Annotated in this window: 51 protein-coding genes (1 of these 51 running past the window's edge); 25 read left to right on the top strand and 26 right to left on the bottom strand. The window is 72.1% G+C overall.

The features are described from left to right. From ACIBO1_RS08050 to ACIBO1_RS08035, 4 genes are all read right to left on the bottom strand, one after another. Positions 1-28, bottom strand: the beginning of a protein-coding gene (locus tag ACIBO1_RS08050; RefSeq protein ID WP_396742569.1) for a threonine aldolase family protein. It extends 1001 nt beyond the left edge of the window; 28 of the gene's 1029 nt are visible here — the first part of the coding sequence; it begins with the start codon at positions 26-28; the stop codon falls past the left edge of the window. A 50-nt stretch (positions 29-78) separates the two neighbouring features. Further along, positions 79-1485 (bottom strand): class II 3-deoxy-7-phosphoheptulonate synthase, encoded by a 1407-nt coding sequence (locus ACIBO1_RS08045; RefSeq protein ID WP_396742567.1) that lies wholly within the window; start codon positions 1483-1485, stop codon positions 79-81. Between the two features lie 86 nt (positions 1486-1571). Further along, positions 1572-2078 (bottom strand): hypothetical protein, encoded by a 507-nt coding sequence (locus ACIBO1_RS08040; protein WP_396742565.1) that lies wholly within the window; start codon positions 2076-2078, stop codon positions 1572-1574. Positions 2079-2305: 227 nt separating this feature from the next. Beyond that, on the bottom strand, positions 2306-3925 hold the full coding sequence (locus ACIBO1_RS08035; protein ID WP_396742563.1) for a glycosyl hydrolase family 18 protein: 1620 nt from the start codon (positions 3923-3925) through the stop codon (positions 2306-2308). An 899-nt stretch (positions 3926-4824) separates the two neighbouring features. Between ACIBO1_RS08035 and ACIBO1_RS08030 the strand changes: the two genes are divergently transcribed. The 5 genes from ACIBO1_RS08030 (at position 4825) to ACIBO1_RS08010 (ending at position 9804) form a co-directional block, all read left to right on the top strand. Further along, a complete protein-coding gene (locus ACIBO1_RS08030; protein WP_396742561.1) occupies positions 4825-6192 on the top strand; it encodes a betaine/proline/choline family ABC transporter ATP-binding protein in 1368 nt (455 codons plus the stop codon). Between the two features lie 23 nt (positions 6193-6215). Further along, on the top strand, positions 6216-7076 hold the full coding sequence (locus ACIBO1_RS08025; protein ID WP_396743263.1) for an ABC transporter permease: 861 nt from the start codon (positions 6216-6218) through the stop codon (positions 7074-7076). Positions 7077-7174: 98 nt separating this feature from the next. Continuing rightward, positions 7175-8077, top strand: a complete 903-nt coding sequence (locus tag ACIBO1_RS08020; protein WP_396742559.1) for a glycine betaine ABC transporter substrate-binding protein — start codon at positions 7175-7177, stop codon at positions 8075-8077. Positions 8078-8293: 216 nt separating this feature from the next. Next, complete coding sequence (locus ACIBO1_RS08015) at positions 8294-8785, top strand: glutathione peroxidase (protein ID WP_396742557.1); 492 nt, start codon at positions 8294-8296, stop codon at positions 8783-8785. Positions 8786-9132: 347 nt separating this feature from the next. Then, positions 9133-9804 (top strand): NADPH-dependent F420 reductase, encoded by a 672-nt coding sequence (locus tag ACIBO1_RS08010; protein ID WP_396742555.1) that lies wholly within the window; start codon positions 9133-9135, stop codon positions 9802-9804. Between the two features lie 52 nt (positions 9805-9856). On the opposite strand, the gene ACIBO1_RS08005 is transcribed toward ACIBO1_RS08010, so the two are convergent. Beyond that, positions 9857-10429 carry a GNAT family N-acetyltransferase gene (locus tag ACIBO1_RS08005; protein ID WP_396742553.1) on the bottom strand — a complete coding sequence of 191 codons (573 nt, stop codon included), beginning with the start codon at positions 10427-10429 and terminating at the stop codon, positions 9857-9859. Between the two features lie 546 nt (positions 10430-10975). Here ACIBO1_RS08005 and ACIBO1_RS08000 point away from each other — a divergent pair. Then, positions 10976-12472 carry a hypothetical protein gene (locus ACIBO1_RS08000; protein ID WP_396742551.1) on the top strand — a complete coding sequence of 499 codons (1497 nt, stop codon included), beginning with the start codon at positions 10976-10978 and terminating at the stop codon, positions 12470-12472. A gap of 257 nt (positions 12473-12729) precedes the next feature. Here ACIBO1_RS08000 and ACIBO1_RS07995 read toward each other — a convergent pair whose 3' ends face one another. The 5 genes from ACIBO1_RS07995 to ACIBO1_RS07975 form a co-directional block, all read right to left on the bottom strand. Then, entirely contained in the window at positions 12730-13080 is a 351-nt protein-coding gene (locus tag ACIBO1_RS07995) for a DUF2203 domain-containing protein (protein ID WP_131055753.1), read from the bottom strand. Positions 13081-13170: 90 nt separating this feature from the next. Then, a complete protein-coding gene (proC, locus tag ACIBO1_RS07990) occupies positions 13171-13989 on the bottom strand; it encodes a pyrroline-5-carboxylate reductase (RefSeq protein ID WP_396742548.1) in 819 nt (272 codons plus the stop codon). A 69-nt stretch (positions 13990-14058) separates the two neighbouring features. Further along, on the bottom strand, positions 14059-15087 hold the full coding sequence (locus tag ACIBO1_RS07985) for a 6-phosphofructokinase (protein WP_117228420.1): 1029 nt from the start codon (positions 15085-15087) through the stop codon (positions 14059-14061). 158 nt (positions 15088-15245) lie between these two features. Then, on the bottom strand, positions 15246-15791 hold the full coding sequence (locus ACIBO1_RS07980; protein WP_396742546.1) for a pyridoxamine 5'-phosphate oxidase family protein: 546 nt from the start codon (positions 15789-15791) through the stop codon (positions 15246-15248). Between the two features lie 34 nt (positions 15792-15825). After that, the gene (locus ACIBO1_RS07975; RefSeq protein WP_396742544.1) at positions 15826-16323 is read right to left on the bottom strand and encodes a polyadenylate-specific 3'-exoribonuclease AS; all 498 of its coding nucleotides are present in this window, start codon (positions 16321-16323) and stop codon (positions 15826-15828) included. A 263-nt stretch (positions 16324-16586) separates the two neighbouring features. Here ACIBO1_RS07975 and ACIBO1_RS07970 point away from each other — a divergent pair, with 263 nt between their 5' ends. After that, positions 16587-17279 carry a Crp/Fnr family transcriptional regulator gene (locus ACIBO1_RS07970; protein ID WP_013735136.1) on the top strand — a complete coding sequence of 231 codons (693 nt, stop codon included), beginning with the start codon at positions 16587-16589 and terminating at the stop codon, positions 17277-17279. Positions 17280-17360: 81 nt separating this feature from the next. Here ACIBO1_RS07970 and ACIBO1_RS07965 read toward each other — a convergent pair whose 3' ends face one another. Then, on the bottom strand, positions 17361-17558 hold the full coding sequence (locus ACIBO1_RS07965; RefSeq protein ID WP_236146062.1) for a hypothetical protein: 198 nt from the start codon (positions 17556-17558) through the stop codon (positions 17361-17363). 180 nt (positions 17559-17738) lie between these two features. On the opposite strand from ACIBO1_RS07965, the gene ACIBO1_RS07960 reads away from it, so the two are divergent. Then, complete coding sequence (locus tag ACIBO1_RS07960) at positions 17739-21308, top strand: ATP-binding protein (RefSeq protein ID WP_396742542.1); 3570 nt, start codon at positions 17739-17741, stop codon at positions 21306-21308. Between the two features lie 17 nt (positions 21309-21325). Here the strand turns inward: ACIBO1_RS07960 and ACIBO1_RS07955 are convergent, their stop codons facing one another. Then, positions 21326-22030: a lysophospholipid acyltransferase family protein gene (locus ACIBO1_RS07955; RefSeq protein ID WP_396742540.1), complete on the bottom strand. Its 705-nt coding sequence runs from the start codon at positions 22028-22030 to the stop codon at positions 21326-21328. Between the two features lie 333 nt (positions 22031-22363). Between ACIBO1_RS07955 and ACIBO1_RS07950 the strand changes: the two genes are divergently transcribed. Further along, positions 22364-23212 carry a DUF308 domain-containing protein gene (locus ACIBO1_RS07950; RefSeq protein ID WP_396742538.1) on the top strand — a complete coding sequence of 283 codons (849 nt, stop codon included), beginning with the start codon at positions 22364-22366 and terminating at the stop codon, positions 23210-23212. Between the two features lie 195 nt (positions 23213-23407). Beyond that, on the top strand, positions 23408-24823 hold the full coding sequence (locus ACIBO1_RS07945) for a trehalose-6-phosphate synthase (protein ID WP_396742536.1): 1416 nt from the start codon (positions 23408-23410) through the stop codon (positions 24821-24823). Positions 24824-24901: 78 nt separating this feature from the next. Here the strand turns inward: ACIBO1_RS07945 and ACIBO1_RS07940 are convergent, their stop codons facing one another. The 6 genes from ACIBO1_RS07940 to ACIBO1_RS07915 all read right to left on the bottom strand — a co-directional run bounded on the left by ACIBO1_RS07940 (position 24902) and on the right by ACIBO1_RS07915 (position 30321). Beyond that, positions 24902-25705 carry an alpha/beta hydrolase gene (locus tag ACIBO1_RS07940; protein ID WP_396743260.1) on the bottom strand — a complete coding sequence of 268 codons (804 nt, stop codon included), beginning with the start codon at positions 25703-25705 and terminating at the stop codon, positions 24902-24904. A 123-nt stretch (positions 25706-25828) separates the two neighbouring features. Then, on the bottom strand, positions 25829-27238 hold the full coding sequence (locus tag ACIBO1_RS07935) for a flavin-containing monooxygenase (protein WP_396742534.1): 1410 nt from the start codon (positions 27236-27238) through the stop codon (positions 25829-25831). A gap of 91 nt (positions 27239-27329) precedes the next feature. After that, positions 27330-28034: an endonuclease/exonuclease/phosphatase family protein gene (locus tag ACIBO1_RS07930; RefSeq protein WP_396742532.1), complete on the bottom strand. Its 705-nt coding sequence runs from the start codon at positions 28032-28034 to the stop codon at positions 27330-27332. 1 nt (position 28035) lies between these two features. Then, the gene (locus ACIBO1_RS07925) at positions 28036-28983 is read right to left on the bottom strand and encodes an ROK family glucokinase (protein WP_396742530.1); all 948 of its coding nucleotides are present in this window, start codon (positions 28981-28983) and stop codon (positions 28036-28038) included. A gap of 68 nt (positions 28984-29051) precedes the next feature. Next, positions 29052-29825, bottom strand: coding sequence for a hypothetical protein (locus ACIBO1_RS07920; RefSeq protein WP_396742528.1), 774 nt, complete (start codon positions 29823-29825; stop codon positions 29052-29054). A 40-nt stretch (positions 29826-29865) separates the two neighbouring features. Then, positions 29866-30321: an SRPBCC family protein gene (locus ACIBO1_RS07915; protein WP_396742526.1), complete on the bottom strand. Its 456-nt coding sequence runs from the start codon at positions 30319-30321 to the stop codon at positions 29866-29868. Positions 30322-30459: 138 nt separating this feature from the next. Between ACIBO1_RS07915 and ACIBO1_RS07910 the strand changes: the two genes are divergently transcribed. The 5 genes from ACIBO1_RS07910 (at position 30460) to ACIBO1_RS07890 (ending at position 37382) form a co-directional block, all read left to right on the top strand. Next, positions 30460-32259, top strand: coding sequence for an AMP-dependent synthetase/ligase (locus ACIBO1_RS07910; protein ID WP_396742524.1), 1800 nt, complete (start codon positions 30460-30462; stop codon positions 32257-32259). A gap of 14 nt (positions 32260-32273) precedes the next feature. Next, positions 32274-33971: a histidine kinase gene (locus tag ACIBO1_RS07905; RefSeq protein WP_350696273.1), complete on the top strand. Its 1698-nt coding sequence runs from the start codon at positions 32274-32276 to the stop codon at positions 33969-33971. 7 nt (positions 33972-33978) lie between these two features. Beyond that, positions 33979-34647: a response regulator transcription factor gene (locus ACIBO1_RS07900; RefSeq protein WP_088972416.1), complete on the top strand. Its 669-nt coding sequence runs from the start codon at positions 33979-33981 to the stop codon at positions 34645-34647. A 190-nt stretch (positions 34648-34837) separates the two neighbouring features. After that, positions 34838-35647: an SAM-dependent methyltransferase gene (locus ACIBO1_RS07895; RefSeq protein ID WP_396742521.1), complete on the top strand. Its 810-nt coding sequence runs from the start codon at positions 34838-34840 to the stop codon at positions 35645-35647. Between the two features lie 79 nt (positions 35648-35726). Beyond that, entirely contained in the window at positions 35727-37382 is a 1656-nt protein-coding gene (locus ACIBO1_RS07890; protein ID WP_396743257.1) for a putative bifunctional diguanylate cyclase/phosphodiesterase, read from the top strand. 118 nt (positions 37383-37500) lie between these two features. Here ACIBO1_RS07890 and ACIBO1_RS07885 read toward each other — a convergent pair whose 3' ends face one another. The 3 genes from ACIBO1_RS07885 to ACIBO1_RS07875 all read right to left on the bottom strand — a co-directional run bounded on the left by ACIBO1_RS07885 (position 37501) and on the right by ACIBO1_RS07875 (position 41497). Then, positions 37501-38631 (bottom strand): glycosyltransferase family 4 protein, encoded by a 1131-nt coding sequence (locus ACIBO1_RS07885; protein WP_396742519.1) that lies wholly within the window; start codon positions 38629-38631, stop codon positions 37501-37503. Further along, positions 38628-39887: a M48 family metallopeptidase gene (locus ACIBO1_RS07880; protein ID WP_396742517.1), complete on the bottom strand. Its 1260-nt coding sequence runs from the start codon at positions 39885-39887 to the stop codon at positions 38628-38630. The genes ACIBO1_RS07885 and ACIBO1_RS07880 overlap by 4 nt, the downstream gene beginning before the upstream one ends. 185 nt (positions 39888-40072) lie before the next feature. Further along, complete coding sequence (locus ACIBO1_RS07875) at positions 40073-41497, bottom strand: NYN domain-containing protein (RefSeq protein WP_396742515.1); 1425 nt, start codon at positions 41495-41497, stop codon at positions 40073-40075. 136 nt (positions 41498-41633) lie between these two features. Between ACIBO1_RS07875 and ACIBO1_RS07870 the strand changes: the two genes are divergently transcribed. The 6 genes from ACIBO1_RS07870 to ACIBO1_RS07845 all read left to right on the top strand — a co-directional run bounded on the left by ACIBO1_RS07870 (position 41634) and on the right by ACIBO1_RS07845 (position 48229). Then, positions 41634-43388, top strand: coding sequence for a DEDD exonuclease domain-containing protein (locus ACIBO1_RS07870; RefSeq protein ID WP_396742513.1), 1755 nt, complete (start codon positions 41634-41636; stop codon positions 43386-43388). Positions 43389-43518: 130 nt separating this feature from the next. Then, on the top strand, positions 43519-45300 hold the full coding sequence (locus ACIBO1_RS07865; protein WP_396742511.1) for a RelA/SpoT family protein: 1782 nt from the start codon (positions 43519-43521) through the stop codon (positions 45298-45300). Between the two features lie 53 nt (positions 45301-45353). Then, positions 45354-45896: an NUDIX hydrolase gene (locus ACIBO1_RS07860; protein ID WP_396742509.1), complete on the top strand. Its 543-nt coding sequence runs from the start codon at positions 45354-45356 to the stop codon at positions 45894-45896. Further along, complete coding sequence (locus tag ACIBO1_RS07855; RefSeq protein ID WP_396742507.1) at positions 45893-46780, top strand: sugar phosphate nucleotidyltransferase; 888 nt, start codon at positions 45893-45895, stop codon at positions 46778-46780. The genes ACIBO1_RS07860 and ACIBO1_RS07855 overlap by 4 nt, the downstream gene beginning before the upstream one ends. A 518-nt stretch (positions 46781-47298) precedes the next feature. Then, the gene (locus tag ACIBO1_RS07850; protein WP_396742505.1) at positions 47299-47619 is read left to right on the top strand and encodes a hypothetical protein; all 321 of its coding nucleotides are present in this window, start codon (positions 47299-47301) and stop codon (positions 47617-47619) included. Between the two features lie 322 nt (positions 47620-47941). Beyond that, a complete protein-coding gene (locus ACIBO1_RS07845) occupies positions 47942-48229 on the top strand; it encodes an Lrp/AsnC family transcriptional regulator (protein ID WP_117228404.1) in 288 nt (95 codons plus the stop codon). Between the two features lie 120 nt (positions 48230-48349). Here the strand turns inward: ACIBO1_RS07845 and ACIBO1_RS07840 are convergent, their stop codons facing one another. The 5 genes from ACIBO1_RS07840 to ACIBO1_RS07820 all read right to left on the bottom strand — a co-directional run bounded on the left by ACIBO1_RS07840 (position 48350) and on the right by ACIBO1_RS07820 (position 53428). Continuing rightward, a complete protein-coding gene (locus tag ACIBO1_RS07840; protein WP_396742503.1) occupies positions 48350-49036 on the bottom strand; it encodes a DUF4142 domain-containing protein in 687 nt (228 codons plus the stop codon). A gap of 167 nt (positions 49037-49203) precedes the next feature. Beyond that, entirely contained in the window at positions 49204-50829 is a 1626-nt protein-coding gene (locus tag ACIBO1_RS07835) for a cytochrome b N-terminal domain-containing protein (protein ID WP_350696252.1), read from the bottom strand. Then, positions 50826-51911 carry a Rieske 2Fe-2S domain-containing protein gene (locus ACIBO1_RS07830; RefSeq protein WP_350696772.1) on the bottom strand — a complete coding sequence of 362 codons (1086 nt, stop codon included), beginning with the start codon at positions 51909-51911 and terminating at the stop codon, positions 50826-50828. The genes ACIBO1_RS07835 and ACIBO1_RS07830 overlap by 4 nt, the downstream gene beginning before the upstream one ends. Positions 51912-51919: 8 nt before the next feature. Then, positions 51920-52756, bottom strand: coding sequence for a cytochrome c (locus ACIBO1_RS07825; protein ID WP_396742500.1), 837 nt, complete (start codon positions 52754-52756; stop codon positions 51920-51922). A 72-nt stretch (positions 52757-52828) separates the two neighbouring features. After that, positions 52829-53428, bottom strand: coding sequence for a heme-copper oxidase subunit III (locus tag ACIBO1_RS07820; RefSeq protein WP_162854382.1), 600 nt, complete (start codon positions 53426-53428; stop codon positions 52829-52831). 108 nt (positions 53429-53536) lie between these two features. Between ACIBO1_RS07820 and ACIBO1_RS07815 the strand changes: the two genes are divergently transcribed. The 4 genes from ACIBO1_RS07815 to ACIBO1_RS07800 all read left to right on the top strand — a co-directional run bounded on the left by ACIBO1_RS07815 (position 53537) and on the right by ACIBO1_RS07800 (position 56613). Then, entirely contained in the window at positions 53537-54550 is a 1014-nt protein-coding gene (locus ACIBO1_RS07815; RefSeq protein WP_396742498.1) for a cytochrome c oxidase assembly protein, read from the top strand. Between the two features lie 171 nt (positions 54551-54721). After that, the gene (locus ACIBO1_RS07810) at positions 54722-55117 is read left to right on the top strand and encodes a hypothetical protein (protein WP_131055539.1); all 396 of its coding nucleotides are present in this window, start codon (positions 54722-54724) and stop codon (positions 55115-55117) included. Positions 55118-55205: 88 nt separating this feature from the next. Continuing rightward, positions 55206-56249 carry an anthranilate phosphoribosyltransferase gene (gene trpD, locus ACIBO1_RS07805; protein WP_396742496.1) on the top strand — a complete coding sequence of 348 codons (1044 nt, stop codon included), beginning with the start codon at positions 55206-55208 and terminating at the stop codon, positions 56247-56249. 160 nt (positions 56250-56409) lie between these two features. Beyond that, complete coding sequence (locus tag ACIBO1_RS07800; protein WP_396742494.1) at positions 56410-56613, top strand: hypothetical protein; 204 nt, start codon at positions 56410-56412, stop codon at positions 56611-56613. The last annotated feature ends 494 nt before the right edge of the window (positions 56614-57107 follow it).

Below are 57107 nucleotides of genomic sequence, written 5' to 3'. Positions count from 1 at the left end.
CCGACCGCAGATCGATGAAATCAGCCACTGTTGTCCCTTCGGCCGCCGACTGCGGGGCTCGCAAGCTCACTCCTCGCGTCAGCCACGGAGCATCTCCGCTACGAGGAACGCCAACTCCAGCGACTGCTGGGTGTTCAGGCGGGGGTCGCAGGCGGTCTCGTACCGGCCGGGCAGGTCCAGGTCGGCGATGCCCTGCGCGCCGCCCAGGCACTCGGTGACGTCCTCGCCGGTCAGCTCGACGTGCAGGCCGCCCGGGTGGGTGTCCAGCCCCCGGTGCACCTCGAAGTAGCCCAGCACCTCGTCGACGATCCGGTCGAAGTGCCGGGTCTTGTAGCCGTTGGACGACTCGTGGGTGTTGCCGTGCATCGGGTCGCACTGCCACACCACCTTGGCCCCGGCGGCGGTCACCTTCGCCACGATCGGCGGCAGCGCGTCCCGGACCTTGTGGTTGCCCATCCGGCTGATCAGCGTGAGCCGGCCGGGGATGTTGTCCGGGTTGAGCTTCTCGCACAGCTCGATGGCGTCGTCCGGGGTGGTGGTCGGGCCGAGCTTGACGCCGATCGGGTTGGCGATGCGGGAGATGAAGTCGATGTGCGCCCCGTCGAGCTGCCGGGTCCGCTCGCCGATCCACAGGAAGTGCCCGGACAGCCCGTACGGCCGGTTGTCGGAGACCCGGGTCAGCGCGCGGTCGTACTCCAGCGCCAGGGCCTCGTGGGAGCAGTAGAGGGTGACCGTACGCAGCGCCTCGTCGTCGGTCATCCCGCAGGCCCGGATGAAGGCCATCGCCCGGTCGATCTCCCGGGCGATCGCCTCGTACCGCTCGCCGGCCGGGGAGTTGCGCACGAAGCCCTTGTTCCAGTCGTGCACGGCGTGCAGGTCGGCGAGCCCACCGGCGAGGTACGCGCGGAGCATGTTCATCGCGGCGGCCGAGTTCGCGTACGCCCGGATCATGCGCTGCGGGTCGGCGACGCGCGCCTCCGGCGTGGCCTCCAGCGAGTTGATCATGTCGCCGCGATAGGCCGGCAGCCCCCGGGCGTCGGTCGGCAGCGACCGGGGCTTGGTGTACTGCCCGGCCACCCGAGCCACCTTGACCACCGGCAGCGAGGCGCCGTAGGTGAGCACGATCGCCATCTGCAGCAGCGTGCGGGCGTTGGCCAGCAGGTGGCTCTCGGTGTTGTCGGCGAAGGTCTCCGCGCAGTCACCGCCCTGGAGCAGGAACGCCTTGCCCTCGCAGACCAGGGCGAGGCGCTGGCGGAGCTGGTCGACCTCGTACGGCGCGACCACCGACGGGACCCTGTCCAGGACCTTGCAGACCTCCGCCACCTGGGCCTGGTCCGGCCAGGGTGGGGTCTGGGCCCGGGGCAGCTCCCGCCAGCGGTCCAGGCCGAGGGCCTCGTCCTCGGCGGAGTTCACGGTCGGACGGCTGGTCTGCAACACCGGGCTGCCCACCGACGGATGGCTCAACTGATGCCACTCATGGCGCATGAATCCCAGCGTACGGCGACCGGCCGGGTGGGCGACCGGCGAGGGGCCGGGTTCCGGCAGATGGACGCGTCAGGCGAGCGCGCAGGTCACGGAGTCGACGCCGGGGCGCTGCCGTCCGGCGCCACCGGCGCGGGGCTGTTCCCGCCCGGCCGTTCGGCGGAGATGCACCAGTCGAGCCCGTCCCGGGTGACCGTGAACAGCAGCGCGCGGGTGGCCTCGCGGCGACCGGCGGTCACCGTGACCGAGACGCTGACCTCCTGTCCGGCCTCTCCGGGCCGGATGTCGACGATCTCGGAGCGGGGCACCTCGAAGTGGTCGGCGAAGTCACCGTTGGGGCCGGTGGCGGCCCCGTCGAACGCCTCGTGCAGCGCGGCGCAGAGCTGGCTGCGCCCGGCCGCCACGTCCTTGGCCGCCATCGCGTCGAGGTACGCCTGCACCCGCTCGCGCGCCTTGGTCATGGCTTCCTCGGCGGGGGCCCGACCGGGCTGCTCCGCCTCGTCCTCCCCGCCCAGCAGGCCGCACCCGACCAGCGCGGCCGGCATGGTCGCGAGCAGCACAGCGGTGACGACGGTTCGCCGGAATCTCGTTGGCATCGCTGTCGTGACCTCCCGCCCGCTCGATCGGCGAGTCTGTCACACCCGCCCTTGGTGTAAGGAAGGGACCCTTCCTATCGCTTTTTGTATAGGAAGGGTCCCTTCCTTACACGCACCCCCGCACCCCCGCACCCCCGCACCCCCCGCGTGGTGCGCGGTGGGCAGGCGGACGGGGAGGGGCCGGTGCGGCCCCTCCCCGTCGTGTGGGTGATGCGTCGGCCTTCGGCTCAGCCGAGACCGCCCTTGATGGCGCCGATCAGCTCACCGTTGCTGGTGTCTCCGGAGAGCTCCCAGAAGAACGCGCCACCGAGGCCCTGGTTCTTCGCGTACGTCATCTTGCCGCCGATGGTGGACGGGGTGTCGTAGCTCCACCAGTTGCTGCCGCACTTGGCGTACGCGGTGCCGCCGACGGTGCCGGTGGCCGGGCAGGTGTTCTTGAGTACCTTGTAGTCCTCGATGCCCTGCTCGTAGGTGCCGGGGGCGGGCCCGGTCGCGGTGCCGCCGGGCGTCGTCTGGGTCACGCCGGTCCAGCCCCGGCCATAGAAGCCGATGCCGAGCAGCAGCTTGTTGGCGGGGATGCCCTTGCTCTTGAGCTTCTGGATGGCGGCGTCCGACCAGAAGCCCTGCTGCGGGATGCCGGTGTACGAGTTGAGCGGCGAGTGCGGGGCGGTGGGGCCCTGCGGGGCGAAGGCGCCGAAGTAGTCGTACGTCATCGGCATGATCCAGTTGAGGTGGGTCGCGGCGCCGGCGTAATCGGTCGCGTCGATCTTGCCGCCGTTGCTGCCGTCCGCGGTGATCGCGGCGGTCACCAGCGCCGAGGAACCGAACCGGGTACGCAGCGCGCTGACCACGTTCTTGAACGCGTTCGGGCCGCTGGCGTCACAGGTCAGGCCGCAGGCGTTGGGGTACTCCCAGTCGATGTCGATGCCGTCGAAGACGTCCGCCCAACGCGGGTCCTCGACCATGTTGTAGCAGCTCTCCGCGAAGGCGGTCGGGTTCTGCGCGGCCTGGGTGAAGCCGCCGGACCAGGTCCAGCCGCCGACCGAGAAGATCACCCTGATGTGCGGGTACATCTTCTTGAGCTTGCGCAGTTGGTTGAAGTTGCCCCGCAGCGGCTGGTCCCAGGTGTCGGCGACGCCGTCGACGCTCTCCGCCGCGGTGTACGCCTTCTCGTAGTCGGCGTAGCTGTCACCGATGGTGCACCGGCCGCCGGTGGTGTTGGCGAACGCGTACAGGATGTGGGTCAGCTTCGACGCCGAGCCGCTGGTGTGGATGTTCTTGACGTGGTAGTTGCGTCCGTAGACGCCCCACTGGGTGAAGTAACCGACCACCTTCTGGCCGCTCGGCGGCGGCGTGGTCGGGGGCGGGGTGGTGGGCGGCGGAGTCGTGGGCGGAGCGGTGGTCGGCGGGGTGGTGGTGGGCGGCGTCGTGGTGGGCGGCGGGGTACCGCCGCCGCAGGCCACGCCGTTGACCGTGCAGTTCAACGGCGCGCGGTACGCACCGGTGCCGTTGTAGCCCCAGCTGAAGGAGGCGCCCGGGGCCAGCCCACCGGCCCAGCTCTTCTTGACGGCCACGTAGCGGTTGCCGTCGCGGGTGACGTCGGCGTCCCAGGAGCTGCTGATGCTGGTGCCCGAGGGCAGCTCGAACTCGATGCGCCAGGTGCTGACGGTGGCGGTCGAGCCGTTGGTGACGGTGACCCGCGTCTCGTGACCGGTCCCCCAGTCCGACACCCGGCTGAACGAGGTGGTCACGCTTCCGGCGCCGAACGCCGAGGCCATCGGGACCGTGGCGACGGTCACCGCGACCACGGCGCCGACCCAGAGGGCCCGGCGGAGCGATCTCTTCATGTGGCGTCTCCAAACAGTTAGGAAACTTTCCAAAAGGATGAGGAGACGCTACTCACACGACACCACTTCGTCAAGATGTCCATGTATCGATCCCGGCGCGATCGGGACCCGCTCCACCCCCGGGAGCACACCGCCCCCGAGCAGCGGAACCGGCACCCCGCCACCCGGCGACACACCCGCAGGCCCGGCCGGACCACCCTCCCGTGGGGGCGCAATCGGGCACATCACCTCACGCGAGCGCCGCGCCCGGCATCCCCGTGCCTGGCGTCGGATCGACGACGGCATCGAGCCCCACCGCCGGAGTCTCAATCAATGCCGGTCGACATCTGTCGATCGCCGACCCTGCGGCCAACCGCAGGAATTCGGGGCCCGCCGGAACCGTATAGATCCCATGGAGATTCCGTCTCGGTTTCACGAAGGTTCCATGTCGAATCCATGAATATCCACATCGGTCGAATTCACCGTACGCAATGACGCAGCGAACCCGATCGACGGAGAATGTGGTACGGCCGGATCCACAGGGCGCGTGGAGTCATGCGGACAAGCAGAAGTCATCGGGACACTACGGCTACGCTCCGTGAGCGCCATCACGCTCGATATAAACCATTTTGCCCGATAAAATCCACCATCGGAGGTACCCGCCAGTTACCCGATCCTCCATCCCGGAACTGCACTTCTGCCACCCATACTGTCCGCAATGGCCGACACCGCAACGTATTCCAATCGCTCCGCTTCCGGCCCGGGATCGCAACGAGGTTTTCGTCAACGGAAACTCTTCGGGTAGGGTCTTGTCTCGCTCACCCGGGACTGTCCTGCCTCCGGCCGGCCCACGGAACGACAGATTATCGATAGATGCGCGTACGTCGCCCGAGAATGACGTCGTACCATAAGCCCTTGGAATGGAGACCGTGTCCGCACTCAGAGTGAACTCCCTGTACAAGGTCTACGGGAACCGCGCCGACAAGGCGATGGCAATCCTCAGGAACAGCGCAGGCCGGGACGAGGAGCTGGCGGGGCTACCGGTCACGGCTGCGGTCGTCGACGCGAACTTCGAGGTCAGACGCGGCGAGATCTTCGTGGTCATGGGCCTGTCCGGCTCGGGGAAGTCCACCCTGATCCGGATGCTCAACGGGCTGCTGCCCGCCACGCACGGCACGGTGGAGGTCGACGGGGTCGACATCACCACGCTCAAGCCCGCCGCGCTGCGCAAGCTGCGCCGCGAGAAGATCAGCATGGTCTTCCAACACTTCGCGCTCCAGCCGCACCGGTCGGTGCTGGACAACGCCGGCTACGCGCTGGAGGTCGCGGGCATGCCCCGCGCCGAGCGCCGGGAGAAGGCGCTGCAGGCGCTCCGGATGGTCGACCTGGACAAGTGGGCGGACAAGCTGCCGCAGGAACTGTCCGGCGGCATGCGCCAGCGGGTCGGCCTGGCCCGCGCGCTCGCCGCCGGCACCGACATCATGCTGATGGACGAGGCCTTCTCCGCGCTCGATCCGCTCATCCGCCGCGAGGTGCAGGACCAGCTCCTCGAACTACAGGCCGAGCTCGGCAAGACGATCGTGTTCATCACGCACGACCTCAACGAGGCGATGCGCCTCGGCGACCGGATCGCGGTCATGCGAGCCGGCCGGATCGTCCAGATCGGCACCGCCGAGGAGATCCTCACCGACCCGTCCAACGACTACGTCGCCCAGTTCGTCGCCGATGTCGACCGGACCAGGATCCTCACCGCGGCGGCGGTCATGGAGCGGCCGCTCGGCGTCGTGGACGTGAACTCCGGCCCGCGGGTGGCCGCCCGCGTGCTGCGCGAGACCCAGACGTCAGCCGTCTACATCACCGGCCGCGACAAGCGGTACCTGGGCACCGTGACCGCCGACGACGCCACCCGGGCGGTCCGGGACGGAATGACCAACCTCCAGGAGATCGTGTCGACCGAGTACGCCCGAATGGTCGACGACACGACGCCGGTGGCCGACATCTTCGCGCCCTGCGCCGAGAGCCCGGCGCCCGTCGCCGTGGTCGACGCGACCGGGCGGCTCGCCGGCGTGATCCCACGGGTCACGCTGCTGAGCGCCCTGGGCAGCATCAGCGCTGACCTCGGCGAACAGACCGCCACGCCGGAGCCCGCCGGAACGACGCCGACCGCCGACGCGGTCCAGGCGGGCGGAACGGCCGACACGACGCCGCCCGGAAGCGACACCGCACCGCAGGTACCGGTCCAGGTGGTTGCCGAGCCATCGGTCCGCCTCACGGGAGGATCCGCGTGAACCGCGCCGACGGTCTCGACGACATGCTGCCGTATATCCGGATCGGCGACGCGTTCAAAAGCGCCGTCGACTGGTCGAGGGAGCATCTGTCCGCTGTCTTCGACGGCATCGCCGCCACCGTCGACGCGCTGGTCGAGCCGCTGGTTGACCTACTGACGGCACCACCGGCGATCGTCATGGTGCTGATCTTCGCCGGCCTCGGCTGGTGGCTGCGGAGCTGGAAGTTCGGCCTCGGCACCGCACTCGGACTCGGCATGGTCGCCGGGATGCCGATCTGGAACCAGACCATGAGCACCCTGGCGCTGGTCCTGGTGGCCAGCGGACTCGCCCTGCTGCTCGCCGTACCGACGGGCATCTTCATCGCGGAGAACCGCCGCGCCTCGGCGATCGTCCGACCGGTCCTCGACCTGATGCAGACGATGCCCGCATTCGTCTACCTGATCCCGGCCATCTTCTACTTCGGTGTCGGCGCCGTGCCCGGCGTGCTGGCCACCGTGGTGTTCAGCATGCCGCCCGGCGTACGCCTGACCGAGTTGGGCCTGCGCCAGGTCGACCGCGAGGTCATCGAGGCCGGCGAGGCGTTCGGCGCCTCGCCGTGGAAAATCCTGCTGCGCACCAAACTGCCACTGGCCCTGCCCACCATCATGACCGGCGTCAACCAGGTCATCATGCTGGCGCTGTCGATGGTCGTCATCGCCGGCATGGTCGGTGCCGGTGGCCTCGGTGAGGTCATCATGACGGCACTCGCCCGGGTTCAGGTCGGCGCGGGCTTCGAGGGCGGCATCGCCGTGGTGATCCTGGCGGTGGTGCTCGACCGCCTCACCGATTCGATCGGCGCGCGTACCGCGTCCGCGAAGGCGCAACGCGCCATGCAACGAGCCTGATCCCCCGTCCTGACCCACGCAGGGAAGTCCCGTTGCCGGTGCCCTGCCTCGCTACCGCGAGTTCCGCCGGTGCACAGCAACGAGGGAAGGAATCCCACATGTGGAGCAGTAAACTGGTGCGCCGGGTCGCGCTGGCGGCCACCGCCGCCCTGGCGTTGACCGGCGCCGCCGCCTGCGGCAACTCCGACGATTCTGCCGGCGGTGACAACAAGAAGATCACCATCGGCTACATGTCCTGGGACGAGGCCATCGCCGCCTCGTACCTCTGGAAGAACCTGCTGGAGGAGAAGGGCTACGAGGTCGAGCTCAAGAACGTCGAGGCGGGCATCGTCTACCAGGGCCTGTCGACGGGCGACATCGACCTCTTCCTCGACAGCTGGCTGCCGCAGACGCACGCCGACTACATGAAGGAGTACGGCGACAAGCTCGAGAAGCTCGGCGTCTGGTACGACGACGCCCGCCTGAGCATCGCCGTGCCCGAGTACGTCAGCGACGTCAACTCGCTGGAGGACCTGGCCGACAAGGCCGACACCTTCAACGGCGAGATCATCGGCATCGAGCCGGGCGCCGGCCTGACCGCCGCCACCCAGGACAAGGTCATCCCGGAGTACGGTCTGACCGGCAAGCTGAGCCTGAAGACCTCGTCGACCCCGGCCATGCTGGCCGCGCTGGACGGCGCGATCAAGGACCAGAAGCCGATCGTGGTGACCCTGTGGCACCCGCACTGGGCCTACGCGAACTACCAGCTGAAGGACCTGGCGGACCCGAAGGGCACGCTGGGCGGCACCGAGGAGATCAACACCCTGGCCCGTGAGGGCTTCAGCGCGGACTTCCCCGAGGCCGCCGAGATGCTGAAGAAGTTCAAGATGGACACCCAGCAGCTCGGCTCGCTGGAAGACCTGATGTTCAACGTGCACCAGGACGACGAGGAGAAGGCCGTCGAGGAGTGGCTGAAGGCCAACCCGGACTACGCCGGCACGCTCGAACCCGCCGCCTCCTGACGAATCGACACTGAGTGATCCGCCGCCGGTGGTGGGGCCCATGTGGTCCCGCCACCGGCGGCGGCCGTGCGTCGGTTGCTGTAGCACACCGCCGATGCCTGCTCCGGCTTCCGCGAGCCGCGCCGCACCAGCCGTCGGCCGACCACCGGTTACCGAGGGGTAGATCACCGCGCGGCGCTCCGGGCAGCCGGACCATGCGGCGGTAGCCTCGCCGTCATGACCGTCTTCGACATCCCGATCGGCGCGCTCACCGGCGGCACCGCCGACCTCTCCCAGTACCGTGGCCAGTCGCTGCTGGTGGTCAACGTGGCATCCCGCTGCGGCCTCACCCCGCAGTACACCGGCCTTCAGGAACTCCAGGACGAGTACGCCGACCGGGGCCTGGTGGTGCTCGGTGTGCCGTGCAACCAGTTCGCCGGCCAGGAACCGGGCAGCGCCGCCGAGATCAGCGAGTTCTGCCAGGTCAACTACGGGGTGAGCTTCCCGCTGACGGAGAAGGTCGACGTCAACGGTCCGGACCGCCACCCGCTCTACGCCGCTCTGGTGCAGACCCCCGACGCCGACGGCCACACCGGCGACGTCCGCTGGAACTTCGAGAAGTTCCTGGTCGCCCCGGACGGCACCGTCGCCGCCCGGTTCGCCCCCACCGTCACCCCCGACGACCCGACCCTGCGCGCCACCGTCGAGAAGACCCTCCCCACCCCCTAACCCGCCATCCCCCACCCCCGACGGTGTGCGTCACCGGAGTTGACCAAGGAGTTTGCACGCTCAGACCTGCCCCTTCCGTGACCAAACTTCTTGATCAACGCGGGGGTCGGCGTCTGGGCGGGATGCTTGCGCCTGGACGGGGCAAGCATCCGCGTGCACAGTCACACACTCAGGCCCGGCGATCATGGAGTTGCGGCAGGAGTTTTGCCCCAAAAAATGCCGGTTCGGGTGCGCCACGAGTCCATGATCGGCGAGGTGGACCGGATCCGGCGCGAACCCGGGGTCGGTGGCCTGCGGCGGGGGTAGGTTCGGACGTGACGGGTCGGCGTGGGGCGAAAGGGGTGGACGTGTCGGTCGTGGGGCTCATCGGGAGCGGGCACATCGGGAGCGCCGTGGCACGGCTGGCGGTGGCCGCCGGGTACGAGGTGGTGGTGAGCAACTCGCGCGGGCCGGAGACGCTCGCCGACCTGGTCGACGAGCTGGGCCCGAGCGCCAGCGCGGGCACCGCCGACGCCGCCGCCGAGGCCGGTGACCTGGTGGTGGTCACCATCCCGCTCAAGGCGTACCGGTCGGTGCCGGTCGCGCCGTTGGCCGGCAAGGTCGTCATCGACACCAACAACTACTACCCGCAGCGGGACGGCCGGTTCCCCGAGCTGGACGAGGGCACCGCCACCAGCAGCGAGCTGCTGCAACGTCACCTGCCCGAGGCGCGCGTGGTGAAGGCGTTCAACAACATCCACTTCAGGCACCTGTCCTCGCTGGCCCGACCGGCCGGCGCGGCCGACCGCAGCGCACTGCCGATCGCCGGGGACGACGCCGAGGCCAAGGCCGTCGTCACCGCGTTCCTCGACCGCATCGGCTACGACGCGGTGGACGCCGGCGCCCTCGCCGAGAGCTGGCGATTCCAGCCGGACACCCCGGCCTACGGCACGGTCTATTCCGCCGACCCGGCCAACTGGCAGCAGGAGGCCCCCGGCGACGCCGACAAGCTGCGGGCGGCGCTGGCCGAGGCCGGCTGACCCGTCAGCCCCCGTTCGGCCGCCGGCGCGGGTGGCGACCCCGGCTCCAGGTTCAACCGTCGCCGGCCGCCGCGCCCTCGCGGCGGGCCCGCCACTCCGGCGCCAGCACCGACCAGACCTCCAGGTCGACCCGCCCGCCCGGGCGGGACAACACCTCCCGGAGTACGCCGTCGCGCCGCATCCCGAGCCGACGGGCCACCGCGATACTGCGGACGTTGCCGGCGTTGGTGCGCCACTCGACCCGGTGCAGGCCACGCTCGACCAGCGCCCAGTCGATGATGCGTTCGACCGCGCGAGTCACCAGGCCACGCCCCTCGGCCGCCGGTTCCAGCCAGCAGCCCGCCTCGCAGACCCCGGTCGCCGCGTCGAACGACACCAACAGCACCCCGCCGACCAGCCGGTCACCGAGCCAGATGCCCCAGATCCCGCCGCTGTCCCGGGCCCACCGGTCCGCGTAGCGCTGCAACACCTGCCGCGCACCGTCCAGGTCGCTCGCCACGAAGGACGGCCCCACCCAGGGTGCGATGTGCTCCCGGGCCCGGTCGAGGTTGGCCAGGAACTCCTCGGCGTGCCACGGATCGAGCGGACGCAGTTGCGCGTCCCCGGTCAGGGTGATGGCGAACATCGAGGTGCCTCCACTCGTTGCGTCGCGACGGTCCGTGTGGTCCGGAGGCCAAGCTGCATGCCGACGAGAACCCCGACGACGGTACGCCGTATCGGTCGTCACCTCGAAGACGTCTTCGTGACCTACGATCGGATCCGAGACCGTAGGGTGACCATAGTCGGACCGGTTGCCGGGCATCGTCCGGAGTCGCCCGTCGCACATCACCTACCGGCAGAGACCCGGACAACGCCCGATCCGAGAGAGCTGCCGAATCAGCCGACAGCGAAGGGGCAGCCCTACCGGCTGTCGGCCACCTCCGCGGAAAACCGGTAGGCGAATCGGGCGACCCGGCATCCGGCGAGCGACGCCCACGCCGGCACACACAGCCACCGAACAGCTGCCCGACTTCCATCCTCTCCATGTTGGCGACCAGGGTGACGTGCTGGGGCTCGCGGCCACGGGGTGACCTCCTCGCGTCTGGGGCGTTGGGCAGGGAGTGGGCGGCGTGTGGGGGCTGATCTCTGCCTGCTCCCTTGCCGCTGGGCAGCCCTGGACGGAGCGCACCCGATGACGGTGTCCGTGATCACGGGACTCCTGATCCAGGCCGCAGCCCTCGCCGGAGTCCACTGGGCGATCAGGGGGAAGTGGCTTCGCCGGCCGGCGGCGCTGATGCTGGTGGCGGCGGTCGCGTTCCACGGCGTCACCGAGCTGGTGCAGTTCGCCTGGCCGGGCCGAAACTTCTTCCGAGGGCACTTCTCCAGCCAGGCGGCGTTGGACGACTGGGTGCTGCTCGTGTCGGGCGGCATCGCCTGTTACGCGATCATGTACGTCTTCGTCGTGTTGCAGCCGCAACGCCGCAGGACACCCGCGCACGCCGCCCCAGGTCTCGGGCTGGCGGGGGTGCCGCTGCCTTGGCTACTCGCGCTGCTGCTGCCGCTGCTGGTCGCCACCTGGCAGGGCAAGGGCGCGTTGCAGCCACTGTCGCCGCTCGCCGCCGAAGAGGCACCCGAGGCGCAGGGCCTCATGGTCGGCTTGGCCGGCGGGCTCGTGGTGCCGCTCATCGGCATCACCGCAGCGGTGGTGCTGGTGCGGTGGGGCATGCGCTGGCTGCTGCCGACGCTGGCGGTCCAGGCGCTGGTGCTGGTACTCGCCGGAACCCGCTCGATGATCGTTTTCGCGGCGATCCTGACGCTCGTCGGCGCGGCCGTGCACGGCCTACGGCCGAGCAGGCGGCAGGTGGCCGCGTTGACCGCGCTCGTCGCCGTCACGATCGCCGTGATCTCGTCCACCCGGGCCGTCGCGGGCAGGGAGGTGTTCCACGCCGACCAGGGCAGCGGGGCACGGGTAGAGGCGCTGATCGACGGTGCCGCCGCCCTGCACAAGCCCGACACCCGTGACGTGCTGCTCGACGACATCGTGTACCGGTTCGACGGCAACACATGGGGTGCGCAGATCTACGCGTCGCTGCGCGGATCCGGACCGACCTCCGGGATGGTGACGGTCGGCAACAACGTCGCGATGATGGTGCCGAGCTTCCTCGCGCCCGGTAAGGTCACCGGCCGCAGCTTGGAGGAGCGTTCGGAGGAGGCGTACCTGGCCCGCGATCACGGCCTGAGCCAGCGGATCGACTGGTTGCCCACGATCCTCGGCACGGTCATCGCCTACTACGGCCCGGCGGGGATGCTGCTCATCGCGTTGCTGCTCGGCGCGGCCTTGGGTGCCGCCGAACGGTGGGCGCTGCGGTCGCGCGGCACGGCCCGCGCCGTGTTCGCCGTGGGCCTCGCGCAGTGCGCGTTGCTGTACGGGGCAGGCCCACAATCGATCATGACCGCGTTGCGTGTGGCCTTGGCGCTCACCGTCGCCCTGGCGGTCCTGGCGTGGCTCCACCAGCGCAGAGCGGCCCGCGCGGAGGCACCCCCCACCGGTGGCCCGGTCACCGTTGGCCCCGTCACCGGTGACCCAGTCACTGTCCGCCAGCGAACGGGCCACCGGGCCGATCAGGGTTGGCGGGACTTGACCAGCTCCCGCAGATCCGACTTGCCGGTGTCCACCAGGTCGTCGTAGTTGGAGCCCTGCCCCACCAGGTACTCGATCAGGACGTCCTCGCTGTGCCGGCCGTCGGGTAGGCACATGCGCGAGCTACGGCAGACGCCTCTGGTCCCACCTCGGGCAACGGCCTCCCCAGCGCACACACCAGCAGGCACCGTTTCCAGCACCTTGTCACCGGCCGGTGACGCCCTGGTGCGGCCACCGACCGATCAGTCGACCGGCGGATGACCGGTCTCGGGCCGACCGTGCGCGCACCCGCCTGTCGGCCAGCATCAGAGTGGGCGGCGGCCGGCGAAGCCACAGTCGGCGCGGTGGTACCAGCGCACGTCGCTGTCCCCTTCCAGCCAGCACCAGAGCACCTGACGGCCGTCCCGTTCGCCGGGGAAGTCGAGCAGCACCGGCGCGAGGCTCTTGATCTCGATGCCGTGCTGCCGGATGTCGTCGAGGGTGGCGTGCAGCCGGGCCTCCAGCGCCTTCACCTCGGCGCGCCCGCCGAGTGCGCTCAGCCCGTGGCTGGCCAGGTCGGTCTGCAACTCGGCCAGGTCGGCCCGGACCCGGATCAGCTCGTCGATGCGGGGACGCAGGGTGGCTACCAGGTGCCGGGCCTGGGCGAGTGTGAACACCGCGACAGTATGCGGCACGCCGGTCGCCGCACGGAGCCCGCTGCCGACCTGCGCCGCCGGGGCGTCGTCACCGCGTACCGGCGGCGCCGTTCACTCGGCCTGGGCGGCCAGCTCGCGGGCCCGGTCGCGGGCTGCTTCGAGGGCGGCCAGCAGCGCCGCGCGTACGCCGTGGTTCTCCAGCTCGCGGATGGCGGAGATGGTGGTGCCGGCGGGTGAGGTGACCGCCTCGCGCAGCTTCACGGGATGCTCGCCGGAGTCGCGCAGCATCACCGCCGAGCCGATCGCGGTCTGCACGATCAGGTCGTGCGCCACCTGCCGGGGCAGGCCGAGCAGGATACCGGCGTCGGTCATCGCCTCGACCAGCAGATAGAAGTACGCCGGGCCGGAGCCGGAGAGCGCGGTGACGGCGTCCTGCTGGGTCTCGGGGACCCGAATCGTCGCGCCGAGCGGCTTGAACATCTCCTCGGCCAGCGCCAGGTGCGTGCCGGTGGCGTGCGCTCCGGCGGAGATGGCGGTCATCGCCTGGTCCACCAGGGCCGGGGTGTTGGTCATCACCCGGACCACCGGGGTGCCCTCGGGCAGTCGGCGGCTGAAGAAGCTGCTGGGCAGGCCCGCGCAGAGCGAGATGACCAGCTTGTCGGCGGGCACCTTGGGCCCGATCTCGTCCAGCAGGGCGGCGGCGTCCTGCGGCTTGACCGAGACGGCGAGCACGTCGGCCTCGTCGACGGCGGTGAGGTTGTCCACCACCCGGACGCCGTAACGGGCGGCGATCTCCTCGGCGCGTGCCGGTCGGCGGGCGGTGGCCAGCAGCCGGTCCACCGGCCAGCCGGACCGCAGCAGGCCGGAGAGCATCAGCTCGCCGATCTTGCCCGCGCCGATCACCGCGACGGTGTGCACCCCGGCTGACACCTGACGTACCCCCTTCGGGTACCGGCGTCGCGGCGGGCCGGACAGCCCGCCGCGACGTCGGGACGACGATCAGCTGCCGAAGAAGACCTCGGCCTCGGCGTACCGCTCCAGCGGAACGGTCTTCAGCTCGCGGGTGGCGTCGGCGAGCGGGACGCGGACGATGTCCGTGCTCTGCATCGCGACCATCTTGCCCCAGTCGCCCTCGTGCACGGCGTCGATCGCCTGCAGGCCGAGCCGGGTGGCGAGCACCCGGTCGAACGCGGTCGGGGTGCCGCCGCGCTGGATGTGCCCGAGCACGACGGTGCGGGCCTCCTTGCCGGTCTTGGCCTCCAGCTGCTCGGCCAGCCACTGGCCGATGCCGCCGAGCCGGACGTGACCGAACGAGTCCAGCTCCTGGTTCTGCAGGACCATCTGGCCCTCCAGCGGCTGGGCGCCCTCGGCGACCACGACGATCGGGGCGTACTGGTGCTGGAAGCGCTTCTCGACGTAGCCGGCGACCTGCTCGACGTCGAACTGCCGCTCCGGCAGCAGGATCACGTTGGCGCCACCGGCCAGGCCGGCGTGCAGGGCGATCCAGCCGGCGTGCCGGCCCATCACCTCGACGACCAGGGTGCGGTGGTGGCTCTCGGCGGTGGTGTGCAGCCGGTCGATCGCCTCCATCGCGATGTTCACCGCGGTGTCGAAGCCGAAGGTGTAGTCGGTGGCGCCGAGGTCGTTGTCGATGGTCTTCGGCACGCCGATGACCTTGACGTCCAGCTCGTGCAGCTTGGTGGCGACACCGAGGGTGTCCTCGCCGCCGATGGCGATCAGCGCGTCGACGCCCTGTGCGGCCAGGTTCTCCTTGATCCGCTCGACGCCGTTCTCGATCTTGAAGGGGTTGGTCCGCGAGGAGCCGAGGATGGTGCCGCCGCGCGGCAGGATCCCCCGGACCTCCGCGATGCCCAGCGGACGGGACAGACCCTCCAGCGGGCCCTTCCAGCCGTCCCGGAACCCTACGAACTCATGGCCGTAGCTGGCGACGCCCTTACGGACCACCGCCCGGATGACCGCGTTGAGACCCGGGCAGTCGCCGCCGCCGGTGAGCACGCCGATACGCATGATCCGCTCATCCTCCTGGGAGCAATTCGGTCAAGCCCGATCAAGCCCCAGGATAAGTGTCAGGTCAGACCTCGGCACCGTTGCCGGCCCGGGGCGGGCCGTCCCTCCGAACTGTAGTCGCCGTACCGGCCCACCTCACACCGCGCCCCGGTTACCAGTCAGTAGCCGTCGTCGCCGGTGGACGCCGGGCCACCGCCCGGGGCCGAGCCGCCCCGCCCCAGCAGGGCCACCGGGCGGCCGTCCCCGGCGGCCCAGCACCGGGCCGCGGTGACGTGCACCGCGACCAGCGTCAATCCGCTCGTCGCCACTCCGTCCGGGAACCACCCGGCCAACCCTGGGTGCCACAGCCGCTCGGCCCGCGTCCGGTCGTAGTCGTCCCGGGCGGTACCGGACATCGACGCCCAGACCTGCCCGTCCGGGTCGTGGAGGCCCACCTCGACCTCCGCGTTGACCCGCAACTGGCGGACGGTCGACGACCCGGCGTACGCGAAGAACCACAGCTCGCCGTCGAAGTCCGCGCGTTGCAGGACCATCGGACGGCCGACCAACCGGCCGTCGAGGGAGGTCGTGGTGAGCGTGCCGACACCGACTGCCCTGATCAACTCGGTGATCCGGTGCCGGGCGTCCCGGACGGTCAACACCTCGTCACGCTCCCTCGCCTCGGCACCGTTGGCCACACCGATGCCCGGGGCAGAACGGGTCAAACCACCGATCGACCGCACCGCGGGGACACCGGCGCTAGGAACCGGTGATCGCCCGCCACCGGGCCAGGTTGTGCCGGGCGTCGACCAGGGCGTCGTGGCGGGCCGCGTCGGCGTTCGGCAGCCGTGGCCGCCCCCGCTCCTCCCAGAGCTGGCGCAGCTCCTTGGTGTAGCGGGGGATCTCCCGGGGCAGGGCCGGCATCGCACCCCAGAGCTGCGCCAGCGCCACGTGGTCGTACGCGGCGTACCAGGCCCACAGCTCCAGCTCCTCGCCGGGTCGGTCCCGGATCGGCTCGACCAGGAAGTCGTACAGCTCGTCGCGGATGCGCTCCCGCGAACGCCACGCCCGGTCCGCCGGGGACGGCAGCTTGTCCAACACGTTGCGGCGTACCCAGGGCACGGCGCGGCTGGCGTCGAACTCGGTGGAGACCGCAAAGAACTCGCGGTCGTACTCGTCGACGACGCCGATCGAGACCAGCTCGACGGTCCGGCCGTCCTCGATGAATTCGCAGTCGTAGAAGTAGCGGTAGGCCATCCTCGCCATCCTCGCCGACGCCCGACGGGGCCGTTACGCCGGGTCTCCCACGCCGGGAGCGTTTCCAATCGTCCCGATTGGGAGACATCCGCAGCTCGAAGCTGTCACGGAAGTGATTTGAGGGGTGTACAGCAAGCGACCGGACCGTCATGATCTGATGTGTACCGCTGCCGGACGCCGCACGGGTGTCAGACCACCTCGTCAGGGGCCGCCAGGCTCACCCGGTGAGCGAGTTGGGTCCTTTACCGGGGAGGGGTGGGGCCGTGGAGATGCGCCTGCCGGAGCCGGGCGACGCGCTCACGGGTGTGGAGATGTTCGCCGGGCTGGAGCCGGAGGTGCGTCAGCGGGTCATCGCCGCTGCGGTGCCCCGGACGTACCGCAAGGGTCAGTTGCTGTTCGTGGAGAACGACCCCGGCGAGTCACTGATCGTGCTGCGACGGGGTGCCGTGGCCGTGTTCCGCACCGCGCCGACCGGCGAACGGGCCGTGCTGTCGGTGATCCGACCGCCGGACGTCCTCGGTGAGGTGTCGTTGTTGGACGCCTCCACCCGGTCCGCCTCGGCGGAGGCGATCGAGGACTGCACCGCCCTCGCCCTGTCCCGGGGCGCCTTCATGGAGCTGGTGCACTCCAACCCGCGGATCCTGGACGCGGTGATGCGCTCGTTGGGCGCGCTCATCCGCCGGCTCACCGAGCAGAACGCCGACCACGTCTTCCTCGACCTGCCCGGTCGGGTCGCCAAGACGCTGGTCCGGCTCGCCGGGGAGAGTCAGGCTCCGATGATCACCATCGAGCTGAACCAGAGCCAGCTCGCCGAGATGGCCGGTGGCTCGCGACAGAGCGTCAACCAGGCGATCGGGTCGTTCGCCAACCGGGGCTGGCTGCGTACCGAGGGTCGGCGGATCGTCGTCACCGACGTGCCGGCGTTGCGCCGCCGGGCGGGCATGAGCGACCGCTGACCCAGCGCGACGACGCGGGCACGACAAACGGGCGGGGCCGGGGACGATCGTCCCCGGCCCCGCCCGTTGCACCCGTCCAGGTCAGGGCTTGGTGCTGCCCGGACCGGCCCAGTCCGTACCGCCCGGACCGGCCCAGTCGGTGCCGTCCTTGCCCGACCCCGGCACCTCGCCGACGATGCCCTGCGCCTGCAGGAGCGCGAGGGTGGCGGCGTCCACGTCCACCGAGTCACCGGCGGGGTGGGTGACTCCGTTACCGTCGGTCCAGTCACTCTTCAACATGACGTACACCATGAGGCTGTCCCCCTGCTCAGCGTTGTCCACTAGATCGGCTGCCTGAATCTAGCCGTTCGGCACGCGGCGGACCGCCCGGAGGAGTGTCCACAAGCCAACAGCCCGGTACCCGACAGTCCACCGGGCAGCGATACTCGGACCTGCGCCCCCGGGCGTCGGGGCTCGCCAGTGGAGGGTGTCATCGCCGCACAGTGTGATCGCTGTGGACGCACCGCCGCCGACGGCGACCGCTTCTGCGGTGGCTGCGGTGCGGAGCTCGGCGCCGTCTGCCCGCACTGCCTGAACCCGCTCGCCGCCGACGTGGCCTTCTGCACCTCCTGCGGCACACCCCGGGCCGGCAGCGACCGTCCCGCCACCATCGGCCAGGAGGACCGACGCCGGGTCAGCGTCCTCTTCGTCGACCTGATCGACTTCACGCCGTACGTCGAGCGGGCCGACCCGGAGCTGGTCCGGGGCATGCAGACCGGCTTCTTCGCCGCCGCCCGCCGGGTGGTCGGGCAGTACGGCGGGGTGGTGGAGAAGTACATCGGCGACGCGGTGATGGCGTTGTTCGGCGCGCCGGTGGCCACCGAGACCGACGCGTTGCGCTGCGTCCGCGCCGGTCTGGAGCTGCAACGCGTGCTGACCCGGTTCACTCCCACCGGCACCGACGGACTGCGCTTCCGGGTCGGCGTGGCGACCGGCGAGGCGCTGGTGGACGTGGCCGCGGCCCGCGACGGCGGGCAGGCGATCGTCGCCGGTGACGTGGTGAACACCGCCTCCCGGTTGCAGTCGGTGGCACCGCCCGGTGGGGTGCTGGTGGACGGGACCACGCATTCGCTCACCCGGGACACCATCCGCTACGACGAGCAGCCCCCGGTCACGCTGCGCGGCCGGTCCGCGCCCACGGAGGTGTGGCTGGCGCTGTCCGCGGTACGCCAGCAGGCCACCGACCGCGAACCGGACACCACGCCACTGATCGACCGTGAGCACGAGCTGGGCATGCTGGTCAACGCGCTGCACCGCAGCCTGCGCGACCGCCGCCCGCAGGTGGTCACCGTCTTCGGCCGGGCCGGCATCGGCAAGAGCCGGCTGGTCCGCGAACTGCACCGGCACACCGGCCGGCTGGTGGACGAGCCGCTGACCTGGCGGATCGGGCGCTGCCCGCCGTTCGGGGAGAACGTCACGTTCGCCGCGCTGGCCGACATCGTCAAGGCCGAGGCGGGCATCCTGGACACCGATCCGGCCACCAGCGCCGCGCAGCGGCTCGCCGGGGCGGTGGCCGAGTTGGTCGGGCCCGGCGAGCGCGACCGGGTCGCCGACGCGCTGCGTCCGCTGGTCGGTCTGGCCGGTACGCCGCTGCCGGCCGAGGAGGCCGAGTCGGCCTGGCGGCGTTTCCTGCTGGCTCTGGCCGCGCGTCGACCGACCGTACTGGTCTTCGAGGACCTGCACTGGGCCGACGACGCCATGCTGCGCTTCGTGGAGCTGCTCGGCGCGGCGGCCCGGGACGTGCCGCTGCTGCTGCTCTGCACCGCCCGTCCCGAGCTGGTCGACCGCGATCCGAGCTGGGCGGGGACGATCACCGGCTCGGTGACCATCACCCTGCCGCCGCTGCGGGACACCGGCATCGCCGCGTTGTACGCGCACATGTTCGGGCAGGCCGCCTTCTCGGCCGACCTGTTGACCCCGTTGATCGAGGTGGCCGGCGGCAACCCGCTCTACGCGCACGAGTACGTCCGGATGCTCATCGAGCAGGGCGCGTTGCGGCAGTCGGGGCGGGGCTGGTCGCTGGAGAAGCACCTGGACCTGCCGATGCCGGAGAGCGTGCACGCGGTCATCGCCAACCGGGTCGACCTGCTCGACCCGAAGGACCGGGCGGTGCTGCTGGCCGCGGCCGTGGTCGGCGTGCAGTTCTGGCCCGGCGCGGTGGCCGCCGCCGTCGGGCAGCCGGTGGAGGCGGTCGAGCGCGCCCTGCGTCGGCTGGAGCAGCGCGACTTCGTGCACGAGCAGGCCGCGTCCACGATGGCCGGCCAGCCGGAGTACCGCTTCCGACACGTGCTGGTCCGCGACGTGTGCTACCAGCGGCTGCCGCGTACCGAGCGGGTGGCCCGGCACGACCGGACGGCCGACTGGCTGGACACCCTGTCGCAGAGCCGGGACACCGACCTGGCCGAGGTGCTGGCCCACCACCGCTGGGCGGCGCACGAGATCGCCCGGTCGCTGGACCTGGAGACCCGTCGCTACGCCGGTCCGGCCCGGGCCGCGCTGCACCGGGCCGCCCGCCGGGCGTACGCGCTGCACGGGTTGGACGCGGCCGCCAGCCACGCGGCCCGCGCGCTCGGTCTGGCCGACGACTCCGACCCGGTCGGCCGGCTGCAACTGGAGCTGCTCAGCACCGAGATCTCGTTCTATCGGGACGGCAACGCGTTCCTCTCCGGCGGCGGGCCGGAGCAGGTGCAGACGCTGGCCGACCGGTTGCTGGCCTGCGGCGACGAGGCGTGCGCGGCCCGGGCCTGGACGCTGCTCGGCCAGGCGGCCTGGCTGCGGGCCGACCGGCAGGCCGCACTGGTCTGCCTGGACCGGGCGGTGCGGCTGTTCGAGCCGCTGCCGGACAGCGCCCAGAAGGCCGACGCCTTCGCCGAGCTGGGCCGGCTGCACATGCTCAACTACGAGCGCGATCCGGCGGTGGCGGCGGCGGCCACCGCCGCCGAGATCGGCGAGCGGCTCGGGCTGACCGAGACCCGCACCAACGCGCGGATCACCGCGGCCACCGCCCGGTACCAGGCCGGTGACCGGGCCGGCCTGGACGAGCTGCACGCGCTGGCCGAGTTCAGCCGCGCCGGCCAACTCCTGGCGCTGCCCCGGGCCACCCAGAACCTCGCGTACGCGGTCCGCGAGGAGGGCGACTGGCTGCGCTCCGACGCACTGCTCTCGGCGGCGCCGGCCCGCACCGCCAGCGGGCAGACGCTGACCACCAGCTACTCCGGTGAGGCGATGCGCGCCTGGTTCGAGGGGGACTTCCCGCGCCTGCTCGCCGCCGCCGAGGCGTTCGTCGACACGCCCACCGGGAGTTGGGACATGCAGGTGCGGGGGCTGCGGTCGTGCCTGTTGGTGCTGCGGGGCCAACCGGTACCGCCCGCCGCCGGACCGCCACGGCAGCCGGGTGAGGGCGCCGAGGCACCCGGCGACGACGTGGCCGCCGCGCTGGACACCGCCCGACGCAGCGGCTTCCACCGGCTGCACTGGACGATGGTGGCGATGGGCGCGCTGTGCCGGGCGTTGCAGGAGCGCACCGAGGAGGCCGCGGCGCTCGTCGACGAGTTGGCCGGGGCGTGGACGACGGTGCCCGCGCTGGCCAGCGGCGAGTGGATCGCCGCCGCCGGCTGGGCGGCCACCCTGTCCGGACGCAAGCCGGCGGCCCGGGTCCGCGCCATGCTGGACCAGGTGGGGCACCGTACGCCCTGGTCGGAGGCGGCCCTGCGAACCGTGACCGGGGCGCTGGCCGGTGCCGACGGCGACCACCGACGCGCGGCCGAGCTGCACCTGGCCGCTGCCGAGATCTACGCCGGGATCCCCGACGTGACCGACCGGATGCTGGCGCTGACGTTCGCGGTGCGCGAGCTGGCGTCGGCGGACGACCCGGCGGCGACCAGCGGGCCGCTGACCGAGGTACGCGCGTTCGCGCACCGCAATGGCGCACCCGGCCTGCTCCGCCTGGCCCACCCGTCGGAGGCGGGCACCCGGACCCTGGCCTCCTGACCGTCGCCCGGGTCGGCTCAGGCGGCGACCGAGGCGGCCGGTACCGGGGTGGGCGTGGTCTTGAGCTTCTGCGCGTACACGTCGACGTACTCGCGGCCGGAGAGCTCCATCAGCTCGTACATGATCTCGTCGGTGACGGCGCGCTCGACGAAGCGGTCACCGGACATCCCAGCGTACCGGGAGAAGTCCAGCGGCGGGCCGAAGCGGATCCGGACCCGCGCGAGCTTCGGGACGATCGTGCCCGGCGGCTGGATCTCGTCCAGGTTGAGCATCACCGCCGGCACCACCGGCGCGCCGCTCTCCAACGCCAGCCGGGCCACGCCGGTCTTGCCCCGATAGAGCCGCCCGTCGGGTGACCGGGTGCCCTCCGGATAGATGCCCGCGATGCCACCGGCGCGCAGCACGCTGAGCTGGGTGTCCAGCGCGGCGCGGGCGGCCTGACCGCCGGAGCGGTCCACCGGGATGGTGCCGGTGCCGACGAAGAACATCTTCGTCAGCCAGCCCTTGAGGCCCTTGCCGGTGAAGTACTCGGCCTTCGCCACGAAGGTGACCTTCCGCGGCACGATCAGCGGGGTGAAGATCGAGTCGGAGAAGGAGAGGTGGTTGCTGGCCAGGATCACCGGGCCGGTCGCCGGTACGTGGTGCAGGCCCTCCACCTGCGGCCGGAAGATCACTCTCAGCAGCGGGCCGAGGAACACGTACTTCAAGAGCCAGTACAGCACCGGCGTCCTTTCGGCGAGGCGGTCGTCGTCGCGACGGCACGGCCGCGTGGCAGGAAGCCTACGAAGCTCCACCGCCCGCCACAACGCCCGAGCGGACCGACCGACCCGCCGGGCGGAGCGTGTCGCCGACCGTGTCCCCTGGCACGCTCCGAGCAAGAACGGACATAGAGGTACGGCCGCGACCAGCGGCACGGACACCGACTTCGTACCCCACGCCACAAGGCACTCCCCGAACCGACCCCGGACGTGTCACGATTCAGAGCACGGCGTGCGGGGGTGCGCCGAGGAGCTGGACGCGGGGCGCGCCGGCGGCGCGATGAGGAGGATGGTCCGGTGTCAGCGGGTGGGGCCCGCCGGGGACGGCGGGACAACGGGCTCGACGCCAGCGAGTACGCCATCGCCGGCGACGTCGACCCGCGCGTCGGTGAGCACCTGCTCGACGTGCTGGCCGCCGGCGGCATCGCCGCCTATCTGCAACCCTCGGCCGACCTGAACCCGGTCACCCGCACCACCACGGTCCCGGCCCGGCCGGTCGACCGGCTCTACGTGGACCGCTCGCACCTGAGCACCGCTCGGGACTACCTCAGCCAGCTCGCCGACGAGTCCGGCACGGCCCGCCCCGAGGAACCGGACATCGACGCCGAGTGGGAACGGATCGTCGCCGGTTTCCACAACTCGCCGGGCAGCGGGGACCAGCCGTGGCCCGCCGCGGAGAACGTGGACGACCAGGCCGACGGCGGCAGCAGCACGATCACCACCCCTCGGCCGACGCCCGAGGAGCCGACCGGCCCCACCGCCACCGACGTACGCCGGCTGCCCTACGCCGCCGACGTCTCCGGCGTGTCGGTGGGACGCGGGCCGCGTGACGGCGACGGTCCGTCGCTGCTGGAGGGCCTGGACACCTTCGGTGCCGACCTGCCGGACGACCCCGACGACGACGAGCGCTACGTCCCGCCGCCGCCCCCGCCGCTGCCCCGGGTGTCGAAGTACGCCGTGGCGGGCGTCCTCGCCGTGGTGCTCGGTTTCGTGTTGTTCCTCTTCCCGGACATGCTCCCCGCCGACCCGAGCATCGTGACGCTGCTCGGCTTCACCGGCATCCTGGCCGGATTCGTCACGCTGGTCTGGCGGCTGCGTCCCGGCGACGCCGAGGACCGGGGGCCGGACGACGGCGCGGTCGTCTGAGCCGACCGGCGTCCGCGTCCACCGCGCACCGTAGCCGCCCGGATACCGGGACGCGCACCGCCCACGCCAGGGGACGTGACAGTGGTGTAACTTACTGTCAGTAGGAATACCGCAGTACGTCACGTCACCCGCCGACTGCCCGGTTGTTCCTTTCCTCGTGGGCGGTCACTCCCCCTGCTGATCGGAATGCCCGAGATGCGACAGAGTTCTCTCGTGGTGGTGGCCAACCGCCTCCCCATCGACGACAACGTGGCGCTCGACGGCGCCTGTGAGTGGCGCCGCAGCCCCGGCGGGCTGGTGAGTGCGCTACACCCGCTGTTACGACACACCCCGGCGACATGGGTCGGTTGGGCGGGCGGGACAGGCCCCGCACCCAGCCTGCCGGACGTCGACGGGGTGCGGATGCACGCCGTGCCGCTGAGCGGCGAGGATCTGCGCGACCACTACGAGGGGTTCGCCAACGCGACCCTCTGGCCGATCTATCACGACGCGGTCGAGCAGCCGGAGCACCACCGGCGCTGGTGGGACGCGTACCAACGGGTCAACCAGCGGTTCGCGGAGGCCACCGCCGAGGTCGCCGAGCCCGGCGCGGTGGTCTGGGTGCAGGACTACCACCTGCAACTGGTGCCGGGGCTGCTCCGTACGCTCCGACCCGACCTGCGCATCGGCTTCTTCCTGCACGTGCCGTTCCCGCCGCCGGAGCTGTTCATGCAGCTCCCCCGCCGCGCCGAACTGCTGCACGGCATGCTCGGCGCGGACCTGGTCGGCTTCCAGCGGGCGCAGGCCGCGCACAACTTCGCCCAACTGGTCTCCAAGGTGCTGGGCCTGCCGGCCACCGACCGGCGGATCGCGGTCGAGGATCGGGTGGTCCGCATCGGCGCGTTCCCGGTCTCCATCGACACCGCCGAGATGGCCGCGCTGGCCGGCCGCCCGGCGGTGGCGGACCGGGCCCGACGGCTGCGGCACGACCTCGGCAGCCCGGACCACGTGATCCTCAGCGTCGACCGGATGGACTACACCAAGGGCATCGAGCAGCGGCTCAAGGCGTACAGCGAGTTGCTGGCCGGTGGGCACGTCAAGGTCCGCGACACCGTGTTGGTGCAGGTGGCGGTGCCCAGCCGGGAGCGGGTCGGCCAGTACCAGATCCTCCGCGACCGGGTCGAACGCGAGGTCGGACGGATCAACGGCGAGTTCGGCCGGGTCGGCGAGCCGGCCATCCACTACCTGACCCAGCCGTTCGACCGGGCCGAACTGGCCGCGCTCTATCGGGTCGCCGACGTGATGGCGGTGACCCCGCTGCGGGACGGAATGAACCTGGTCGCCAAGGAGTACGTCGCCGCCCGGGTGGACGACGCGGGCGCGCTGCTGCTCAGCGAGTTCGCCGGAGCGGCGGCCGAGCTGCCGCAGGCGTACCTGGTCAACCCGCACGACCTGGAGGGGCTCAAGCAGGGCCTGCTCGCGGCGCTGCGGGCCGACCCGGCGGACGTCCATACCCGGATGCGGGCCATGCGCGAGCACCTGCACCAGCACGACATCCGGGCCTGGGCCCGGTCCTACCTGTCCACCCTGGACCAGAGCGGCGACCTGGTCACCCACCTCACCAGCGGCTGAGGTGGGTGGGCCCGGCCCGGGCCCGCACCACGCGGACCGGGCCGGAAGGCCGCGCGTTCCGGGCCGGTCGTCGCGGACTCAGGGCCGGTCGTCGCGGGCCGGGCCCTTGTCCAGCCAGTCCAGGATCGCGTCGATCGGCTCCTGCCACCGCGCGTCGAGCATCAGGTCGTGCCCCATGCCGGGAAAGAGCAGCGGTGCCGAGTCATACCGGCGGGCCGCCCCGGTCAGCGCCGACGGCGGCACCACCCGGTCGTCCGGACTGCCCAGCACCAACACCGGCGGACGACCCACCGGCGGCTCCGGCTCGGCCCCGGTCAGCAGCCGCCACTGCGCCCGCCGGGCCGCCCGCCCCAGCCGGCCGGTGTAGCGCCGGGCGTCGGCCTCGGGCAGCTCGCGGCTGAACAACTGGCGGCGGTGCAGGCGTAGCCCGCCGCCGAAGACCGCCGGGAGGGTGCCGAGTGGGTTGCGCCGCACCGCGGCACCGAACGTCGCCCACCCGCCGAGGACCGGCGCCACCAGCACCGCCGCCCGGGCCGGATACCGGGCCAGGGCGTGCGCGACCACCAGGGCCCCGGCGCCGTGCCCCACCAGCACCGCCTGGCGCGGCAGGCCCGCCGCCACCTGCACCACGTCGTGGGCGTACGCGCGCAGCGTCGCGTCCGGCGCCGGACCGCTGTCGCCGTGCCCCCGCAGGCTCACCGCGTACGCGGGGAAACCGCGCGCGGCGGCGTGCCCGAGCCAGTGCTCGGCGTACACCCAGGCGCCGTGCCCGAAGCCGGGCACGAACAGCAGGGGTGGCCGCCCCTCCTCCAGCTCGGGCGTGGCGCTGAGCACCTCGCGGCGCACCGGACGCACCGGCCGCGCCCACTCCCAGGCCCGCATCACCCGCACCCGGTCGCTCACGCCGCCGCCTCGCTTCGCTCCCCGGCGGCGCGAGACACACCCGCACCGCACCCGATGGTTCGCTCCCTCCGGTCGCTCACGCCGCCGCCTCGCTTCGCTCGCTCACTTGGCCTCCAGGTCGCGCAGCGCGCGTTCCAGCACCCGCAGGTAGTCGGCGTGGCCGACCTCGAACCAGTGCCGGGTCGAGTCCTTGACCTGACCCGAGTAGCGCTCCCCGGCGTTGGCCCGGACCCGCGCGGCGAACGCCGTCGCCCGCTCCGGCCGGGTGGTCCGCAGCCGCAGCAGCCGGGCGAAGATCACCGCCTGCCAGTGCGACAGGGTGAACACACCGGAGTCCGGTTGGAGCAGCCCGGTCACCGCCAGGGTGGGGTGCTCCGGCACGAAGGCGTTGAGCCACAACCGGGGCCGGCCCACGCCCTCGTCGTCGCCGAGGATCTTCGCGTCCAGGAACTCGAAGCGCGGCAGGTAGCCGGTGGCGCAGACGACCACCTCCGGGTCGATCTGCCGGCCGTCGGTCAGCTCCACCGAGTGCGAGTGGAACCGGGTCACGTCCGGCACCGGCGTGATCGCGCCGTGGCCGACGTAGTAGACGAGCTGGCTGTTGGCGATCGGGTGCGTCTCGTACACCCGGTGGTCGGGCCGGGGCAGGCCGAACCGGGTCAGGTCGCCGACGGTCAGCCGCAGCGTGCGGTGATAGAGCCACTGCCGGACCCGCAGCGGCACCCGCAACGCCAACAGGGTGTCGTTGACCTGGTCGGCGGGGCGGCCGAAGACGTACTTCGGGGCGTACCAGTAGCCCCGGCGGGTGGAGTGCCAGCAGCGTGCCGCCTGCTGCGCGGCCTCCACCGCGATGTCGCACCCGGTGTTGCCGGCGCCCACCACCAGCACCCGCTTGCCCCGCAACTGGGCCGGGTCCTTGTAGGACGACGCGTGCATCACCTCGCCCCGGAACTGTTCCAGTCCCTCGTAGCGGGGCAGCTTCGGCGACCAGTTGTGTCCGTTGGCGATCACCACGGCTGCGTACCGGGAGGTGCGCTCCGGGCCGTACCCGCCGGTGCTGCGGGTGGTGACGTCCCAGCGGTCGTCGGCGACCGGCTCGACCCGCACCACCTCGGTGCCGAACCAGATGTGCCGGCGCAGGTCGAAGTGGTCGGCGTACCGCTCGAAGTAGGACAGCAACTGGCTGTGGTGCGGGTAGTCGGGCCAGTCGTCGGGCATCGGGAAGTCGGGGAACTGGGTGAACGGCCGCGACGAGATCAGGTGCGTGCTGGCGTACACCGGGCTGCGGTCGTGCCGCCAGTTCCAGGCGCCGCCGATGCCCGTCTCGCGCTCGTAGCAGTCGACGCCGAAGCCGTGCTCTGCGAGGTTCTTGACGGCGGTCAGGCCGCTGGCGCCGGCGCCGATGACGCAGACGGTGTCGCCGCGGTCGGAGACCGGGCGGCCGTCACTGCTGCGGGCGAGGGGGGTCGTCTCCGGTTCGGACCGACCGTGGTGCGCGGTGGGGGTGGGCACCGGGGTCTCCTTCGTCTCGGCACGGGTGCCGGGTCGCGCGAAATCCTCTCCACAACGGAGCGGGATGTCCAGTCCGCCGGAGCGCCGAAGGTCAGTCGACGGCGGGAATCAGCAGGTCGACCAGGATCGGAAAATGATCGCTGGCACGGCGGGTCAGCGGGGTGTCCAGCACGTCGTAGTCGACCACGGTGATCCGGGGGTCGACGAAAAGGGCGTCGATGCGTCGCCGGGGGTTCGCGCAGGAGTAGGTGAGCCGGTCGGCGCGGTCCGCGGCCACCGCCGTGTCGGTCAGCCCCTCCGCCACGGTCCGCCAGGCCGGGTCGCCCGGCTCCTCGTTCAGGTCGGCGGCGGCGATCACGGGGTACGGCGCGGCGGCCAGGTCCCGCCGGAACAGCTCCGCCTGACCGGGCCGCTCGGTCGGATCGGTGGACAGGTGCGAGCCGGCCACGGTGAACCGGGCGGACCGGCCCACCACGCAGTCGGCGTACGCGGCGCCGCGCAGGTGCCGCCCCGGGGTGAGCGGGAACCGTTGGCAGCGCGCGCCGGTCACCCGTACCCGCAGGTCGGTCAGGACCAGGTTGCCCAGGGCGGGCAGCCCACCGGCGGTGACCACCAGACCGAACGACTCGGCCAGCGCGGCCGACTTCTCCCGCCACCGGAAGCGACGCGGGCCCTCCTGGACCACCACCACGTCCGGTGCCGTGGTGCGGACCACCTCGGCCAGCGCGGCGGTGTCGTCGCGCTGGCCGTGCACGTTGTACGACACGACGCGCAGCGGCACGCCGGGAGCGCTCATCTCAGATCCGTCGGGCGAGGTCGGCCGCGCCGATGACGCCGGCGGAGTTGCCCAGTTCGGCGGGGCGGATGTCGGCCACCGGCAACCGGCTGCGCTGCGCCAGCGCATCGGTGAACGAGCGCCGGGTCGGGCCCATCAGCAGGTCACCGGCGTCGATGACGCCACCGCCGACGACCAGGACCTGCGGGTCGAGGATCTGCGCCATGTCCGCCAGGCTGGTGCCGAGCCAGCGGCCGACCTGGGCGAACGCCTCGGCGGACACCGGGTCACCGCCCTTGGCCGCGGCCGTCACCATCGGGCCGGTGATCGCCTCGGCCTCACCGTCGGCGAGTTCCAGCAGCGCGGTGGCGCGGTGCGGCTCCTGCCGGGCGGCGGCGCGGGCGAAACGGACCAGGGCGCTGCCGCTGGCGTACTGCTCGATGCAGCCCAGCCGCCCGCAGCCGCACTGGTGGCCGTCCGGCACGGTGAGCATGTGTCCGAGTTCGGCAGCGATGCCGTTGGCACCCCGGACCAGTTCACCGCCGAGCACGATGCCGCCGCCGACACCGGTGCCGATGGTGAACATGACCATCGAGTCGTCGGCCTGCCGGGCGGCACCGTAGCGGAACTCGGCCCAGGCGGCCACGTTCCCGTCGTTCTCCACGATCACCGGCAGCCCGACGGCCGCGCTGACGTACGCGCGAAGCGGCTCGTCGCGCCAGGCCAGGTTGGGGGCGAACAGGACGGTCGAGCGGCCGGCGTCGATCCAGCCCGCCGCGCCGATGCCGACCGCCTGGATCTGGTGTCCGGAGGCGAGCTCGGTGACCAGTTCGATGATGACGTCCCGCGTCTTGCCGACGTCGTCGGCGGGGGTGTCCCGTCGGGTCTGCACGAGAACCCTGCCGGTGTCGTCGACGACACCGCCGGCCACCTTCGTGCCACCGACGTCGACTCCGATGGTCAGCGTCACCGCCGCCACTCCCCTCTGCTGTGCCGCCCCGCGCACCTGCCCTCGCCGGTGGTACGGGTCCTCCCTGGTCAGGCCCCGTCGCCTGGCTCGCCCTGCGGCCTGCCGGGCACGGCCTCCGCCTCCGCTGCGGGCTCGTCCCCCGACGCAAGCGCGCCGTCGGGCACCCGCGAGGCGGGCACCACCGGGCGGTCGCCCGGCGTGCGGCGTGCGGTCGGCCCGACCGGCCCGGCGGCGTCGACGGGCGTGGCGACCGGCGCGGCGGGGTCCTCCGCCCGGGTGGCGGCGGACCAGACGTCCCGCTCCGGTGCCGGCTGAGAATCATGCCCGGTACGGGTGGCCTCGCGCCACACGTGATCGCTGTCCGGGCTGCGCCCGGCGGGCGTGGACGGGCCGGCGGTGGACGCCGGGGGGTCGGACGGGGACCCGGCGTGGCCGGGGTCGGGCTGGGGCGGGGTGGAGGGCGGTGCGCTGGGGTCGAAGGGTGGGTCGGTCGGGGTGAAGGCCCGCAGGAAGCTGGCCAGACCGGCGGCGAGGTCGCCGGCGCCGGTGGCCAGCCGCTCGGCGAACTCCGGACTCGGATCACGCAACGCGGCGATACCTCGACAGACCGGACAGACACAGCATTCTGCGGCACCGGTGGCGAAACCGACGCCGGTCGGTTCGGCGTGACCAGCCCGGCCGCCGGGGGCGTCCTTGTGACCGAGGACACTGGTCACCATCCCACCGAGCGGGCCGAACGGCCCGGCGCCGGGATTGGCGGCGGCCAGCCTGACGCCGGCCAGCAGAGTGGCGACCAGCCGCTCCGCCTCTTCCCGGGCCGTACCCGGATCTGTCGCACCCATGTTGGGCTCCTCTACCGTGGCGACCGGGTCGCCGGACGCGTCACTGCGCCGCACCGAGTGCTTCTACCCGGCGCTTGAGCTGCTTCAACGCGGCGTCCATGATCATCTTCTCGGCCTTGCGGCGGAACATCCCGAGCATTCCGACCGCGAGGTCCACCTCCAGCGTGTACGTCACGGTGGTGCCCCCGTCGGCGTCGGCCACCAGGTCGTACGAGCCACGCTGGGACCGCTGCATCTTCGAGGGGGCCACCAGGTGCCACTCGATGTGGGACAGGTCCTCGGAGTAGCCGTACTCGAGCACGTACTCGTCGGCCATCACCCCGGCGTCGAGGACGAACCGGACTTGGCTGGCATAGCCGTCCTCGTACTCCTCGACGACCTCGGCCTGTCGCACCGCCTCGGCCCACTCGGGATAGCTCGGAAAGTCACAGATCACCGCCACCACCCGGTCCGGTGGCGCGCCGATGGTGATCGACTGGGTGGAGGAGTCCGCCATGGGGGGAGGCTACCCGTCCCGAGGCGGGCCCCGCGCCGCGCCGCCCCACCTGCGATGTGCTCGTACGCGGGTCAGACGGTAGGTTTCACTCCAGCCGCCCGGGCGGCAGATCCGGCCAGCGAGCACGAGGGAGTGCAGGTGCGCGAGTTCTCCGTCCCGCCGATCGTCACGGTCGGCGATTCCGCCAACCTCACCGACCCGGTCTGGGACAACGCCGAAGCCGCCCCCGACTCGGTCCAGTTCGTCCGGCGCGACAGCTCCGGCGGATGGGTCGACGTGACCTGCCGACAGTTCCGCGACGAGGTGGTGGCGGTGGCCCGGGGCCTGGTCGCGGCCGGGGTCCGCCCCGGTGACCGGGTCGCGCTGATGAGCCGCACGCGGTACGAGTGGACCCTGGTCGACTACGCCATCTGGGCGGCCGGCGCGGTCACCGTGCCGATCTACGAGACCTCCAGCGCCGAGCAGGCCGCCTGGATCCTGGCCGACTCCGGTGCGGTCGGCGTCGTGGTGGAGACCACCGCCCACGCCACCCTGGTGGCCGGCGTCCGCGACGACCTGCCCGACCTGGCGCACCTCTGGCAGATCGACCTCGGCGGGGTGGACGAGCTCGTCACCGCGGGCGCGGCGGTGGAACCGACCGAGATCGACCGGCGCCGCGCCGCCCTGCGCTCCTCGGACGTCGCCACCATCATCTACACCAGTGGCACCACCGGCCGACCCAAGGGCTGCGTGCTGACCCACCGCAACATGTACGCCGACATCGCCAACGCGGTCCCAGTGCTGCCGAACCTGTTCCGCCCGAACGCGTCGACGCTGCTGTTCCTGCCGCTGGCGCACTCCTTCGCCCGGCTCATCCAGATCGGCGTGGTGCACGCCCGGGTCACCATGGCGCACTGCGCCGACCCGAAGCACCTGGTCGCCGAGTTGCAGGAGGTCAAGCCGACCTTCGTGCTCTCCGTGCCCCGGGTCTTCGAGAAGGTCTACAACGGCGCGAAGCAGAAGGCCGAGGCCGCCGGCAAGGGCAAGATCTTCGCTCGGGCCGAGGCGGTCGCCATCGCCTACAGCGAGGCGCTGGAGACCTCGTCCGGACCGGGCCTGGGCCTGCGCGCCCAGCACGCGCTCTTCGACAAGCTGGTCTACGGCAAGCTGCGCGCCGCGCTGGGCGGCCGGTGCCGGGACGCGATCTCCGGCGGCGCCCCGCTCGGCGCGCGGCTGGGGCACTTCTTCCGGGGCGTCGGCGTCACCGTCTGCGAGGGGTACGGCCTGACCGAGACCTCCCCCGCCGCCTCGGCGAACCTGCCGGACTTCACCCGGATCGGCACCGTCGGTCGCCCGCTGCCCGGCGTGACCATCCGGATCGCCGACGACGGCGAGGTCCTCATCGCCGGTGACCTGATCTTCCAGGGGTACTGGCACAACGACGCGGCCACCGCCGAGGCGATCACCGCGGACGGCTGGTTCCACACCGGTGACCTCGGCTCGCTGGACGGTGACGGCTACCTGACCATCACCGGCCGGAAGAAGGAGATCATCGTGACGGCCGGCGGCAAGAACGTCGCCCCGGCCGTGCTGGAGGACCAGGTCCGGGCGCACCGTCTGGTCAGCCAGTGCCTGGTGGTCGGCGACCGGCAGCCGTTCATCGCCGCGCTGGTCACCCTCGACGAGGAGGCGCTGCCGGCCTGGCTGGAGTCGGCCGGGCTGCCGGCCGGGACCGACGTCGAGGCGCTGCGCGAGAACGAGGCGCTGCGGGCGGAGATCCAGGCCGCGGTGGACAAGGCCAACCAGTCGGTCTCGAAGGCCGAGGCGATCAAGGTGTTCCGGATCCTGCCCCGCGACTTCACCGAGGCCACCGGTGAGCTGACCCCGTCGATGAAGGTCAAGCGTCAGGTCGTCCACAAGACGTACGCGGCGGAGATCGCCGACATCTACGGCGCCTGACTACGATCCGTCACGTGCCCGCCTCGACATCGGCTCTGGCCCGCTCCCACCCGCTCGCCGCGGCGGCGCGGGTGGTCGTCCTCGCGCTGGTCGCCGTCCTCACCCTGCTCGCCACCCGCGACGTGGCGCAACTGTGGTGGATCGCCCTGCTGGCGGTCGCCGGGGTGCCCGCGCTGCTGGCGCCCCAGCACCGCCTGGTCGGGCCGCTGAGCCGGGTGGCCGAGGTGATGGTGCTCGGCCTGGCCGCGAGCCAGGTCGCCGCGGTCGCCACCGTCGGCGGCCACGTCGGCGGGCTGGGCGCCTCCGCGGTGCTGCCCTACCTCGCGGTGCCGGTCACCGTGACCGCGCTGCGGCGGCGCTTCCGCGAGGGCGCCACGCTCATCGCCGTCGTCGCCGGGACCCTGCTGGTCGCCGGGGCGCTGACCGAGGTCGGCGGGGTACGCCAGCTCAGCCAACCCGGTTACCTGGCGGTCTGCGCCCAGTGGCTGATCCTGGCCGCGCTCGGGCTCTACGCGGCCAGCACCCTGCACCGGGTGATGCAGGTCCGGCAGGAGGGCAAACCGCAGCCGTACGCCGAGGCGACCCGCCTGCTCACCCAGCTCCGGACGGTGGCCCGGCAGTTGCCCGGGGCGACCCTCGACCCGGGCGGCATCTCCGAGCACCTGCTGGAGGAGCTGCGCACGGTGGCCCGCACCGACCGGGGTGCGGTGCTCTCCGCCAGTGGCGGCGGGCGGCTGGTGGTGCTCGCGCAGATCGGGGCCGACCGGGTCGACTGGGAGACTACGCTCGACGCCGACTCGGCCATCGCCGACGCCTGGGCCAGCCAGCAGCCGCAGACCGCGGCCCGCTCGCAGTCCCGCACGCACCGGGGCAACGACGTCTCCGCGCTGATCGTGCCGCTGGTCGCCGGGCTGCGGACGGTCGGGCTGGTGGTGCTGGAGGCCGACGCCGGGCAGGCGTACCCGCCCTCGGTGGTCTCCCAGGTGACCGCGCTGACCGGCCCGGCGGCGCTGCGGCTGGAAGCGGCGCTGCTCTTCGATGAGGTGCGCTCGCTGGCCACGAACGAGGAGCGGCAGCGGCTGGCCCGGGAGATCCACGACGGGGTGGCCCAGGAACTCGTGATGGTCGGCTACGGCATCGACAACGCGCTGGCCACCGTGCACGACGACGCCGAGGAGACCGCCGACTCGCTGCGCACGCTGCGCCAGGAGGTCACCCGGGTGATCACCGAGCTGCGGCTGAGCCTGTTCGAGCTGCGCAGCGAGGTGGACCGGCACGGCGGCCTGGCCGCCGCGATCGCCGAGTACGCGCGGACCGTGGGCGCCTCCGGCGGGCTGCGGGTGCATCTGTCGCTGGACGAGTCCACCGCGCGGCTGCCCGCCGCCACCGAGGCGGAGCTGTTGCGCATCGCCCAGGAGGCGGTCACCAACGCGCGTAAGCACGCCGGAGCGTCCAATCTCTGGGTCACCTGTGAGGTGGATCCGCCGTACGCACAGATCGAAGTGTCGGATGACGGTCACGGCATAGGTGACCAGCGCTCGGACGGGCACTATGGTCTTGCGATCATGGCCGAGAGAGCGGAACGTATCCGAGGCCGGTTGGAGATCAGGCCGCGACAGCCGAGCGGGACGACCGTAGCGGTGGTGGTCGGTTCGTCACCCCGGCGCGATAACGTTCGCGGTAGCGCCGCCGCAGCAGCAGAAGGGGAGTAACCCGAGGATGACCACAAGCCCGACACCGGCCACTCGTACCAAGGTCCTCCTTGTCGACGATCACGACTTGATCCGCAAGGGCCTGCGCCACGCCTTCGAGCGTGACCGGCAGTTCGAGGTCGTCGGCGAGGCGGCGACGGCGGCCGAGGGTGTGCGGCAGGCCGGCGCGCTGCAGCCGGACGTGGTGATCATGGATCTGCGGCTCCCCGACGGCAGTGGCCTGGAGGCCACCCGCGCGCTGCGCAAGTCCAGCGCCACCATGGGCATTGTGGTGCTCACCATGTACGCGGGTGACGACCAGCTCTTCGGCGCCCTGGAGGCCGGGGCCAGCGCGTTCGTGCCGAAGACCGCGCCCGCCGACGAGGTGGTCGCCGCCGCCCGGCACGCCGCCTCCTCCCCCAGCGCCTTCACCGCCGCCGACCTGGCCGAGGCGATGAAGCGGCGGCTCGCCCCGTCCGGCCCGCAGCTCTCCCCCCGCGAGGGCCAGGTGTTGCGCCTGCTCGCCGACGGGATGAGCGTCGCCGGCATCGCCAAGCAGCTCTTCGTCAGCGAGTCCACCGCCAAGACCCACATCTCCAAGCTGTACGAGAAGCTGGGCGCGGCCAACCGGGCCCAGGCGCTGATGACCGCGCTGCGGCTCGGCCTGCTCGAGGCTCCGGACGCCCCGAAGTTCTGACCCATCCGTCGCGGCACCCGGCGGCGAGGCACGTCCTCGCCGCCGGGGCACCGCGGGTGCCCCTCGACGGGAAAACGCATCTCCGCACGTCAATCGCCATCCCGGTGATCGCGCTATGGCCTCCCGCGCCCAGGCGGGGCAGAATACCGGCCGGGGCGGTGTCGCCCCGGCTGGCGCGAAGGGGTGTGGCATGCAGCGGCCGGACTGGTCACCCGAGACGATCGACGTCGAACGACCCAGCGTCGCCCGCATGTACGACTACTATCTCGGCGGCTCGCACAACTTCGCCGCCGACCGGGCAGCGGCCCGGGCGATGATGGCACTGGTGCCGGAGGCGCCGCTGATGGCCCAGGCCAACCGCGCGTTCCTGCGCCGGGCCGTGCAATACCTCACCGCCGCCGGAGTCCGGCAGTTCCTGGACATCGGGTCGGGCATCCCGACCGTCGGCAACGTGCACGAGATCGCCCAGCGGCACGCTCCCGACTCCCGGGTGGTCTACGTCGACGTCGACCCGGTGGCGGTGGCGCACAGCCGGGAGATCCTGGCCGACACCGAGCGGGCCACCGTCGTGCAGGAGGACTTCCGCCATCCCGAGCGGATCCTCGCGCATCCCGACGTCAACGCCCTGCTGGACTTCTCCCGACCGGTCGCCGTACTGGTGGTCGCCGTGCTGCACTTCGTGCCGGACGACGACCGCCCGGCCGACGTGTTGCGGACGCTGCGCGAGGCGCTGGCGCCCGACAGCCACCTGGTGCTCTCGCAGGCCAGCGACGACGGCCGGGACGAGGCCCAGCGGGCCGAGGCCGAGGAGGTCTACCAGCGCACCGACAGCCCGCTCTGGGTGCGCAGCCGGGCCGAGCTGACCGCGTTCTTCGACGGTTTCGAGCTGGTCGAGCCCGGTGTGGTGTGGGTACCGCAGTGGCGTCCGGAGACTCCGGAGAGCGCCGAGAACGCCGAGCAGGCGGTCTTCCTGGGCGGGGTCGGGCGGCTCGGTGGTTGAGCCACCGGACGGCCGGTCCTGCGCCGGCACGTTCGCCCGCGCCTGGGCCAAGGCGGTCTCCGGGACCAGCTACCTGCCGATGCCGCACGCCCAGCTGGAGATGCTGTTGCAGCGGCTCACCGACCAACTCGCCGAGGCACTGCGGGCGGAGCCGCTCGACCTGCGGGTGGGCCACCGGGTCGCCAACGAGTTGGTCGCCGCGCACGTCGCCTCCGCCGAGGCGCTCGGCCGGACCGTGGAGGTGATCCAGCTCCGGCTGGTCCGCGATCTCGACCTGGTCGCCGACGACATCGAGGACCGGATGGCCCGGCTGCTGGCCGCGATCGCCACCGGCTACGCCCGCGCGCTGCACGACCGGACGCTGGACGAGCAGGAGTCGATCCGCCGGGCCGCGCTGACCGCCCGGGTCGACGCGGAACGGGCGTTGCGGGCCAGCGAGGCCCGGTTCCGCCACCAGGCCACCCACGATCCGCTCACCGGTCTGCCCAACCGCACGCTGTTCGCCGAACGGCTGGTCGCCGCGCTGGACGGCACGGGCGGCGCCGGACGGCGGGTCGGGCTGTGCTTCCTCGACCTGGACCGCTTCAAGCGGGTCAACGACTCGTACGGCCAGTCGATCGGCGACCGGGCGCTGGTGGCGGCGGCCCGGCGGCTGTCCCGGGCGGTGGAGCCGCACCTGGTGGCCCGGCTCGGCGGGGACGCGTTCGTGGTGCTGGTGGAGCGCTCCACCGGCACCGGTGACGTGGTCGCGGTGGCCGAGGCGGCCCTCGCCGCGCTCTCCGAGCCGGTGGTGGTCGGCGGGCACGACGTGACGGTCACCGCCAGCGTCGGGATCGTGGAACGGCGGGCCGCCGACACCTCCCCCGACGACCTGCTGCGCGCCGCCGGCAGCACGTTGCACTGGGCCAAGATGGCCGGTGGTGGCGGCTGGGCGCTGTACGACGCCGAACGCGACAGCCGCGAGCAGGCCCGTCAGGCGTTGAGCGCGGCGATCCCCGCCGGACTGGAGCGCGGCGAGTTCTACCTCGACTACCAGCCGCTGACGTCACTGCACGACGGCTCGGTGCTCGGCGTGGAGGCGCTGGTGCGCTGGCGCCACCCGGACCTGGGCGTGCTGCGGCCGGACAGCTTCATCGGGCTGGCCGAGGAGACCGGGCTGATCGTGCCGCTGGGCGCCTGGGTCCTCGCCGAGGCGTGCCGGGAGGCGGTCGGCTGGACGGCCGCCACCGGCGAACCGCCGTACGTCAGCGTCAACCTCGCGGTACGCCAGGTCCGCCGGCCCGGCCTGTTGGAGGAGGTGCGCGCCCTGCTGCGGCGCACCGGCCTGCCGCCGCACCGGCTGCAACTGGAGATCACCGAGAGCACCATGATGAGCAGCGCCGAGGAGCCGGTACGCGCCCTGCGTGCCCTGGCCGACCTGGGCGTACGCATCGCCATCGACGACTTCGGCACCGGCTACAGCAACCTGGCGTACCTGCGTGACCTGCCGGTGACGGAGTTGAAGGTGGCCGGTGAGTTCGTCCGGGGGCTGCGCTCACCGGACGACCGGGCCAACGAACGCATCCTCGCCTCACTGGTCTCGTTGGCGCACGCTCTGGACCTGACGGTGACCGCCGAGGGGGTGGAGACCGTCGGGCAGGCCGAGCGGCTGCGCGCGATCGGCTGCGACGCCGGGCAGGGCTGGCACTTCGGCCGTCCCGCCCCCGCCGAGAACATCCTCGCCCGCATCCGCTGACGCGCCACGCCCGGTCCGCCGAGGCACCGCGCCGCGTGCGCTCGGTGTCGCGCCGCGTGCGCTCAAGTGTTAGGAGGGGTCCCCTGCTATACACCAGGAGTTAGCAGGGGGCCCTTCCTTACATCGGGCCGGTGAGCAGGTCGGTCAGGCGGCGGGCCTGGGTCTCCCAACGCCACTCCTGTTCCACCCAGGCACGACCGGCCGCCCCGAACTGGCGGGCCAGGTCCCGGTCGGTGAGCAGGGTGACCAGCCGGTCGGTCAGCTCGGCGACGTCGCGACCGTCCACCACGTACCCGGTCTCCCCCTGGCGGACCGCGTCGGGCGCGCCGCCGGAGTCGCCGGCCACCACCGGCAGGCCGGCCGCCGACGCCTCCAGATAGACGATGCCGAGCCCCTCGACGTCCAGTCCCCGGTTACGGGTGCGGCAGGGCATCGCGTAGACGTCACCGGCCGCGTAGTGCGCCGGCAGCTCGGCCGCCGGGACCGAACCGGTGAAGACCACGTCCCGCTCCACCCCGGCCTGCCGGGCCAGCCGGGCCAGCGTCGCCCGGTAGGGGCCGCCACCGACCACCAGCAGCGCGGCGTCGGGCACCCGACGGCGGATCAGCGGCAGCGCCCGGATCAGCATGTCCTGCCCCTTGCGCGGCACCAGCCGGGACACGCAGACCACCACCGGCCGGTCGGAGAGCCCCAACCGGTTCCGCACGTCGCTGCCGTCGACCGCCGGGTGATAGAAGTCCACGTCCACCCCGGGAGCGAGCCGGCGCAGGTCGGTCAGACCGTCCAGCGCCCGCGCCAACCGGGTGCGGGTGTACTCGCCGAGGTACGTCACCACGTCGGTGCCCCGGCCGATGCGCCGCAGCGCGGTCCGGGCCACCGGCAGCGCCGCCCAGCCCACCTCGTGCCCGTGGGTGAGAGCGACCACCCGCCGTACCCCGGCCCGCCGCCGCAGCCCGTTGGCGAGCAGGCCGAGCGGTGCCGCCGCGCCGAACCAGATCGTGTCGCAGTCGTACGCGCGGGCCAGCCGGGCCGCCCGTCGGGCGATCAGCGGGGTGGGCAGCAGCACCTTGGTGCGTTCGCGCACCACCTCGTACGGCTGGTCGGCGTCGAACTTCTCGGCGTCGGGCCAGCTCGACGCGTAGACCACCACCGAGCCGGCGGGCTGGTGCACCGCGAGGTTGTGCACGAAGGACTGGATCCCACCCGGCCGGGGCGGGAAGTCGTTCGTGATCAACAACGTGCGGCTCATCGGCCGGCCTCTCGGGCGTAGGCGCGGGCGGCGGCGATCCGCTCCACGGTGGACGGGTGCGTGGCGGAGTAGAGGTACTCCCAGCGGGGCGGGTCCGGGTCGCCGAGGTTGACCGAGGAGATGCGGCGTTGCATCGCCTCGAACGCGGCCGGGTCGCCGGTCAGCGCCAGCGCGTGGGCGTCGGCGCGCGCCTCCAGTCGCCGTGACATCAGCGCCTGCACCGGTGTGAACACCAGTCCGGCCACCGTCACCAGGGCGAGCAGCAGCGGGAAGGCGCGGGGCTGGGCGACCGAGTCGACCCCGGCCATGCGCAGCAGCGGCGGCCAGGAGCCGATCAGATAGAGCGCCACCACGGCCGCCGCCGCGCCCAACGCGCCGGTGAGCGTGAAGATCGGTACGTCCCGGTCGCGGGCGTGGCCCAGTTCGTGCGCCACGACGGCCTTCACCTCGGCCGGGGTCGCCTCGCGCAGCAGGGTGTCGTAGACCACCACCCGCCGGGTCGGTCCGAGCCCCGAGACGTACGCGTTGACCGCGCGGGTGCGCCGGGACGCGTCGGCCACCAGCACGTCGCGCACGGGTACGCCGTCGCGGGCGGCAATGTCCATCAGCTCGGTCCGCAACGGACCCGGTTCCATCGGGCTGAACCGGTTGAACACCGGCTCGACGAGCACCGGCAGCACGAAGGAGAGCAGCACCACCAGGGTCGCCGCACCGGCCGCGCCGAACGCCCACCACCAGCGGGGCGCCAGCCGGATCACGGTGTAGAAGCCGAGCAGGGCCACCGCGCCGATCACCGCGCTGACCGCGTACGACTTGAGCAGGTCCACGGTCCAGCCACCCCACCCGTTGGTGGCCAGCCCGTAGCGGGTGAGCACGCTGTGCCGCCAGGCGGAGAAGGGCAGCGTCAGCAGGTCGGCGACGAGCACCACGGCCAGCCCGCCGACGATCGCCTGGGCGATCCAGTGCCCACCGAACGGACGCCCGCCCAGCTCGACCAGGCGGCTGCCCAGCGGGGTCAGCCCGAGCGCCAGCGCCACCAGCAGGCCGATGCCCAGCGCGGCCCAGCCGCCGGGGCGCAGTGCCGACCGGAACTCCCGGGCCCGCTCGACCTGTTCGGCGGGCAGGTCCCGCAGCGCCGCGAGCTGGTCGGCCCGGGGCGCCGGCGGGCGCTGCCACGGGATCAGCACCAGCGCGGCCAGCACCACGGCGACGCCGAGGAAGACCAGGGTGAGCAGCGCCCAGCCGCGCGGACTCACCGCGTCACCCCGCCGTCGCCACGGCCGGCACCGGGTCCGACGCCCGCCGTGCGCCTCATCTCGCCGCTCCTGTCGCCATGGGCGCTCATCCTATTGCCCGCCGCGACCGGGACCGCGCCCCCGCCGACCACACCGAGGCCGCCGGGCCCGCGCCACGCCGGGCCGGCGGCGATCACCCCGGCCGGTCAGGAGCGGGACAGCCGCCGCAGCAGCGAGTCGGCTCCCAGCGGGTACGCGCCGTGGCGGCGTACCCCGTCGGCGACCTCCCGGTCCGAGGAGACCACCACCACCGCCCGGCCGGGCGGCTCGGCGCGTACCAACCTGCGGATCAGTTCGTCGGCGGTCTCCCCCTTGCGGGAGAACAGCACCCGGACCCCGCGCGGGGTGGGCGGCAGGCCGTGCATGCGTTCGGCCCCGTCGAAGACGACGGTGACCTCGTCACCGGTCTGCGCGGCGATGCCGCCGAGCCCGGTGATCAGGCGCTTGCGCTGCTGTTCCAGGGACATCTCGCCGAAGCCGCGCTTGGTCACGTTGTAGCCGTCGACCACCAGGTGGGCCCGGGGCAGCGCGAGCAGTTGGTCCAACCGGCCCGGGTCGTCGGTGTCCTGGGCGCGGGCGGCGGCACCGGCCGGGGTGGCCGCCGACGAGTCGGCGTAGGCGTCCGCGACGAAGTCGGCCGGCAGCTTGTCGACCGGATCCAGCGCCAGTTCGCGGCGCAACCCGAGGGCGGCCTGGCCGATGGTCTCCAGCAGCAGCCACAGCCGCGCGTCGTCGACCGAACGGGCCTCCTTGGCGCTGGACCGGGCCGCCCCGGCCGCCGCCTCGGCCTCGGCCAGTCGGGCCCGGGCCCGGCGCAGCTCGGCGTCGGCGTCGGCCGCCGCGCGGGCGGCCCGACCCCGCTCGGTGGCGAGCAGTTCGGCCGCCCGGCGCTCCCGGGCCTGGGTCTCCCGGAGGGTACGGGCCAGTTGGCGGGCCTCCTCCCGGAGCTGGCCCATCTCCTCGCGGACCCGGGCCACCTCGTCACGCAGCTTGTCGGCCTCGACCCGGGCCACCGCCCGGTCGTGCTCGGCACGGGTGGCCCGTTGCTCGGCCAGGCGGACCAGTTCGGCGACCACCGCGCTGTCCGCCTCGGCCCGGACCGCCGCGCCGCTGGCGTCGATCAACTCACGCCAGCCCCGGGGGCGGGCCAGGTAGGCCAGGGCCGCCACCTCGACCGGGTCGGCGGCGGCGGGTGCGGTCCCCTCCACCACGGCGGTGCCGAGGTCACCGGCGTCGGCCAGGACCCGGGCGGTGACCCGCTGCCGGAACAGCGGATCGGCCGCGAGTTGGGCGGCGATCACGGGCGCGCCGAGTCGGGCCCGGCGGTTGGGGGCGAACTTGGCGACCCGGCGCAGCGGCACGGGCACCTCGTCGGAGGGCAGGGAGGGCAGCACGGCAGCGGTGAGCGAGACGATCCGTTGGCGGACCGGCTCCGGCAGGCTCGGCTCCGGCTCCGCCGGCTCTCCAGCGGTCGCCGCCCCGTCGGCAGAACCCGCCTCACCAGCAGCCGGCACCGCGACGACCTGCTCCTCCTGCGGGAGGTTGTCGTCGGACGGCTCGGTGAGGGGCATGTGGCAAGTCTCCCACCGCGACCGGGCCCACCGCCTGGTGAGTGAGCCGATCTCTCATCCTAGACCGGTGCTGACGCGCGGGGCCGGTGGGACGGCTGGGACCGGAGTGTCGCACCGGCCGGTTAGCGTGCCCGCGATGGCAGAACAGGAGTACCTCCAGCCGGCGCTGGCCGGGCTCGACCCGACCGTCGACGGCATCGACCCGGCGCTGCCCCTGTACGCGACGACGTTCGTGGTGGTCGACCTGGAGACCACCGGCGGCGCCCCGGACGGCGGCGGGATCACCGAGATCGGCGCGGTCAAGGTGCGCGGCGGCGAGGAGCTGGGCGTGTTGGGCACGCTGGTCAATCCCGGAGTCCCGATCCCGCCGTTCATCACCGTGCTGACCGGCATCACCCAGGCGATGCTGCTGCCGGCGCCACCGATCGAGCAGGTGCTGCCGAGCTTCCTGGAGTTCGTCTCGGACGCCGTGCTGGTGGCGCACAACGCGCCGTACGACGTCGGTTTCCTCAAGGCCGCCTGCGCCCGGCACGGCTACCGCTGGCCGAACCCCCGGGTGCTGGACACCGCCGCGCTGGCGCGTCGGGTGCTGCTGCGCGACGAGGTGCCCAACCGCAAGCTCGCCACGCTGGCCGCGTACTTCCGGGCCGGCACCCAGCCGACCCACCGGGCGCTGGACGACGCCCGGGCCACCGTGGACGTCCTGCACGGGCTCATCGGTCGGCTCGGCGGTCACCGGGTCGACACCGTCGGCGACGCCATCGAGTTCTCCCGCGCGGTCACCCCGACCCAGCGCCGCAAGCGGCACCTCGCCGAGGGCCTGCCCCGATCCCCCGGCGTCTACATCTTCCGGGCCGCCGACGACCGACCGCTCTATGTGGGGACGTCCCGGGACATCGCCACCCGGGTCCGCAGCTACTTCACCGCCGCCGAGAAACGCGCCCGGATGTCGGAGATGCTGGCCGCCGCCGAACGCGTCGAGGCGGTCGAGTGCGCGCACTCGCTGGAGGCCGAGGTCCGCGAGTTGCGGCTGATCGGCGCGCACGCGCCGCCGTACAACCGACGGTCGAAGTTCCCGGAGCGGATGGTCTGGCTGAAGCTGACCGACGGGCCGTACCCCCGGTTGTCGGTGGTCCGGGAGATCTCCCCCGGCGACCGCGCCTACCTCGGCCCGTTCACCTCGCGGCGCACCGCGGAGCTGGCCGCCGCCGGCTTCCACGACGCGGTGCCGCTGCGCCAGTGCACCCACCGCCTGTCACTGCGCACGATCACCCCCGCCTGCGCGCTGGCCGAGCTGGGTCGCTGCCCGGCGCCCTGCGAGCACCGGATCACCCCCGAGGAGTACGACGACCGCGCGGTGCAGCCGTTCGCCACCGCCACCACCGGTGACCCGCAGCCGGTGGTGGACGCCCTGCTCGCCCGGATCGAGACGCTCGCCGCCGCCCAGCGCTACGAGGAGGCCGCGACGCTGCGGTCCCGGCTGGCCGCGGTGCTGCGGGCCACCGTCCGCATGCAGCGGCTCGCCGCGCTGAGCGGGATCGCCGAGCTGGCCGCCGCCCACCCGGCCGCCGGGGGCGGCTGGGAGCTGGCGCTGGTGCGACACGGCCGGCTGGCCGGTGCCGGGGTCTCCCCGGCCGGGGTCCACCCTCGACCGACCCTGAGCGTGATCCGGGCCACCGCCGAGACGGTGTCGCCCGGTCACGGTCCGGTCCCGGCGGCCAGCCCGGAGGAGTCGGAACGGATCCTGTCCTGGTTGGAACGGCCGGAGACCCGGCTGGTCGAGATGTCGGACGGTTGGGCCTCCCCGGTGGCCGGCGCGGGCCGGTTCCGCGACCTGCTGGACAAGGCCGAGAGCGGCGCATCTCACCAACTCTGGTCCGAACGCTCATGAGCAACTGTCCGATCGGACTACGTCGGCTCACTTACTCTGTTAAGGAAGTGCAGTCCTGCCCGTTTCGAGGGTCTGCTCCCGGTTGCCGGTCTCCCGGCGCCTGCGGGGTGGGCGTGAGGGGGTGTCCCAGGTGGACGTCGACGCCGGACATGGCGGCGCCCTGGGCGGTGCGCTCCCGACACAGCCGGGCGAGCTGCCCCTGGCCCGCAGGCTCCGCTCACTGCTGACCTGGCCCACCGCCGAGACCGAGCCGGTCGGTCATCTGGTCCGCACCCACCGTGCCATCCACACCGGCACCGACCCGGCGGTGTTGCGCCGGGCGTACACCATCGCCGAGAACATGCACCGGGGGCAGTTCCGCAAGAGCGGTGAGCCGTTCATCACGCACCCGCTCGCGGTCGCCGAGATCTGTGCCGACCTCGGCATGGACACCACCACCCTGGTCGCGGCGCTGCTGCACGACACGGTGGAGGACACCCGCTACACGTTGCAGGCGCTGGCCGAGGACTTCGGCCACGAGGTGGCGCACCTGGTCGACGGCGTGACCAAGTTCGACAAGGCGTTCTACGGCAAGGCCGCCGAGGCGGAGACCATCCGCAAAATGATCATCGCGGCCGGCAAGGACGTCCGGGTGCTGGTCATCAAGCTCGCCGACCGCCTGCACAACATGCGCACGCTGGGCGTGCGCTCGGCGGCCTCACGGGAGCGGATCGCCCGCAAGACGCAGGAGGTGCTGGTGCCCCTCTGCGACCGGCTCGGCATCCAGACCCTGAAGCGGGAGCTGGACGACGTGGTGCTGCTGCACCTGGAGCCGGACGAGCACTCCCGCATCGCCCGGCACGTGCACGACCGCCCCGGATGGGACGGCTACCTCGCCGAGGTGGTGGCCCAGTCCCGGGTGGCGTTGCGCCGGGGTCGGGTGGACGCCACGGTGGCCCCACGCCCCCGCCACCTCTATTCGATCTGGAAGGACACCGTCGCCGGCGGGCACACCGTCCCGTACGACCTGCCCCGGATCACCGTCGTGGTGGACGGCCCGCCCACCGACTGTTACGCCGCCCTCGGCGCGATCCACGGGCTGTGGCGGCCGGTGCCGGGCCGGTTCAAGGACTTCATCGCCTCGCCGAAGAACAACCTCTACCGCTCGCTGCACACCACCGTCTGCGGCCCCAAGAACCGCACAGTCGAGGTGCTGATCCGCACCGAGGAGATGCACCGCTCCGCCGAGTACGGCGTGGTCGCCGACTTCCGCTTCCCGCGCTCGGGCACCGCCCGCGCCGAGCAGCTCGACTGGCTGCGCCGGGTGCTCGACTGGGAGCAGGACGCCGCCGACCCGGCGCAGTTCCTCCAGTCGCTGCGCTGCGACCTGTCCGAGGCGCAGATCCAGGTGGTCGCCGACGGCCGGCAGATCGTGCTGCCCGGCGGGGCCACCCCGGTCGACCTGGCGTACGAGCTCGGCACCGACCGGGGTGACCGGTGCCTGGCCGCCCGGATCAACGGCCGACTGGTGCCGCTCTCCTCCGAGTTGGAGGAGGGCGACGTGGTCGAGATCTTCACCGAGACCGATGCGGAGAGCGGCCTGGACGCCGAGGTGGCTCCGCGCGGCCCCCGCCGGGAGTGGCTCGGCTTCGTCAAGTCGCCGCACGCGCAGATGCAGATCAACCGGTGGTTCGCCGACCACAGCGAGCCCGGCATCTCGATCAGCGACAAGGTGCGCCTCGGCCGGGCCACCATCGGGCTGGCCCTGCGCCAGCACAACCGGGGCCTGGCCAGCGACCTGCCGCTGCTGCGGCTCTCCGAGGAACTCGGCTACCCGGACCTGGAGACACTGCTGGTCGCGGTCTTCGATCGGGTGATCGAGCCGGACACCGTGGTGCGCCAACTCATCGACCTGGTCGACCACCGGCAGTGACCGGCCCGCCGTCCCGCGGCGCGCGCCCGGCGTACGGCCACTAGCCTGGAACCATGATCCCCCGCTCGCGCCGCGCCGCACGCGCCGTCGCGTACCAGGTCTTCTACCGGCTGCCACTGCCGGTACGTCGTCAACTGGTCCGGATGGCGGTACCCAAGTACATCGTCGGCGCCGTCACACTGCTGCGCGACAGCGAGGCCGAGGGTGCCGGTCGGCTGCTGCTGCTGCGCCAGCCGCCGGGTCGCGGATGGACGCTTCCCGCCGGGCTGCTGCAACGCGGCGAGAACCCGGCGGTCGGCGCGGCCCGCGAACTGCACGAGGAGACCGGCGTCCGGCTCGCCCCGGCCCGGCTGACCCCGGCCACGCCGAACGCCATCGTGCACGCCAAGGGCTGGGTCGACATGGTCTTCACCGCCGAGGTGCCGGCGTCGACCACCGAGCTGCAGGTGGACGGCGCGGAGGTCTTCGAGGCCGTCTGGCACCCGCTGGACGACCTGCCGAAGCTGACCTGGCCCACCGCCCGGCTGCTCGCCTACTACGGCATCGGTCCGCTGACCGACCGGTTCCCGCCGCCGCTGCCCGACACGGCGCCGTGAGCGGCCCAGACACCGGCCCGGACGCCGCCCGCACCGGCACACCGGCCGGCGGGATCTGCGCGGTGGTGCTCGCCGCCGGGGAGGGCACCCGGCTGCGCCCGCTGACCGAGCAGGTGCCCAAGGCGCTCTGCCCGGTGGGCAACGTGCCGCTGCTGGACCGGGCCCTGGCCCGACTCGCCGGGCTCGGCCTGACCGGGCCGGAGACGGTCGCCGTCAACGCCAGCTACCTCGGCGAGCAGGTCGTCGAACGGGTCGGTACGCGCGCCCACCTCTCCGTCGAGCCGGACGGTCCGCTCGGCACCGCCGGTGGGGTGGGCACGCTGCGGGACTGGATCGCCGGACGGGGCGTCCTGGTCGGCAACGCCGACGCGTACCTGGCCGACCCGGCCGCACCACCCGGGCCGGACATCGCCGCGCTGCTGCGGGACTGGGACGGCGACTCCGTACGCCTGCTCGGCCAACCCGCGCCGGACCCCACCGCACCGGGCACCTTCGACGGCCACGTCTTCACCGGCTTCTCGCTGCTCCCCTGGCGGCTGGTCCGCGACCTGCCGCCGGTCTTCGGCGACCTGGTCCGGGCGGTCTGGCGGCCGGCCGAGGCCGACGGCCGGCTGACCGTGGTCCCCTACCGGGGGACCTTCGTCGACACCGGCACCCCGGCCGACTACCTCGCCGCCAACCTGCACGCGGCGGGCGACGGCAGCCTGGTCGACCCCACCGCCACCGTCACCGGCGGCTGCCACCGCAGCGTGGTCGGCGCGGGCGCCACCGTGGCCGGTGAGGTGACCCGCAGCGTCGTCTGGCCGGGTGCCACCGTCGAGACCGGCGAACGGCTGCACGAGGTGATCCGCACCGCCACCGGCCTCACCGTCCCGGCCGCCTGACACCCGGTGTCGGCGTACAGGTCCGAGTGCAGAGGTAGGCACGGCTGCAAGTGCACACCGCGCCGAGCTTGGCCTGCGTCCGGCGACTTGGCCCCTCGGCCTGGCGGCGATCCAAGTCGGTGACGTCGCGTGACGGGGTGTTGCTGAGCCCAGCCGTTCCCTCGACATGCGGATCTGCCGATGAGCGTACGTCGTGCTCTCCGTGCCAAGGTCACGCTCGATCCGGGATCGAGTGGCATCCCCGCGCCACGATAACCACTCGATCCAGGATCGAGCACGACCTTGAGGCTGGCGAGCGAGTGAGCCAGCAGGACGTTGATCCGAGGCACGGACATGCCGCGATTCGGTCGTCACCTAGGGTGACGGCAGTCGTTGTTCGCTGGCGTCCCGTCATGCTCAGACCCCGCGCCGCGCGGGCGCGCTAGCATCCCTGCGGGATAGGCAGACGGGAATACGGCGGCGACGTCGCCGTGCAAGCAGCGAGCATGCTGCCCCGAATGACTGGGCAGGGAGTATCCATGGATTCACCAGAGCACGCGGTCATCGTGTGCTACTCCCTGCCCGGCGGCGGCTTCGGGGAGGAGCAGGACCGCGAAGCGGTGCGCGCGCTCAAGAAGCGTCTGGCCGCTGTCATCGAATCCGCCGGCCTCGGGGAAGTCGATGGCGACGAGTTCGGCGGAGGCGAAGCGGTGCTCTACACATACGGTCCTGACGCGACTGCACTTTTCGCCGAGATGGAGCCGTATCTGCGAGCTTTTCCCGTGAGGCCAGCCCATGCCGTTCTCCGCTTCGGCGAAGTGGATGATCCTGCGGCGATCGAGCGGCGTGTCGATCTCTGACTTGTAGCGCCACGGCGTCCTTATTTGCCGCGATCCGGTGCGAGCGCGGCAGACCCTGGCAGTAACGGAGTGTAGTCAGCGAGGCGGCCTGCCGCGCGACATGGAGGCCTGCTCGACAGACGTCGTTAAATCCTTCTGGTACGTCGATCTCTGTACGCTCCGACGTACCTACCCGCGCACTCGGGCCGGTACGCCGACACCCGGCGCGGGTCCGGCACTCCGGCGCGGGTCCGGCACTCCGGCGCGGGTCCGGCACTCCGGCGCGGGTCCGGTGGGCAGGTCATAGCATGGGCAACGACGCCGACGAACGGAGAGACCTACCGTGATCACCGCGATCGTCCTGATCGACTGCGCCACCGACTCGATCCCCGAGGTGGCCGAGGCGCTGGCCGACCTGCCAGGGGTCAGCGAGGTCTACTCGGTGGCCGGGCACGTCGACCTGATCGCCATGGTCCGGGTCCGCGAGTTCGAGGAGATCGCGCAGATCATCGCCGGCAGCATCTCCAAGGTGCCCGGGGTGCTCAACACCGAGTCGCACATCGCGTTCCGCGCGTACTCCCGGCACGACCTGGAGGAGGCGTTCGCGATCGGTCTGGGCGCCACCGACTGAGGCGTCACCACGCCGGTCCCGGCCCCGACGCCGAGGTGAGGACGCGGTCTGCTTCCTCCCACGACGGGGCGAGCCGGTCCATCCCGTAGGACGGACCGACTCGCCGCGTTCACCGCCGGATCAGCTCTGCTGCGGCACCGGGACCTCGGTGCCACCCGGCACCGGCGACTCGGTGGGGCCACCCGGGGTCTCCTCGGTGACGCCCGGAGCCGGGGTGGTGCCACCCGGGGCCGGCACCGTGCCACCCGGGCCAGGCGTACCGCTGGCGCTGGTCTCCGGGACCGGGATGCCCAGTTCCTCGGCCAGCGTCACCAGAGCGTCGTAGTGCGCCTGCAGCACCGGCAGCGCGGTCTGCGCGAGCTGGACCACCTGCGGCTCGGTACCCTGCGAGATCTCCGTCTGGGTCGCCTGGATGGCCTGCAGGTGGCCGGCCAGACCCTGGGTCACCCAGAGCCGGTCGAACTCCTCACCACTGGCGTTGTTCAGCTGGTCGAGAGCCGTCCGCTGATCAGGGGTGGGCTCGTTCGGCAACTGGACGTTGAGCTGCCCGGCCACGTCCTTCACCGACTGGTCCAGCTCGGTGTGGTCCGTGACGAACTGCTGCGCCAGGTCCTTGACCTGCTGGTTCTGACCCTTCTGCTGGGCCAGCTCACCGGCGGCGATCTCGTACAGGTTGACCTGGTGCACCGCCTGCAGGTACTGCGTGTCCTGTTCCGAAGGCTGCGCCGCCGCCTGCGCTGCCGCAGCGGGCGCGACACCCACCAGCACCAGTGCGGCCAGCAGGCCGAGGCGTTTGATACCCAACATGCTTCCTCCCCGTTGAGACGTTGGACCGCACGGATACCCGGCTGGCCGGGGTTATTCCTGCGATCCGACGACGGGCGGGAAGCCCCGGCGGCGGTCCGGAAGGCCCAGAACGGGCGTGGCGCCCGCCGGAGGACTCCGGCGGGCGCCACGTCACGTGGTGACGGACCTCAGCGACGGGACTCCCCGCTGCCGATCTCCTCGCGCTCGGCGCGCGGCTCGACGGGCGGGTGACCCGGCGACACCGGCGCCTCGGCCGGCTTCTCGATCGGGTAGAAGAAGCCCCGGATCGCCGGGCCGAGGGCACCGAGCCGGTTCATCTTCTTCGGCACCACCCAGCCCGCGTACTCCAGCTCGGTGTGTCCGTGCTCGTCCGGCGTGGTCAGCGGCTGGTGCACCTCGACGAACCGACCGTCCGGCAGGCGCCGGATGATGCCGGTCTCCACGCCGTGGGCCAGCACCTCCCGGTCGTGCTGCTGCAGACCGAGGCAGATCCGGTAGGTCACGTAGTACGCCAGCGGCGGCAGGAGCAGCAGACCGATCCGGCCACCCCAGGTCATCGCGTTCAGGCTGATGTGGAACTTGTCGGCGATGACGTCGTTCGCGCCGGAGAGCGTCAGGATCACGTAGAACGTGATGGCCATGGCGCCCAGACCGGTGCGGAACGGCACGTCGCGGGGACGCTGGAGCAGGTTGTGGCTCCGGTAGTCCTTCAGGTAGCGGGCCTCCATGAACGGATAGAGCGTGGAGAGCCCGACCAGGATGCCCGGTAGCACCACCGTCGGCCAGAACAGTGGCGGAATCACGTATCCGTCGCCGATGGGTATGTTGATCTCCCAGTCCGGCATCAACCGCGTCGAGCCGTCCAGGAACATCACGTACCAGTCGGGCTGGCTGGCCGCCGAGACCACCCACGCCTCGTACGGGCCGAACAGCCAGAGCGGGTTGATCTGGATCAGGCCGCCCATCAGCGCGATCACGCCGAAGACGACCATGAAGAAGCCGCCCTGCTTGATCGCGTACCGGGGGAACATCCGCTCGCCCACGACGTTGTTGTTCGTCCGGCCCGGCCCCGGCCACTGGGTGTGCTTCTGCTTGAAGACCAGGCCCAGGTGGACGCTGATCAGCGCGACCAGCAGACCCGGGATGAGCAGCACGTGGGCGATGAAGAACCGGCTGATGATGATCGTGCCGGGGAACTCGCCGTCGAAGACCGCGGCGGTCACCCAGGTGCCGATCACCGGGATGGACAGCATGATCGCCGAGGCGATCCGCAGACCGGTGCCGGAGAGGCCGTCGTCCGGCAGCGAGTAACCGGTGAAGCCGGCCAGGAAGCCCACCCAGAACAGCAGCGAACCGATGATCCAGTTGGTCTCACGCGGCTTGCGGAACGCACCGGTGAAGAAGATCCGGAGCATGTGCACCACGATCGCCGCCATGAACAGCAGCGCGGCCCAGTGGTGCATCTGCCGCATGATCAGGCCGCCCCGGACGTCGAACGAGATGTCCAGCGTCGAGGCGTACGCGGCCGACATCGGCGTACCCCGCAGCGGGGCGTAGCTGCCGTTGTAGATGACCTCGGTCATCGTCGGCTCGAAGAAGAAGGTCAGGAAGACACCGGTCAGCAGCAGCACGATGAACGAGAACAGCGCGATCTCGCCCAGCAGGAACGACCAGTGGTCGGGGAAGACCTTGTTGAGCAGCTTGCGCAGGGGGGTGGCCACCTGGAAGCGGTCGTCGACCGCCCGGGCGGTGTTGCCCGGAACCGCTGCTACGTCAAACTTGCGCCGCTTCACGGCCGCTCCCAGAAGTCGGGCCCGACGGGTTCGGTGTAGTCGGACGTCGCCACGAAGTAGCCCTCGGAGTCCACCTCGATCGGCAGCTGCGGCAGCCGCCGGCTGGCCGGACCGAAGATGGGCTTGGCGTTGTCGGTGATCAGGAACTGCGACTGGTGACACGGGCAGAGCAAACGGTTGGTCTGCTGCTCGTAGAGGCTCGCCGGGCAGCCGGCGTGCGTGCAGATCTTCGAGTAGGCGGCGTAGTTGCCCCACATGTAGTCGCCGTGACCCTCGCGCTCGTTGTTGCGGCGCGAGGTCTCGGCGTCGGCGTCCCGCAGGTGGATCAGCAGGGTCGGCGAGTCGGCGTACCGGTTGCTGACCCCGTGCTCGATGCCCGGGAAGACGGTGATCTGGCCACCGGCGCTGATGTCGGCGGGGCGGATCGGCCGACCGTCCTCGCGGACCAGCCGGATCTTCTGGCCGTCCTGGGGGGCGAAGCCGGTGGTCATCATCTGGTCGTTCGCGTGCGGGTCGGAGATCAGGCCACCGACCAGCGGCGCCGCGGCGACCGCACCGACCGGCACCAGACCGGCCAGCAGCGACATGCCGAGCAGCGGGCGACGCTTCACGCCGAGCTCGTCGGCCATGTAGAGCATGGTCTGCCCGGTGATCGTCCGGTCCTCGCTGGCCACCACGCCCTCGTGCCGGTCCTGGATCGACACCTCCTTGGGCAGCAGCTTCTTGCCCCAGGTCAGGATGCCGAAGCCGATGCCCAGCAGGGCGATGCCGAGGGTCGTGCCGAGCAGCGGGGTGAAGTACTTGTCCCCGCCACGGCCCGGCTGGTACTCCCAGGGCCACCAGATGTAGACCGCCAGGAAGGCCGTCGCGGCCAGGCCGGTGACCAGGAACATCGCCGCCACCGTACGGACCAGCCGGCGCTCGGCCTTGCTGCCCGGGGCCACCTGCTCCTCGTAGTGGACGATCTCGATGTCGTCCCGACGGGCGCCCTCGCGGACGATGTCGAACCGGCTCAGCGCCGGGTCGTTCACGTCCACCGTTTCGTGGCCCGGGTGGGCCGGCTGCTCGGTGTGGGTGCTCATTCGCTCGGTCACGACTTGCCCGCAATCCACAGGCTGGCGAAGACGAGCGCGACGATGCCGATCAGGAAGATCGCCACACCCTCGGTGGAGGGTCCGTACCGGCCCAGGTTGAACCCGCCCGGGTCGCCGTCCGACTTCAGCGTCTGCTGGATGTAGGCGATGATGTCGGCCTTCTGCTCCGGCGTGATCTGGTTGTCACCGAAGACCGGCATGTTCTGCGGGCCACTGAGCATCGCGGCGTAGATCTGCCGGTCGGTGGCCGGCGCGAGGCTCGGCGCGTACTTGCCGGAGGAGAGGGCGCCGCCACCGCCGCTGAAGGCGTGGCACTGCGAGCAGTTGATCCGGTACAGCTCGCCGCCGACCGCGATGTTGCCGTCTTCGTGCAGGTTGTCGCCGGCCGGCACGACCGGGCCGCCACCGAGCTCCTGGACGTACGCGGCGAGCTGGTCGATCTCGTCCGGGCTGAACACCGCGGGCTTGCGGGCCGCCTGGGCCTCCTGCCGGGCCATCGGCATCCGGCCCGAGCTGACCTGGAATTCGACCGACGCCGCGCCGACGCCGATGAGGCTCGGCCCGCGCCCCTCGACCCCCTGCGCGTTGCGACCGTGACAGGTCACACAGCTCACGTCGAACAGCGCCTTGCCGTCTGCGGCTGCGCTGCTCAGCGGCGGGTTTTCCTGCGCCGACGCGCTCGGGGCGAGGACGGTGTAGGCACCGCCGGCCAGCATCAGCGCGGCGACCAGCCGGACCGCGGCACCCAGCCGGCGGCGGCCCCTGCTGGGCGCCGCGGGCCGCCCGCGCAGCCGCGCGAGCAGGCCGCGTCGGCGGTCGTTGTCAGAAGTCATGACCTGTGTCCTTAACCGGTTGGACCTTGTCTGCGGGGGTGAAGCAGCGGCACGGCGCGAGACGCGCCAAGATCACTGAAGCCAGTAGATCATGGCGTAGAGCCCGATCCAGACCACGTCGACGAAGTGCCAGTAGTACGACACGACGATCGCCGAGGTGGCCTGGGCCGGCGTGAACCGGCCCATGGTGGTGCGGATCATAAAGATCACGAAGGCGACCAGGCCTCCCGCCACGTGTAGGCCGTGGAAGCCGGTGGTCAGGTAGAACATCGACCCGTAACCATCCGCGTTGATCTTGATGCCGTGGTGGACCAGCTCGCGGTACTCGTTGAGCTGACCGAGCAGGAAGATCAGGCCCATCACGAAGGTGATCGTGAACCAGCGCCGCAGCGCGTGCACGTCACCCCGCTCGGCGGCGAAGACACCGATCTGGCAGGTCACCGAGGACAGCACCAGGATCGTCGTGAACGTCGTCGCGTACGGGATGTTCAAGACCTCGGTGTGCATCGCCCACTGCTCCGGCGCCGCCGCGCGGATGGAGAAGTACATGGCGAAGAGCGCCGCGAAGAACATGAGCTCGCTGGAGAGCCAGACGATCGTCCCGACGCTGACCATGTTGGGCCGCGTCAGAGAGTGGATCCGGCTCTTGTCAATGGCTGGGGCCGCAGTCACGCGGTCATTATTGCCGTTGACCACGGCCGGCGATCAGCGGGGGGTGAAACCCGTGGTCCAAGTGGCCCGATCGGTACCGTCCGGTTCGCCTGACCTAGGCTGATTGGCGTGCTGGAAACCGACCCGATCACGCTGGCCGTGACGGCCGCGCCGCCGCTGACGGCGGGCGCGATCAGCCCGGCGACGGCCCCGGTGACCGGCGGCGCCGGGTGGCTCGCGGCCGACGCCGGCCCGCCGCCCTTCCAGATCACCGCCGTGGTCACCGAGGCCAAGCTGGACAACTGGCTCGCCGTCGTCCTGGTGGTCGCCGCCGCCCTCTACCTCTACGGAGTGCACCGGCTGCGGCTGCGCGGGGACCGCTGGCCGATCGCCCGGACGGTCTTCTTCCTCGGGCCCGGCCTGGGCGGCATCGCCTCGGTCACGGTCAGCGGGCTGCACGCGTACGACACCACGCTGCTGTCGGTGCACATGGTGCAGCACATGGTGCTCTCCATGATCGCGCCGATCTTCCTGGCGCTGGGCGCGCCGGTGACGCTGGCCCTGCGTACGCTGCCGACCCGCCCCCGCAAGCGACTGCTGGCGGTGCTGCACAGCAGGATCGTGCGGATCTGGACGTTCCCGCTGGTGGCGTTCGCCATCTTCGTGGTGAACCCGTTCGCGCTGTACTTCACCGACCTGTACCGCTACACGCTGGAGAACGTCTGGGCGCACGAGGTGGTGCACGCGCACTTCATCATGACCGGCTGCCTGTTCTTCTGGCCGCTGGTCGGCCTGGACCCGCTGCCCGGACGCTGGCCGTACCCGGGCCGGGCCCTGCTGATGCTGCTGTCGGTGCCGTTCCACACCGTGCTGGGGCTGACCGTCATGCAGAGCAGCACCCTGTTCGGCGGCGACTGGTACCCCTCCCTCGGGCTGACCTGGGCCGACCCGTGGGACGACCAGGTCCTCGCCGGCGGCATCCTCTGGGCCGGCGGCGAGTTCGTCAGCGTGACGATGCTCGGCGTCCTGGTGGTGCAGTGGATGCGCGCGGCCGAGCGGGAGGCCCGCCGGGTCGACCGCGAGCTGGACCGCCAGGAGGCCCGGCAACGCGCTGCGGAGACCACCACCGGCTCGGCCACCTGAGCCGGTCGGCGGGGCGCGCGGGGCGGCGTGTCCCGGGCGTCGGCACGACCGGTACGATCGGCGGCGCAGCTACGAGGTGGGAGCAAGTCTGACCATGAGCGAGCGCGAGCGAGTCAGCGGACTCGGTGCGGTGGTGCCAGCGGACGGCACGGAGCGAAGCGGAGTGTCGGCATGAGTGAGCGTCTGTGCACCGTCCTGCTCTACAGCGACGACCCGCAGGTGCGGGACAGGATGCGGCTCGCCGTGGGCACCCGCCCGGCGTCCGACCTGCGCGTCGAGTTCGTCGAGGCGTCCACCTACGCCGAGTGCGTCCGCGTGGTCGACGACTTCGAGATCGACCTGATGCTGCTCGACGGTGAGGCCAGCCCCGGTGGCGGTCTCGGCATCGCCCGGCAGATCAAGGACGACTACGAGAACTCCCCGCCGACCTGCGTGGTGATCGCCCGCGCCGCCGACCGATGGCTGGCCGCGTACGCCGAGGTCGACGCCACCCTGGTCCACCCGCTCGACCCGGTGACCACCGCCGCCACGGTGGCCGAGGTCCTGCGGACGCACGCCCCCGCCTGACGCACGCCCGACTCCGGCACCGCCACGGCGCCGGGCGAGCCGGCGCCGGTCCCGTCCCACCCGCACTCGTCTGCTCGGGAGGCCCGTCATGGGCGATCGGACCTGGCCACACCTGCTCACCGCGCTGCTGCGCGGCGAGGAACTCTCCGCCGCCGACACCGCCTGGGCGATGGGCGAGATCATGTCCGGCTCGGCCGCACCGGCCCAGATCGCCGGCTTCGCCGTGGCGCTGCGCGCCAAGGGCGAGACACCGGCCGAGGTGAGCGGGCTGGTGGAGGCGATGCTCGGCCAGGCCGTCCCGGTCGAGCTGCCCGAGGAGGTACGCGCCACCGCGCTGGACGTGGTCGGCACCGGCGGCGACCTGGCGCACACCGTGAACATCTCCACGATGACCGCCCTGGTGGTGGCCGGGGCCGGGGTACGCGTCGTCAAGCACGGCAACCGGGCCGCCTCCTCCTCCTGCGGCACCGCCGACCTGCTGGAGTTCCTCGGCATCCCGCTGGACCTCGGTCCGGAGGGGGTGGCCCGCTGCGTCGAGCAGGCCGGCATCGGCTTCTGCTTCGCCGCCCGCTTCCACCCCGGCATGCGGCACGCCGGTCCGGTCCGTCGCGAGCTGGGCGTACCCACCGCCTTCAACTTCCTCGGCCCGCTGACCAACCCGGCCCGTCCCCGCGCCGGTGCGGTCGGCTGCTTCGACTCGACCATGGCGCCGGTGATGGCCGCCGTCTTCGCCGCCCGGGGTGACTCGGTGATCGTGATGCGTGGCGAGGACGGCCTCGACGAGTTCACCACCGCCGCGCCCACCCGCTTCTGGATCGCGCAGAACGGCACCGTCAGGGAGACCGTGGTGGACGCCACGGACCTGGGGGTACCCCGGTCCACCCTCAGCGACCTGCGCGGCGGTGACGCCGCCTACAACGCCGACGTGGCCCGGCGGCTGCTCGCCGGCGAACCCGGCCCGGTACGCGACGCCGTGCTGGTCAACGCCGCCGCCGCCCTGGCCACCCAGGGTCCGCTGGACGGTGACCTGACCGACGCCCTGCGCGCCGGCCTGGCCCGGGCCGCCGAGTCGATCGACTCCGGCTCCGCCGCCCGTACGCTCGACCGCTGGATCGAGGTCGCCACCGCCTGACCCGGCCGTCGGAGGTCGTGGCGGTGGCGCTCAGACGTGTCGGCCCGCCTCCCCGTCGAAGGTCCGTCGCCGCTCGCGGATGTGTCGGACGGCCGTGGAAAACTACAGGTGAGTAGTTCCCCACACGGCCGCCGGCCGGCACGCGCGGGAGGAGACGCCCATGTTGGTTCGTGAGCTGCACTGTGAGACCTGCGACGGCATCCGCGCCTTCGAGATGCCGCCCTGCCCCGACGGCCACGGTCCGGACTGCCCCGAGCTCCTCTGCACCGGATGCGGCACGGCGATCTTCGTCGCCCCCTACGCCTCGCTCTCGCGGGCCACCCCGCCCGCCCGTCGGGGGCTGCACCCACGCCACGCCGCCTGACGCTGCACCCACGTCACCCCGCCCGACGCTGCACCGACGTCACCCCGCCCGACGCTGCACCCACGTGCCAGGTCGTCGTTCAGCGGGCCCTGGGTAACCACGGCTGCGGCGGCGTTGACCAGCAGGCACTCCGGCCCAGTGCAGCATCCACGCCACGCACTCCGGCCCGGCACACCGCCCACACCACGCACTCCGGCCCGGAGTCTCCGCCGAGCTACCCGGCGGAATCCCTGTCGACGGCCGCAGCGCTCCGCGAAACGACCTCACCGTGCCCGGAGCCGTCGGCACCGTGGCACTACTGTGCCCGAGGCATCCCTGCGCACCGGCCGTGGCGGGCGGGGAGGCAGCAACCTCTTGGATGTTGCTGCCTCAGAACCGACCTGAGACAGCAATATCCAAGAAGTAGTTCCATCCTGTTTGGGCTGGTCGGGGGGTCTTGACTGTGGGGTTGGTGGTGGTGGGTGGGCTGGTTGTGGGGTGGGTGATCTTCGAGT

The sequence above is a fragment of the Micromonospora sp. NPDC049903 genome, assembly GCF_044460945.1.
Taxonomy (GTDB): Bacteria; Actinomycetota; Actinomycetes; order Mycobacteriales; family Micromonosporaceae; genus Micromonospora.
Note: the sequence above shows the minus strand (reverse complement) of the source record. Positions and strands in the feature narration are given on the sequence as shown.

What these genes read in the sequence shown, in the direction of transcription:
- ACIBO1_RS08045 (WP_396742567.1), bottom strand. Translation starts at nt 1,485, where the DNA reads ATGCGCCATGAGTGGCATCAGTTGAGCCATCCGTCGGTGGGCAGCCCG.
- ACIBO1_RS08040 (WP_396742565.1), bottom strand. Translation starts at nt 2,078, where the DNA reads ATGCCAACGAGATTCCGGCGAACCGTCGTCACCGCTGTGCTGCTCGCG.
- ACIBO1_RS08035 (WP_396742563.1), bottom strand. Translation starts at nt 3,925, where the DNA reads ATGAAGAGATCGCTCCGCCGGGCCCTCTGGGTCGGCGCCGTGGTCGCG.
- ACIBO1_RS08030 (WP_396742561.1), top strand. Translation starts at nt 4,825, where the DNA reads ATGGAGACCGTGTCCGCACTCAGAGTGAACTCCCTGTACAAGGTCTAC.
- ACIBO1_RS08025 (WP_396743263.1), top strand. Translation starts at nt 6,216, where the DNA reads ATGCTGCCGTATATCCGGATCGGCGACGCGTTCAAAAGCGCCGTCGAC.
- ACIBO1_RS08020 (WP_396742559.1), top strand. Translation starts at nt 7,175, where the DNA reads ATGTGGAGCAGTAAACTGGTGCGCCGGGTCGCGCTGGCGGCCACCGCC.
- ACIBO1_RS08015 (WP_396742557.1), top strand. Translation starts at nt 8,294, where the DNA reads ATGACCGTCTTCGACATCCCGATCGGCGCGCTCACCGGCGGCACCGCC.
- ACIBO1_RS08005 (WP_396742553.1), bottom strand. Translation starts at nt 10,429, where the DNA reads ATGTTCGCCATCACCCTGACCGGGGACGCGCAACTGCGTCCGCTCGAT.
- ACIBO1_RS08000 (WP_396742551.1), top strand. Translation starts at nt 10,976, where the DNA reads ATGACGGTGTCCGTGATCACGGGACTCCTGATCCAGGCCGCAGCCCTC.
- ACIBO1_RS07985 (WP_117228420.1), bottom strand. Translation starts at nt 15,087, where the DNA reads ATGCGTATCGGCGTGCTCACCGGCGGCGGCGACTGCCCGGGTCTCAAC.
- ACIBO1_RS07975 (WP_396742544.1), bottom strand. Translation starts at nt 16,323, where the DNA reads ATGGCCTACCGCTACTTCTACGACTGCGAATTCATCGAGGACGGCCGG.
- ACIBO1_RS07965 (WP_236146062.1), bottom strand. Translation starts at nt 17,558, where the DNA reads ATGTTGAAGAGTGACTGGACCGACGGTAACGGAGTCACCCACCCCGCC.
- ACIBO1_RS07945 (WP_396742536.1), top strand. Translation starts at nt 23,408, where the DNA reads ATGCGACAGAGTTCTCTCGTGGTGGTGGCCAACCGCCTCCCCATCGAC.
- ACIBO1_RS07940 (WP_396743260.1), bottom strand. Translation starts at nt 25,705, where the DNA reads ATGCGGGCCTGGGAGTGGGCGCGGCCGGTGCGTCCGGTGCGCCGCGAG.
- ACIBO1_RS07930 (WP_396742532.1), bottom strand. Translation starts at nt 28,034, where the DNA reads ATGAGCGCTCCCGGCGTGCCGCTGCGCGTCGTGTCGTACAACGTGCAC.
- ACIBO1_RS07920 (WP_396742528.1), bottom strand. Translation starts at nt 29,825, where the DNA reads ATGGGTGCGACAGATCCGGGTACGGCCCGGGAAGAGGCGGAGCGGCTG.
- ACIBO1_RS07915 (WP_396742526.1), bottom strand. Translation starts at nt 30,321, where the DNA reads ATGGCGGACTCCTCCACCCAGTCGATCACCATCGGCGCGCCACCGGAC.
- ACIBO1_RS07900 (WP_088972416.1), top strand. Translation starts at nt 33,979, where the DNA reads ATGACCACAAGCCCGACACCGGCCACTCGTACCAAGGTCCTCCTTGTC.
- ACIBO1_RS07895 (WP_396742521.1), top strand. Translation starts at nt 34,838, where the DNA reads ATGCAGCGGCCGGACTGGTCACCCGAGACGATCGACGTCGAACGACCC.
- ACIBO1_RS07890 (WP_396743257.1), top strand. Translation starts at nt 35,727, where the DNA reads ATGCCGCACGCCCAGCTGGAGATGCTGTTGCAGCGGCTCACCGACCAA.
- ACIBO1_RS07885 (WP_396742519.1), bottom strand. Translation starts at nt 38,631, where the DNA reads ATGAGCCGCACGTTGTTGATCACGAACGACTTCCCGCCCCGGCCGGGT.
- ACIBO1_RS07875 (WP_396742515.1), bottom strand. Translation starts at nt 41,497, where the DNA reads ATGCCCCTCACCGAGCCGTCCGACGACAACCTCCCGCAGGAGGAGCAG.
- ACIBO1_RS07870 (WP_396742513.1), top strand. Translation starts at nt 41,634, where the DNA reads ATGGCAGAACAGGAGTACCTCCAGCCGGCGCTGGCCGGGCTCGACCCG.
- ACIBO1_RS07860 (WP_396742509.1), top strand. Translation starts at nt 45,354, where the DNA reads ATGATCCCCCGCTCGCGCCGCGCCGCACGCGCCGTCGCGTACCAGGTC.
- ACIBO1_RS07850 (WP_396742505.1), top strand. Translation starts at nt 47,299, where the DNA reads ATGGATTCACCAGAGCACGCGGTCATCGTGTGCTACTCCCTGCCCGGC.
- ACIBO1_RS07840 (WP_396742503.1), bottom strand. Translation starts at nt 49,036, where the DNA reads ATGTTGGGTATCAAACGCCTCGGCCTGCTGGCCGCACTGGTGCTGGTG.
- ACIBO1_RS07830 (WP_350696772.1), bottom strand. Translation starts at nt 51,911, where the DNA reads ATGAGCACCCACACCGAGCAGCCGGCCCACCCGGGCCACGAAACGGTG.
- ACIBO1_RS07825 (WP_396742500.1), bottom strand. Translation starts at nt 52,756, where the DNA reads ATGACTTCTGACAACGACCGCCGACGCGGCCTGCTCGCGCGGCTGCGC.
- ACIBO1_RS07810 (WP_131055539.1), top strand. Translation starts at nt 54,722, where the DNA reads ATGAGTGAGCGTCTGTGCACCGTCCTGCTCTACAGCGACGACCCGCAG.
- trpD (WP_396742496.1), top strand. Translation starts at nt 55,206, where the DNA reads ATGGGCGATCGGACCTGGCCACACCTGCTCACCGCGCTGCTGCGCGGC.
- ACIBO1_RS07800 (WP_396742494.1), top strand. Translation starts at nt 56,410, where the DNA reads ATGTTGGTTCGTGAGCTGCACTGTGAGACCTGCGACGGCATCCGCGCC.